Origin of the sequence: Rheinheimera soli (genome assembly GCF_021290985.1) — a bacterium.
GTDB lineage: Bacteria > Pseudomonadota > Gammaproteobacteria > Enterobacterales > Alteromonadaceae > Pararheinheimera > Pararheinheimera soli.
The window spans coordinates 1-57,671 of sequence record NZ_JAJOYU010000027.1; the positions used below are offsets into that span (position 1 = coordinate 1).

The 57,671-nt window shown below is 45.9% G+C and carries 54 protein-coding genes (1 of these 54 running past the window's edge); 21 read left to right on the top strand and 33 right to left on the bottom strand.

What is annotated here, in order from left to right; genetic code table 11:
* Together LSG37_RS16220 and LSG37_RS16225 are read right to left on the bottom strand one after the other, a co-directional pair.
* Window positions 1–520, bottom strand: a 520-nt coding sequence (locus LSG37_RS16220; RefSeq protein WP_233080853.1) for a dienelactone hydrolase family protein, incomplete at its 3' end; no start/stop codon positions are given.
* Between the two features lie 9 nt (window positions 521–529).
* Entirely contained in the window at window positions 530–1,396 is an 867-nt protein-coding gene (locus LSG37_RS16225) for an MBL fold metallo-hydrolase (RefSeq protein ID WP_233080854.1), read from the bottom strand.
* A gap of 205 nt (window positions 1,397–1,601) precedes the next feature.
* Between LSG37_RS16225 and LSG37_RS16230 the strand changes: the two genes are divergently transcribed.
* On the top strand, window positions 1,602–3,908 hold the full coding sequence (locus LSG37_RS16230) for a methyl-accepting chemotaxis protein (protein WP_233080855.1): 2,307 nt from the start codon (window positions 1,602–1,604) through the stop codon (window positions 3,906–3,908).
* 62 nt (window positions 3,909–3,970) lie between these two features.
* Here LSG37_RS16230 and htpX read toward each other — a convergent pair whose 3' ends face one another.
* Both htpX and LSG37_RS16240 read right to left on the bottom strand, forming a co-directional pair.
* Window positions 3,971–4,855 (bottom strand): protease HtpX, encoded by an 885-nt coding sequence (htpX, locus tag LSG37_RS16235; protein ID WP_233080856.1) that lies wholly within the window; start codon window positions 4,853–4,855, stop codon window positions 3,971–3,973.
* Between the two features lie 471 nt (window positions 4,856–5,326).
* Window positions 5,327–5,794: a Dps family protein gene (locus LSG37_RS16240; RefSeq protein WP_233080857.1), complete on the bottom strand. Its 468-nt coding sequence runs from the start codon at window positions 5,792–5,794 to the stop codon at window positions 5,327–5,329.
* Between the two features lie 222 nt (window positions 5,795–6,016).
* Here LSG37_RS16240 and LSG37_RS16245 point away from each other — a divergent pair, with 222 nt between their 5' ends.
* Complete coding sequence (locus tag LSG37_RS16245; RefSeq protein ID WP_233080902.1) at window positions 6,017–7,258, top strand: cation:proton antiporter; 1,242 nt, start codon at window positions 6,017–6,019, stop codon at window positions 7,256–7,258.
* 61 nt (window positions 7,259–7,319) lie between these two features.
* On the opposite strand, the gene tyrS is transcribed toward LSG37_RS16245, so the two are convergent.
* The 4 genes from tyrS to LSG37_RS16265 form a co-directional block, all read right to left on the bottom strand.
* Window positions 7,320–8,603: a tyrosine--tRNA ligase gene (gene tyrS, locus LSG37_RS16250; protein ID WP_233080858.1), complete on the bottom strand. Its 1,284-nt coding sequence runs from the start codon at window positions 8,601–8,603 to the stop codon at window positions 7,320–7,322.
* A 93-nt stretch (window positions 8,604–8,696) separates the two neighbouring features.
* The gene (locus tag LSG37_RS16255; RefSeq protein WP_233080859.1) at window positions 8,697–9,476 is read right to left on the bottom strand and encodes a response regulator transcription factor; all 780 of its coding nucleotides are present in this window, start codon (window positions 9,474–9,476) and stop codon (window positions 8,697–8,699) included.
* 77 nt (window positions 9,477–9,553) lie between these two features.
* A complete protein-coding gene (locus tag LSG37_RS16260; protein ID WP_233080860.1) occupies window positions 9,554–11,194 on the bottom strand; it encodes an ABC-F family ATPase in 1,641 nt (546 codons plus the stop codon).
* Window positions 11,195–11,325: 131 nt separating this feature from the next.
* Window positions 11,326–12,234 (bottom strand): DMT family transporter, encoded by a 909-nt coding sequence (locus LSG37_RS16265; RefSeq protein WP_233080861.1) that lies wholly within the window; start codon window positions 12,232–12,234, stop codon window positions 11,326–11,328.
* A gap of 121 nt (window positions 12,235–12,355) precedes the next feature.
* On the opposite strand from LSG37_RS16265, the gene LSG37_RS16270 reads away from it, so the two are divergent.
* From LSG37_RS16270 to LSG37_RS16300, 7 genes are all read left to right on the top strand, one after another.
* Window positions 12,356–13,834, top strand: coding sequence for an aminotransferase-like domain-containing protein (locus tag LSG37_RS16270; RefSeq protein ID WP_233080862.1), 1,479 nt, complete (start codon window positions 12,356–12,358; stop codon window positions 13,832–13,834).
* A gap of 88 nt (window positions 13,835–13,922) precedes the next feature.
* Window positions 13,923–15,788 (top strand): GNAT family N-acetyltransferase, encoded by a 1,866-nt coding sequence (locus tag LSG37_RS16275; protein WP_233080863.1) that lies wholly within the window; start codon window positions 13,923–13,925, stop codon window positions 15,786–15,788.
* Window positions 15,789–16,706 (top strand): histone deacetylase family protein, encoded by a 918-nt coding sequence (locus tag LSG37_RS16280; RefSeq protein WP_233080864.1) that lies wholly within the window; start codon window positions 15,789–15,791, stop codon window positions 16,704–16,706.
* 219 nt (window positions 16,707–16,925) lie between these two features.
* On the top strand, window positions 16,926–18,410 hold the full coding sequence (locus LSG37_RS16285; protein WP_233080865.1) for a TrkH family potassium uptake protein: 1,485 nt from the start codon (window positions 16,926–16,928) through the stop codon (window positions 18,408–18,410).
* A 1-nt stretch (window position 18,411) separates the two neighbouring features.
* Window positions 18,412–19,722, top strand: a complete 1,311-nt coding sequence (locus tag LSG37_RS16290) for a sensor histidine kinase (RefSeq protein WP_233080866.1) — start codon at window positions 18,412–18,414, stop codon at window positions 19,720–19,722.
* Entirely contained in the window at window positions 19,719–20,414 is a 696-nt protein-coding gene (locus tag LSG37_RS16295) for a response regulator (protein ID WP_233080867.1), read from the top strand. Before LSG37_RS16290 ends, LSG37_RS16295 begins: the two co-directional genes overlap by 4 nt.
* Window positions 20,415–20,520: 106 nt before the next feature.
* Window positions 20,521–20,958, top strand: coding sequence for an energy transducer TonB (locus LSG37_RS16300; RefSeq protein ID WP_233080868.1), 438 nt, complete (start codon window positions 20,521–20,523; stop codon window positions 20,956–20,958).
* A gap of 72 nt (window positions 20,959–21,030) precedes the next feature.
* Here the strand turns inward: LSG37_RS16300 and LSG37_RS16305 are convergent, their stop codons facing one another.
* Complete coding sequence (locus LSG37_RS16305) at window positions 21,031–21,420, bottom strand: hypothetical protein (protein ID WP_233080869.1); 390 nt, start codon at window positions 21,418–21,420, stop codon at window positions 21,031–21,033.
* Window positions 21,421–21,673: 253 nt separating this feature from the next.
* On the opposite strand from LSG37_RS16305, the gene LSG37_RS16310 reads away from it, so the two are divergent.
* Complete coding sequence (locus LSG37_RS16310) at window positions 21,674–22,573, top strand: TraB/GumN family protein (RefSeq protein ID WP_233080870.1); 900 nt, start codon at window positions 21,674–21,676, stop codon at window positions 22,571–22,573.
* 78 nt (window positions 22,574–22,651) lie between these two features.
* Here LSG37_RS16310 and LSG37_RS16315 read toward each other — a convergent pair whose 3' ends face one another.
* From LSG37_RS16315 to zwf, 9 genes are all read right to left on the bottom strand, one after another.
* A complete protein-coding gene (locus LSG37_RS16315) occupies window positions 22,652–23,626 on the bottom strand; it encodes an alpha/beta hydrolase (RefSeq protein WP_233080871.1) in 975 nt (324 codons plus the stop codon).
* Window positions 23,627–23,750: 124 nt separating this feature from the next.
* A complete protein-coding gene (locus LSG37_RS16320; protein ID WP_233080872.1) occupies window positions 23,751–24,209 on the bottom strand; it encodes a hypothetical protein in 459 nt (152 codons plus the stop codon).
* Between the two features lie 234 nt (window positions 24,210–24,443).
* Window positions 24,444–24,782 (bottom strand): hypothetical protein, encoded by a 339-nt coding sequence (locus LSG37_RS16325; protein WP_233080873.1) that lies wholly within the window; start codon window positions 24,780–24,782, stop codon window positions 24,444–24,446.
* 88 nt (window positions 24,783–24,870) lie between these two features.
* Window positions 24,871–25,251 (bottom strand): hypothetical protein, encoded by a 381-nt coding sequence (locus LSG37_RS16330; protein ID WP_233080874.1) that lies wholly within the window; start codon window positions 25,249–25,251, stop codon window positions 24,871–24,873.
* 309 nt (window positions 25,252–25,560) lie between these two features.
* A complete protein-coding gene (locus LSG37_RS16335) occupies window positions 25,561–26,217 on the bottom strand; it encodes a bifunctional 4-hydroxy-2-oxoglutarate aldolase/2-dehydro-3-deoxy-phosphogluconate aldolase (RefSeq protein ID WP_233080875.1) in 657 nt (218 codons plus the stop codon).
* A gap of 4 nt (window positions 26,218–26,221) precedes the next feature.
* On the bottom strand, window positions 26,222–27,190 hold the full coding sequence (gene glk / locus LSG37_RS16340) for a glucokinase (RefSeq protein ID WP_233080876.1): 969 nt from the start codon (window positions 27,188–27,190) through the stop codon (window positions 26,222–26,224).
* Entirely contained in the window at window positions 27,183–29,015 is a 1,833-nt protein-coding gene (gene edd, locus LSG37_RS16345; protein ID WP_233080877.1) for a phosphogluconate dehydratase, read from the bottom strand. Before edd ends, glk begins: the two co-directional genes overlap by 8 nt.
* A gap of 19 nt (window positions 29,016–29,034) precedes the next feature.
* Window positions 29,035–29,730 (bottom strand): 6-phosphogluconolactonase, encoded by a 696-nt coding sequence (pgl, locus tag LSG37_RS16350; protein WP_233080878.1) that lies wholly within the window; start codon window positions 29,728–29,730, stop codon window positions 29,035–29,037.
* A 2-nt stretch (window positions 29,731–29,732) separates the two neighbouring features.
* Window positions 29,733–31,205: a glucose-6-phosphate dehydrogenase gene (gene zwf, locus LSG37_RS16355; RefSeq protein WP_233080879.1), complete on the bottom strand. Its 1,473-nt coding sequence runs from the start codon at window positions 31,203–31,205 to the stop codon at window positions 29,733–29,735.
* A gap of 264 nt (window positions 31,206–31,469) precedes the next feature.
* On the opposite strand from zwf, the gene LSG37_RS16360 reads away from it, so the two are divergent.
* Both LSG37_RS16360 and pyk read left to right on the top strand, forming a co-directional pair.
* Window positions 31,470–32,327 (top strand): MurR/RpiR family transcriptional regulator, encoded by an 858-nt coding sequence (locus tag LSG37_RS16360; RefSeq protein WP_008900048.1) that lies wholly within the window; start codon window positions 31,470–31,472, stop codon window positions 32,325–32,327.
* 198 nt (window positions 32,328–32,525) lie between these two features.
* The gene (pyk, locus tag LSG37_RS16365) at window positions 32,526–33,965 is read left to right on the top strand and encodes a pyruvate kinase (protein ID WP_233080880.1); all 1,440 of its coding nucleotides are present in this window, start codon (window positions 32,526–32,528) and stop codon (window positions 33,963–33,965) included.
* Between the two features lie 69 nt (window positions 33,966–34,034).
* On the opposite strand, the gene LSG37_RS16370 is transcribed toward pyk, so the two are convergent.
* Window positions 34,035–34,964: a DMT family transporter gene (locus LSG37_RS16370; protein WP_233080881.1), complete on the bottom strand. Its 930-nt coding sequence runs from the start codon at window positions 34,962–34,964 to the stop codon at window positions 34,035–34,037.
* A gap of 180 nt (window positions 34,965–35,144) precedes the next feature.
* Between LSG37_RS16370 and LSG37_RS16375 the strand changes: the two genes are divergently transcribed.
* The gene (locus LSG37_RS16375; protein ID WP_233080882.1) at window positions 35,145–36,122 is read left to right on the top strand and encodes an ATP-dependent 6-phosphofructokinase; all 978 of its coding nucleotides are present in this window, start codon (window positions 35,145–35,147) and stop codon (window positions 36,120–36,122) included.
* 52 nt (window positions 36,123–36,174) lie between these two features.
* Here LSG37_RS16375 and LSG37_RS16380 read toward each other — a convergent pair whose 3' ends face one another.
* From LSG37_RS16380 to hinT, 5 genes are all read right to left on the bottom strand, one after another.
* Window positions 36,175–37,002 (bottom strand): LytR/AlgR family response regulator transcription factor, encoded by an 828-nt coding sequence (locus LSG37_RS16380; protein WP_233080883.1) that lies wholly within the window; start codon window positions 37,000–37,002, stop codon window positions 36,175–36,177.
* The gene (locus tag LSG37_RS16385) at window positions 36,986–38,068 is read right to left on the bottom strand and encodes a sensor histidine kinase (protein ID WP_233080884.1); all 1,083 of its coding nucleotides are present in this window, start codon (window positions 38,066–38,068) and stop codon (window positions 36,986–36,988) included. Before LSG37_RS16385 ends, LSG37_RS16380 begins: the two co-directional genes overlap by 17 nt.
* Before the next feature lie 121 nt (window positions 38,069–38,189).
* The gene (locus LSG37_RS16390) at window positions 38,190–38,657 is read right to left on the bottom strand and encodes an Mpo1 family 2-hydroxy fatty acid dioxygenase (protein ID WP_233080885.1); all 468 of its coding nucleotides are present in this window, start codon (window positions 38,655–38,657) and stop codon (window positions 38,190–38,192) included.
* 66 nt (window positions 38,658–38,723) lie between these two features.
* Entirely contained in the window at window positions 38,724–39,122 is a 399-nt protein-coding gene (locus tag LSG37_RS16395) for an acyl-CoA thioesterase (protein WP_233080886.1), read from the bottom strand.
* Between the two features lie 90 nt (window positions 39,123–39,212).
* On the bottom strand, window positions 39,213–39,563 hold the full coding sequence (gene hinT, locus LSG37_RS16400; RefSeq protein ID WP_233080887.1) for a purine nucleoside phosphoramidase: 351 nt from the start codon (window positions 39,561–39,563) through the stop codon (window positions 39,213–39,215).
* 50 nt (window positions 39,564–39,613) lie between these two features.
* On the opposite strand from hinT, the gene LSG37_RS16405 reads away from it, so the two are divergent.
* Window positions 39,614–41,395, top strand: coding sequence for a M61 family metallopeptidase (locus tag LSG37_RS16405; protein WP_233080888.1), 1,782 nt, complete (start codon window positions 39,614–39,616; stop codon window positions 41,393–41,395).
* 1 nt (window position 41,396) lies between these two features.
* The gene (locus LSG37_RS16410; protein WP_233080889.1) at window positions 41,397–42,407 is read left to right on the top strand and encodes a metal-dependent hydrolase; all 1,011 of its coding nucleotides are present in this window, start codon (window positions 41,397–41,399) and stop codon (window positions 42,405–42,407) included.
* Window positions 42,408–42,464: 57 nt separating this feature from the next.
* Here the strand turns inward: LSG37_RS16410 and LSG37_RS16415 are convergent, their stop codons facing one another.
* Window positions 42,465–43,319, bottom strand: a complete 855-nt coding sequence (locus LSG37_RS16415; RefSeq protein WP_233080890.1) for a 6-pyruvoyl trahydropterin synthase family protein — start codon at window positions 43,317–43,319, stop codon at window positions 42,465–42,467.
* 78 nt (window positions 43,320–43,397) lie between these two features.
* Window positions 43,398–43,655 (bottom strand): hypothetical protein, encoded by a 258-nt coding sequence (locus tag LSG37_RS16420; RefSeq protein WP_233080891.1) that lies wholly within the window; start codon window positions 43,653–43,655, stop codon window positions 43,398–43,400.
* A 117-nt stretch (window positions 43,656–43,772) separates the two neighbouring features.
* On the opposite strand from LSG37_RS16420, the gene fabA reads away from it, so the two are divergent.
* The gene (gene fabA, locus LSG37_RS16425) at window positions 43,773–44,285 is read left to right on the top strand and encodes a 3-hydroxyacyl-[acyl-carrier-protein] dehydratase FabA (protein WP_008897443.1); all 513 of its coding nucleotides are present in this window, start codon (window positions 43,773–43,775) and stop codon (window positions 44,283–44,285) included.
* Between the two features lie 66 nt (window positions 44,286–44,351).
* On the opposite strand, the gene LSG37_RS16430 is transcribed toward fabA, so the two are convergent.
* The 6 genes from LSG37_RS16430 to seqA form a co-directional block, all read right to left on the bottom strand.
* Complete coding sequence (locus LSG37_RS16430; protein ID WP_233080892.1) at window positions 44,352–46,145, bottom strand: AsmA family protein; 1,794 nt, start codon at window positions 46,143–46,145, stop codon at window positions 44,352–44,354.
* Window positions 46,146–46,323: 178 nt separating this feature from the next.
* Window positions 46,324–49,362, bottom strand: a complete 3,039-nt coding sequence (gene ydiJ, locus LSG37_RS16435; protein ID WP_233080893.1) for a D-2-hydroxyglutarate dehydrogenase YdiJ — start codon at window positions 49,360–49,362, stop codon at window positions 46,324–46,326.
* A gap of 139 nt (window positions 49,363–49,501) precedes the next feature.
* On the bottom strand, window positions 49,502–49,810 hold the full coding sequence (locus tag LSG37_RS16440; RefSeq protein WP_233080894.1) for a hypothetical protein: 309 nt from the start codon (window positions 49,808–49,810) through the stop codon (window positions 49,502–49,504).
* A gap of 193 nt (window positions 49,811–50,003) precedes the next feature.
* On the bottom strand, window positions 50,004–52,499 hold the full coding sequence (locus tag LSG37_RS16445) for a glycogen/starch/alpha-glucan phosphorylase (RefSeq protein ID WP_233080895.1): 2,496 nt from the start codon (window positions 52,497–52,499) through the stop codon (window positions 50,004–50,006).
* Window positions 52,500–52,654: 155 nt separating this feature from the next.
* The gene (pgm, locus tag LSG37_RS16450; RefSeq protein WP_233080896.1) at window positions 52,655–54,301 is read right to left on the bottom strand and encodes a phosphoglucomutase (alpha-D-glucose-1,6-bisphosphate-dependent); all 1,647 of its coding nucleotides are present in this window, start codon (window positions 54,299–54,301) and stop codon (window positions 52,655–52,657) included.
* 9 nt (window positions 54,302–54,310) lie between these two features.
* Window positions 54,311–54,877 carry a replication initiation negative regulator SeqA gene (gene seqA / locus LSG37_RS16455; protein ID WP_233080897.1) on the bottom strand — a complete coding sequence of 189 codons (567 nt, stop codon included), beginning with the start codon at window positions 54,875–54,877 and terminating at the stop codon, window positions 54,311–54,313.
* A gap of 122 nt (window positions 54,878–54,999) precedes the next feature.
* Here seqA and LSG37_RS16460 point away from each other — a divergent pair, with 122 nt between their 5' ends.
* The 4 genes from LSG37_RS16460 to fldA all read left to right on the top strand — a co-directional run bounded on the left by LSG37_RS16460 (window position 55,000) and on the right by fldA (window position 56,852).
* Window positions 55,000–55,761, top strand: coding sequence for an alpha/beta fold hydrolase (locus tag LSG37_RS16460; protein WP_233080898.1), 762 nt, complete (start codon window positions 55,000–55,002; stop codon window positions 55,759–55,761).
* A 63-nt stretch (window positions 55,762–55,824) separates the two neighbouring features.
* Window positions 55,825–56,022 carry a DUF2788 domain-containing protein gene (locus LSG37_RS16465; RefSeq protein WP_008897434.1) on the top strand — a complete coding sequence of 66 codons (198 nt, stop codon included), beginning with the start codon at window positions 55,825–55,827 and terminating at the stop codon, window positions 56,020–56,022.
* A 14-nt stretch (window positions 56,023–56,036) separates the two neighbouring features.
* Window positions 56,037–56,309, top strand: a complete 273-nt coding sequence (gene ybfE, locus LSG37_RS16470; protein WP_008897433.1) for a LexA regulated protein — start codon at window positions 56,037–56,039, stop codon at window positions 56,307–56,309.
* Between the two features lie 12 nt (window positions 56,310–56,321).
* Window positions 56,322–56,852, top strand: a complete 531-nt coding sequence (gene fldA, locus LSG37_RS16475) for a flavodoxin FldA (RefSeq protein ID WP_233080899.1) — start codon at window positions 56,322–56,324, stop codon at window positions 56,850–56,852.
* 36 nt (window positions 56,853–56,888) lie between these two features.
* Here the strand turns inward: fldA and LSG37_RS16480 are convergent, their stop codons facing one another.
* Window positions 56,889–57,365: a DUF4442 domain-containing protein gene (locus tag LSG37_RS16480; RefSeq protein WP_233080900.1), complete on the bottom strand. Its 477-nt coding sequence runs from the start codon at window positions 57,363–57,365 to the stop codon at window positions 56,889–56,891.
* A 152-nt stretch (window positions 57,366–57,517) separates the two neighbouring features.
* Here LSG37_RS16480 and fur point away from each other — a divergent pair, with 152 nt between their 5' ends.
* Window positions 57,518–57,671, top strand: the 5' portion of a protein-coding gene (gene fur / locus LSG37_RS16485; RefSeq protein WP_008897430.1) for a ferric iron uptake transcriptional regulator. 287 nt of this gene lie beyond the right edge of the window; 154 of the gene's 441 nt are visible here — the first part of the coding sequence; its start codon is at window positions 57,518–57,520; its stop codon lies off the right edge, out of view.

The window sequence follows — 57,671 nt, forward strand, 5'->3', positions numbered from 1 at the left end:
CCCAATAACCCCCTGCAGCTTCAGCCCGATAACCTTGAGATAAAACATTCATAAAACCATGAGGATAAGGCTCAAGGCTTTGTTTTACATTGGCTTTATCTGCTAATACACTCATCAGTTCCGACACTGAAAAATGTGATTCTTCGGCAAAAATCAACTCTGTTGGGTATAAAGGCTGAAGATGAGTCATTTGCCTTATTTGGCCGCCATAAAAACCAACACAATGCTTGATAGTTAAATGCTCAACAGCCAGATTCGCCCAGCAGGCTGCAGCACCGGCGCTAAAACCCGCTAAAAATACCGGCTCTATCTGTGCTTTAAGCACCTCGCCCACCTTATTGCAGTACGCCTCTATGCCGCCATGATCCAGAAAATACTGATAGGCCTCTTTGTCATCAGCGAACACAGGAGGCTGATGATCATAAGGCTGTACGCAAAGATAATCCGAACCTAGCTGGTCAAATTGCAAAAGCACTTCAGGCTGAGCGCCAAAAATATCAGTCACTATCACCAGTTGCATCTAGTGTCCTTAACGAAACAAATTAACCGGAAGTTTTAAATACACAGTGCCATTATCTTCTGCCGCCGGGAACTGCCCTGCCCGCACGTTTACCTGCACCGAAGGTAATATCAGTTTTGGCATGCTCAGGGTTTTGTCTCTGGTCGTACGCATAGTGACAAAGTCCTGCTGACTGGTGCCCTGTTTTAGGTGGATGTTCAGCTTCTTTTGCACTGCTATTGTGGTCTCACAGACAAACTCATCACGCCCTGGCGCTTTGTAGTCGTGGCATAAAAACATTCGGGTTTGATCCGGTAATTGATATAACTTTTGCACTGATTGAAACAAAGTGACTGCATCGCCTCCCGGAAAGTCACAACGTGCTGAACCATAATCAGGCATAAACAAGGTATCGCCGACAAAAACCGCATCTCCTATGCAGTAACTGACACAAGCTGGCGTATGACCTGGAGTATGCAATACAGAGCAGCGCAAAGTACCGAGCATAAAGTCTTCACCATCGTTAAATAGCTTGTCAAAAGCAGAACCATCGGCTTTTAAGTCTTTGATATTAAATACCAGACTAAACAGCTGCTGTACTTCAGTAATACGCGAACCTATGCCAATACAACCGCCCAATTGTTGTTTCAGAAAAGGTGCAGCGGATAAATGATCGGCATGGACATGAGTTTCCAGCAGCCATTGCACCGTCAGGTTATGTTCTTTCACCTTAGCTATGATTTGCTGTGCAAACTTAGTGCAGGTAGACCCTGAAGCTGCGTCAAAATCCAATACCGGATCGATGACGGCAGCCTCTTTGCTCACGGGATCCCAAACCAGATAACTGTAGGTAAAGCTTTGAGGTTCAAAAAAAGCATGGACAACAGGCTGTTGCATAAATCACCGCTATTCGTGGGCAGGCCAAATTCAGGCTTATAGTAGCAAAGCTTTTTCATTCCAGAAAGATATAAGCTTATTACCTAAAAATTTATACCTGCGTATTAAACAACCACTCACAGATCCAGCGCCGGATTTGTCATAATTTTGCAATCGCCCGTCTCTACTCTGCCTGTGCCTGAAACTTAGTGGAGATAGGAGTTGTATGAATATCGCCAGAAAATTAACCCTCGGAGCTGGTGTCCTGACTGTGATGGCGGTGATTTTATCTGCCAGCACCAGTGGTTTATTAGCTTTAAAAGATAGCTCAGACGCAGTACATCAAAGTGCAGAACAGCAATTTCAGGCCCTGGCAGCAAGCAGACACACCATGCTGCACACCCAACTCGACAGCCAACAGCAATTACTCAATGCACTGGCACATAATCGCCTGACACAAGAAGCTATTTACAGCTTTAAGAACCCTTTTGTGTCCTACCGTTATGAAGTTTCAGCCCCTAACCTGGATGGTCTGAAACAACAGATGGGCGACTGGTACAACACCAAGTATCAGCCTTATTTTCAGGCTCAAACTCAGGGCTTGTCAGTTAATACCAATGAGTGGCTGGAAAAATCCAAATTTGAAACCTTATTGCTGCAAAAATTCTATGTAGCTGAAAACCCACAACCTCTGGGTAAACAGCAGTTGTTGGAGGATCGCAGTGATGGTTCTGTGTATGGTCAGCAGCATAAAAAATATCACAGCAGTTTTAAAGAAATAGTCGACCGTTACGGTTTTCAGGACTTAATGCTGGTCGATGCCAACAGTATGGATGTGTTGTATAACGTCAACAAAGGTCCGGTTTTTGCCAGTAATTTACAAAGCGGCGCTTTTGCTAACACTGAACTGGCAACCTTAGCCAAGAACTTAAAACAAAAACCTAAAGCAGGTTTGCAGATCTCTGCCATCACAGCCTTTACCGGCGCTTTTTCACAACAAGTGTTGTTTTTTGGCGTACCAGTGTTTCACCCTAATAGCGCTGACACTCCAATCGGATTTTTAATAGCTCAGTATCCTGTCAGTCGTTTCACAGATTTGATGACCGGAAATCAAAAGTGGCAAGACTTGGGTTTAGGTCAAAGCGGTGATTTGTATCTGGTTGATCAGGATCACAAACTGGTGACTGAATTAAGGCCTTATCTGACGGATAAAAGCCGCTTTGTTGCAGACTATCCACAGTTCAAAACCGGACCTTATGGTTTAGGTGGTCATAGCGTATTAAAACTGCCTCAAATTGACGCCGCATTGGCTGGCAAATCCGGTGTCGCTGAAGCTGAAGATTACCGGGGTGTTGATTCGTTAATCAGTTGGCGCCCTCTGCAGATAGGTCAGCAGCAGTATGCGCTTATTGTGCAGCAGGATTTATCTGAAAGTATGGCGGCCGTCAGCACCATAAGAACCAACCTGGTTTTAAGCACCCTGCTCTCTGTACTCTTGCTTGGAATACTGGTGGTGCTGCTGGTTTATGTCTTAGCGCGACGTTTTGCCAAACCTATGCTGGCATTGCATCAACGTATCGAAGCTTCTGCCCAGTCTCATGATCTGACAGTGCGCTTTGATTTGCAGTCTAGAGATGAAGTGGCGGATATTGGCGCTGCGTTGAACACACTGTTTGGAGCTTTTAGATCGCTGGTGTCTAAACTATCAAGCACCTCTGAGCAAAGTGCCTCAGCGGCCACTCAAAATCTGCAAATTAGCCTGGAATGTCAAAACTCAGCGATGCAACAAGGTGCGGCTATCAGCCATTTGTTGCAACAATCTCAAAGTCTGGATCAGCAACTGCAACATTCAGCGGAGCAGTTACGTCGTTCAGCCAGTCAGGCGAATCATGCCAACCAACAGGCTGACTCTGGTTATCAGGCGGTGGATCTGGTCGCGAGTTCAATGCGTCATCTGGCCGAACAAGTCAGTTCATCCAGTCAGAGCATGGACCATTTACGCTCTGCCGCCACTGATATAGTGACGGTGCTGGATACCATCAAAGGCATTTCAGAACAAACGAACCTTCTGGCGCTGAATGCTGCAATCGAAGCAGCCCGAGCTGGTGAACATGGCCGTGGTTTTGCGGTCGTGGCAGATGAAGTAAGGCGTTTATCCGGTAGCACCCGCCAGGCAACTATGGAAATTCAACATATGCTGGACCGCTTGATGAGCACAGTAGATGAAACTGCGCTGGATTTAGCGAAAGAGCGGCAAAGTGCAGAGCTTTGCGTTACAGGCTCAGAGCAGGCATTACATGCTTTAAAAGAGATCAAACAACTGATTGCAGAGGTTAGCACTGATACCACAAAGATAGCCCAGGCCAGTGAGCAACAATACCAACACAATCAACAAATGCGTGATGAACTGACCGCTGTGCAAGGTTTAGCCGCTCATACCGAACAAGCTATGGCTGAATTAAACCAGACAGCAAAACAGCAGGAAAAACTGGCTGCTGAATTATTAAGTAACGCCAGAACCTTTCGGGTTTAAATCCTGACCATGAAAAAAGCCCCTGTGGACGCAGGGGCTTTCTTTTTATAACTATTTACTGATTAGCCTTCAAAGGAGCGGCTTTGCAGTGCATGAATACGTTTATCCAGTGGCGGGTGGCTCATAAAAAGCTCTGAAGCAGCTGGTTTAGTGGCCAGACCAAAAGCCGTCATTGAGCCTTGTAACTGGCTTTCATGATTACCTTTTAAACGTTGTAATGCAGCGACCATGTTTTCTGCACCGACTAAACGGGCTGCACCAGCATCGGCTTTGTATTCACGCTGACGGGAAAACCACATCACAATGATGCTGGCCAGCACACCAAAGATCATTTCCAGCACAAACACAGTGATCATATAACTGATACCGCCACCCTGACTTTCTTCTTCGTCATTGGAGCGGAAAAAGTTATCAATAATGCCGGCAACCACGCGGGCAAAGAAAATAACGAAGGTATTCACTACACCCTGGATCAGAGTCAGGGTCACCATATCGCCGTTGGCGACGTGAGAAACTTCGTGTGCTAACACAGCTTCGGCTTCCTGCTGCGTCATCGCATGCAATAAACCTGTGCTGACAGCCACCAAGGCATTATTGCGGCTCATACCAGTGGCAAAGGCGTTAATTTCCGGCGAATCGTAAATAGCGACTTCCGGCATACCAATACCAGCTTGTTTTGCCTGACGTTGCACTGTGCTCACCAGCCAGTGTTCAGTGGCATTCGATGGCTCTGTGATCACCACTGCACCTGTCGAACGTTTTGCCATCCACTTGGACATAGCTAAAGAAATAAAAGAGCCACCAAAACCAAACACAGCAGCAAATATCAACAAGCCACCCATACTTCGGTTATCTATACCAAAAACTTTAAACACAATACTCAAAACGATACTCAGCACTAACATCACAGCTAAGTTCGTGATTAAAAATAGCACTATACGTTTCATACCAACCTCTGTAATTCGGAAAACAGCTAAGTTCTATACCTAAGTAATTTGGAGTTGCAGCGAGGCGACAAGCCAGTGAGTGCCCGGGAGCATAGTTAACCTATGTGACCGGGCCGAGTGGCGTAGTCAACAAAGCTGCATCTTCAAGTACGACGGTATAAACGCTTGTTGCTAAAAAAGCCCCTGTTTCATCGCTGTAACAGAGGCAAAGGGCGGATTAATCACCACAACAAGTACGTATTGGTTCTGCCCACCCCTGCATCAGCGTTTCGGCTCTCTGCGGGGGTTATTCAGGGAACGCTGAGATAATAAGCCGGACAAGGTAGTAAGGTAAAATCGAATATAACTGCCATTATGGTAGTTTTAAACTGATAAGAATCAGGTTGCAAATTGTTTATCAGACCAAACTAAAAAGCCTGTCAGGAGCGAACCGGACAGGCTTTGTTATCATTAAAAATGATGTAGTGTGGTTTAACCTAACAGGCTTCTGAGCATCCAGGCGTTTTTCTCATGCACTTGCATACGCTGAGTTAATAAGTCCAGTGTAGGTTCGTCTGAGGCTTTATCTGCTACAGGCACTATAGAACGTGCTGTTTTGGCCAAAGCTTCCTGGCCTTTCACCAGATCTTTGATCATATCCTGCGCATTCGGAATACCATCAGCTTCTTTAATGCTGGTCAGTTTGGCAAATTCTTTATAAGAACCTGGTGCAAACTCACCTAAAGCACGAATACGTTCTGCAATTAAATCGACGGCCAAAGCCAGCTCAGTGTACTGAGTTTCAAATAAAACATGCAGAGTCTGGAACATTGGGCCTGTCACGTTCCAGTGATAATTATGCGTCTTCAGATACAGAGTGTAAGTGTCAGCCAGTAAAGTCGCTAAACCATGCACTATGGCTTTACGATCATCGTCTTCAATACCAATATTAATTTTCATAAGAAACTCCGTGTTGCGGCCAAGAATTCAAATACCCTATCACAAATCACGCAAGGCGCTCAAATATCCAGAGGGTTAAGCTGATATAGATCAATGGGATCGAAAGCAGCATAAAACAAGGGCACGAGTTCGATAGTCTTGGTTTTGTCACAATACCCCAGTTACAATGCGCGCTTTGGATCCTTCTTTGTTTCCTCGTTTGCGGAGTATCTTGTGGAAGCTATGCCAGTAGGCGTCAGTGCCTTTTTTATTCAGTTGTTGGTGATCTTGGTTGTAGCACGAATAGTGGGCTGGCTGGCGATTCAGGTAGGCCAACCCAGAGTGGTCGGCGAAATGATAGCCGGTATTTTATTAGGCCCTACCTTGTTTGGTGCTTTGGCTCCCGAACTTCAACAACAGTTATTTTCTGCAGATTACCGACCCTTCTTATCCTTAGGTGCTCAGGTGGGTATTGGTCTTTATATGTTTTTAGTGGGCCTTGAATTTGACACCAGTATGTTTAAAAGCCGGGCCCGCAGTGCCATCGCCATTTCAGCTTCAGGCATAGTGGTGCCTTTTGTTATGGCCTGTTTATTGGCCAGTTGGTTATTGAGTTACGGTGGCCTTTTTGCCGACAACCTGAGCTGGACACAAGCTGCTTTATTTCTTGGGGCTTCAATTTCAATCACCGCCTTTCCTATGCTGGCCAGGGTGATCCAGGAGCAGGGGTTGGCGAACAGTAAATTAGGTACCTTAGTGTTGGCTGCTGGGGCTATTGATGATGTCGCCGCCTGGTGTTTGATGGCCTTGTTGTTGGCAAGCTTTGGCGGTGACGGCAGTTTATTTTATAAAGCTGTGACAGGCGCGGTCATATTTGCGGCTTTAATGCTGACACTGGTGCGCAAACATGCGGCGCAGCTGGAAAGCTGGTATCAGCGCGAACAACGTATCACTCCCCGCCTCTTTCTGGTGATTTTAGTCTTATGGGTAGTCAGCGTCAGTACTACGGAGTGGATAGGCCTGCATGCGGTTTTTGGTGGTTTCTTATTAGGTGTGGCTATGCCACGTGGCCTGTTAGCTGAACATTTAATTAAACGTCTGCAGCCTTTGGTGCTGATTGGTCTGGTGCCATTGTTTTTTACCGTGTCAGGCTTAAAAACAGATCTGTCTGTTCTGGCTCAGGGGACTTTGTGGCAAATTGCGCTGGCTGTGATCGCGGCCTCAATTTTTGCTAAGGCTGTGGCTTGTTATCTGGCTGCCCGGCTTTGTGGCGAAAACCACCCTATGGCGCTTGCTGTAGGTATTCTGATGAATGCTCGGGGCATGATGGAATTGATTCTGCTGAATATTGCGCTGCAAAATGGCGTGATTAAGGAAGACTTGTTCTCTGTGTTGGTGCTGATGACCATAGTGACCACCATGATGGCCACTCCACTATTTAACGTGCTCCAGCGGCGCACTTCGTTTCGCAGTCAGTTGGATTAGGGTTCATTGTTCAAGGCATGTTTATCGTCATGCCTTGAACATATGCTCAGCGAGTAAACCGTCACAGGCTAATTTTTAACAAATAAAAATTCTTTTGGCCTCGTTGCAGTAACCAGAACTGATGATGTAATGGCTTATAGTCAGACATTTTTAAATCCTGTTGTACCACTTCACCATTCAGTCTTACGGCTTGTGCGCTTAACAGCTCTCTGGCTTTGCTTTTGGATAACGCCAATCCAGACTTTTGCATGGCCTCAGTAAGCGTCAGACTACTGCATATCTCAACACAGGGCAAAGCATCCAGTTCTAACTGCTGCAATTCGGCTAAGCTCAGTTGCTGTGGCTGTCCTGTAAACAAGGCCTTGGTAATACGTTCTGCTGAGAGCAGCCCTGCCTCGCCATGCACAAATCGGGTCACCTGCTCTGCCAGATTACGTTGGGCCTGAGGTTTGCTGCCTGAGTTGCGATCCGATTGCTCTATGGCAGCTATCTCGGCGCAACTTAAAAAACTGTAGTAGCGCAGCAGGTTATACACGTCCTTATCGTCGGTATTTAACCAGAACTGGTAAAAGCTAAAAGGCGAAGTTTTGGTTTTATCCAGCCAGATAGTGCCGGACTCCGTTTTTCCAAACTTAGTGCCATCGGCTTTAGTGATCAAAGGTAAGGTTAAACCTTCCACTTTGGTATGGTTTAATCTGCGGGTCAGGTCAATACCTGCCACTATATTGCCCCATTGATCGTTGCCCCCTATCTGCAAAGTACAGCCAAAGCGTTGGTTTAACATGGCAAAATCGTAAGACTGCAGCAAGCTGTAACTGAACTCTGTGAAAGAAATGCCCTGATCGGGCCGCTCCAGCCGCTGACGTACAGATTCTTTTCGCATCATGGCGTTGACTGAAAAATGTTTGCCTACATCCCGGAAGAAACTAATGACATCCAGCGTCGACAGCCAGTCTGCATTATTAACCAGCTGTAGCGGTTCGGACAACACAGGTTGCAACAGCGCAATGATCTGACTGCCAAGCTGCTCAGTCCAGGTTTGAATGCTTTTTGTGTCGTTTAAACTACGCTCTGTCGCTTTAAAGCTTGGATCGCCTATAAAACCTGTGGCTCCGCCTATTAACGCTATGACGTGATGGCCTGCATCCTGAAAACGTTTTAGCATCAACAAAGGCACCAGGTGCCCTATATGCAGGCTGCCGGCTGTAGGATCAAAACCACAGTACAAGCTTTGTCTGCTGCTCAAAAAGTCACGTAAGAGTTCTGGATTTGAACATTGGGCTATCAGGCCACGCTCGAGCAAGTCATCCACTAACTGGGGTTTGCTCACCGCTGCTGTTGTCATTGTCTGCTCTCTTTTTGCATATAAAGTGAAAAGCAGCAGCTTAAAGTTCAGCAGCAGAAAAAGGCATGTCCCTAAAGGGATAAGAAAGGCTTTTTAGCTGGCCAGCAGATGAGTCAGAAACAACTGGAACAACTCGCTTAATGAGCCAATTTGCAGTTTAGCGTAGATTTTTTTGCGATGATTTTTGACAGTGCCAACAGCGATATTCAACTGCTGGGCTATATCCTCTGAATCAAAACCCTGCAGTAACAAACAGGCAATTTGCTGCTCTTTGTCTGTCAGTAACTGCTGGCCAAAACAGGAAAATGCCTGGCTCAGTTGGTGCTGCAAGCCAGTCTTTTCCGAAGAAGCGCTGGATAGGACAAAGCTGTCCTGGCCCCAATGCTGGCGAATGAAAGCACTGAGCAGGCCTTGCAGTTGTACCAATTTTTTGTAGCTGGTTTGATAACGGGCTTGGTTGGGTTCGCGATAACCGATAAACAGCACAATCCAACGGTTTGATTCCAGTTTAAAACTCAGGCAGAACTCATCATGCAGACCGGTCTTTTCGGTAAAGAGCTGCTGGTAGCTTTTACGGGCTTTGGCCGAATCAAACAGATCCTGTAAACGCCATAATCCATCGTCAGTCGCTTGTTGAGCATGCAGATAAAAAGGGTCTTGCAGGTAGGAGTCCATTAAATAGTGATGAAACAAAAACTCACGTTTCGTATCTATGCAGTCGTACAAATAAATCGGATGTTTATCGGCTCTGCAGCCCAACAACAGCAGTTGGTCACAGTGCAACTCTGTTTTAAGAAAAGTCGCCAGCCGTTGACTAAAGTCTGTGGTCCGGATGCTGCTGACCAGATCAGCCACTCTCTGCCATTCAGTCATTACGAATAAGTCCTCGCCCAAAAGTAAAAAAGCCGGTGTTCAGACCGGCTTCTTAGCTTACAACATTAGTGCTGTTGTTACGAACGGGCCGCCAGTTCAGCTTGCTGTACTAAATAATCTTCGTACGTACCAGCGAAGTTACGTACGCCGCTATCTGTCATTTCAACGATACGGGTGGCCAGTGACGATACAAATTCACGGTCGTGACTGACAAAAATCAGTGTGCCTTTGTACATTTCCAGCGCCATGTTCAGGGATTCAATAGATTCCATATCCAAGTGGTTGGTAGGCTCATCCATCACCAGAATATTTGGACGCTGCAGCATCAGCTTACCGAATAACATCCGGCCTTTTTCACCACCTGATAACACCCGTGTTGGCTTGGCAATATCATCTTGTGAAAACAATAAACGGCCTAAAATACCACGAATAGCCTGTTCATCATCTGACGGTTGTTTCCACTGGCTCATCCAGCTAAACAGCGTCATATCTTTTTGAGCGCCTTCAAACTCGTATTCATGGTCCTGAGCGTAATAACCAATATTGACGTTCTCAGACCATTTCACTATGCCTTTTTCAGCGGTTAAATCGCCAACCAGACATTTTAAGAAAGTGGTTTTACCAATACCGTTGGTACCGAGGATCGCCACCTTCTCACCGACTTCAATCGTCAGATCAAGGTTTTTCAGTACGTGCAGATCATCAAAGCTCTTGTTTAACTCTGTCACTTCTAAGGCTAAACGGTACAGCTGCTTTTGCTGATCAAAACGGATAAATGGGTTTACCCGGCTGGAGGCTTTTACTTCAGACAGGGTAATTTTATCAATTTGTTTAGCACGAGACGTGGCCTGACGCGCTTTAGAGGCGTTGGCAGAAAAACGGCTGACGAAGGTTTGCAGCTCAGCAATCTGGGCTTTTTTCTTGGCGTTATCAGACAATAAACGTTCACGCGCCTGAGTCGCAGCTGTCATGTATTCATCGTAGTTACCTGGGTAAACACGCAGCTCGCCGTAGTCTAAGTCGGCCATATGAGTACAAACGCTGTTTAAGAAGTGACGGTCGTGCGAAATAATAACCATAGTGCTGTTACGTTCAGCCAATACTTCTTCTAACCAACGGATGGTGTTGATATCCAAGTTGTTGGTTGGTTCGTCAAGTAACATGATTTCAGGGTCGGCAAATAATACCTGAGCCAATAACACCCGCAGTTTCCAGCCCGGAGCTATCGATGACATTAAGCCAAAATGCTGTTCAACCGGAATACCTACACCAATTAATAACTCGCCGGCACGGGATTCAGCGCTGTAGCCGTCCATTTCACCAAAAGCGACTTCTAAATCGGCGACACGCATACCGTCTTCTTCGCTCATATTTGGATCAGCGTAAATACGGTCACGTTCTTCTTTCACTTTCCACAGTTCAGCGTGGCCCATAATCACAGTGTCGATCACAGTGTATTGCTCAAAAGCAAACTGATCCTGGTGTAACTTAGCCACACGGTGGTTAGGTTCAACAAAAATGTTACCACCACTTGGGTCTAACTCTTTGCTGAGGATCTTCATAAAGGTTGATTTACCGCAACCGTTGGCGCCAATCAAACCATAGCGGTTGCCGTCGCCGAATTTAACGGAGATATTTTCAAAAAGCGGCTTAGCGCCAAATTGCATCGTAATATTTGCGGTAGAAATCACAGTGTTTTTGATCCAACAAAGAGTCATATATAAGCTGCGCTGTCGGTGTCAAACCTTCCAGCACAGCCCCAAAAATAGCGCGCCACTATACGCTTTTTCGACGCTAAACTCAAAGTATCTCTGTGTTTTATGACAAATTTGCCAGAGCTTTCTGCGCTTTAGCTAAAACGCCGCCCTAAAGCTATGCAACCCACCACAGTCAACGCCAATATCCAGTGGATCCATTGCAAAGGTTCGCCCAGCAACAAAGCACACAAAGCCAGTCCGCTAAAAGGCGATAACAACTGTAATTGACTGACTTTGGCTATGCCTCCTATCGCCAGGCCCTTGTACCAGCAGAAAAAGCCGATAAACATGGTAAAGACCGATAAATAACCCAGCGCCAGCCAGGATTGCAGTGACACTGCTGCATAATCTGGTTGATAAGTCCAAACCCAGGGCAGTAAGACTGGGATCGACATCACCAGCGCCCAGCAGATCACCTGCCAGCTGCCGAGTTCCTTAGATAAAATAGCCCCTTTGGCATAACTAAAACCGCATAAAAAACTCGCTAACACCAGATAACCATCAGCGAGCTGAAAAGGGCCAGTGCTGTGCTGTAACGCATAAAGCGCAACACAAGCGGCCCCCAGCAGTGCAAAAAGCCAAAAGCCAAGTCGTAGCCATTGTTTAGTTAAGTATGCGCCAAAAAAGGCGGTAAAAAGTGGCATTACACTGGTCACCAGAATGCCGTGACTGGCCCCTACCTGCTGCAATGCCAAAGCAGATAACACCGGATAAGCAAATACTGAACCCAAAGCCACTAAAGCCAAGCCCTGCCACTGTTTTGCGCTAGGTAATTTTTGCCTTGTGATCAGTAGCAGTATCAAAGCCAGCATCGCCGCTATTAAAGCCCTGCCCGCACCAACAAAAACCGGCGGCATATCAAGCACCGCCATTCGGGTTGCAGGTAATCCGGCTGAGAACATCAGCATGCCTAAGCTGCCAAACCATAAGCCTTGCACCAGCGGCTTTTGCCAAAATGGCAAGCTGCTTTGATCTTGTGGTGACACAGAGACTACGGACATAACAAATACTCCCATGAGCGGCTGGACAGTCAGCCAACTTCAGTTAGTATACAAAGCTATAGACCATGACAATCAGGACAGTTATCGACAAAGACTACTGGACTGTACAGGTGAAAATTCCATGACAATTGCAGTGACTCAGTGGCAGTTGGATAAAGCCAGCAAGGAAAGTTTTAGCAGTCAGCTTTATCTGCAGGCACAGCAAGCCATACAATCTGGCCGCTGGAGCGCTGGTGCACGCCTGCCTTCTATCCGGCTATTGGCGGCACATTTAGAGATCAGTAAATTTACGGTGTCTGAGCTCTATGAAAAACTCTCTGCCGCTGGTTTTGTCCGCTCCCAGCCTGGCAGTGGGGTTTATGTCAGTCGTTTAACTGAGCAGCAACAGCAGCTGGAATCCAGCGCCAGCCAAAGCAGCAGACAGCAGGATGTCGCCCTGATGCGCCAGACTTTGCTGCGCGAACCTCATTGGATCAAAGCATCAGCGGGTTGGTTATCACCGGATTGGATGCCGGATCAGGAAATACGCCAGGCGATGCGTGATTTAGCCCGTCAGCCGCAGTCTTTAACCGACTATGGCCCAGCTCAGGGCTATTTCCCCTTGCGCCAGTATCTCACTCAGCGTTTGTCGCAGTTATCTATTGCCACAGAACCAGCCCATATTCTGCTGACCTACAGCGCCTCTCATGCGCTGGATTTAGTCTTTCGTTTGCATCTGAAACCAGGCGATTGGGTGATGGTGGACGATCCGGGCTTTTATAACTTTTTTGCTTTGTTGCGATTGCATCAGGTGCAGCTCTTGGTGGTGCCACGTACGAAAGAAGGTCCGGATTTAGCTGTGATGCAGCAACTGGTTCAGCAGTATCAGCCCAAAGCTTATTTAACCAATTCAGTGCTGTCGAACCCTGTGTCTTTGAGTATCCATCCGGCCCGTGCTTTTGCTATCTTACAGCTGCTGCAACAGCATCAGTGCTTGTTGATTGAAGATGATATCTACGCCGACTTTGAAACCCAGCCGGTATCGCGTTACGCCTCGATGGCGGGGTTCCAATCGAACAATGGCTTTGAAACCATCTATTTAGGCAGTATGTCAAAAACCTTGTCAGCTGATTTACGGGTAGGTTTTATTGCTGCCAACGCTGCCACTATTGCGGCCCTGACCGATCTAAAACTCATCAGCGGTATTTCCACCTCCAATACCATGGAGCGTCTGATCTACCTGTTATTGACTGGTGGAGGTTATCGGCGTCATCTCGAGCAATTAAAGCGTCGCTTACAGCAAGCCCGTAACCTGGTATTTTCAAAATTAAAACAGCTGGATTGTCAGTTATGGGCAGAACCTTCAGCTGGTTTTTTATGTTGGGTCAAGTTGCCTGAAGGCGTCAGCAGCAGCCTGTTGTCTGAACGTTTGCAGCAACGCCAAGTGGTATTAGCACCAGGTTCACAGTTCAGCACCCTACCCGACGCCGATCAGTACACCAGACTCAATGTGGCACAGTGTCTGGATGAAGAGTTTTGGCTAATAATGCAGGATGAGTTGCGCCAGATCAGAGACAGCATTTCTCTTTCATCAAATACTAGCCACGACGGGCGGGGATAAACCACCGCCCCTACCTTTTGTTTATATCGACTTAGGTCGCACTGACAAAACCGTTGTATTCTGACATGGTAAAGAAAAAGGATACGGTATGGCCAAAACATCAGATAAATCGCCGGCAAAATCGCTGGACTGGAGTGCATTACTGCAATCCGGTAATCGTATTTTTATTGGCTCCCACGCCGCTGCGCCTCAGGCTTTACTGGCCGATTTAATGGCGCGTAGTAAAAACCTGCATGATATAGAGCTGGTGCAACTGATGGTGCTGGCTGATAACTGCTGGGCTGAACAGCGTTACAGCGACTTATTTAAAATCAATGCCTTGTTTATTGCTGGTGACAAAGTTCGTAATGCGGTTGCGGAAGGCCGTGCCGACTATACCCCTTGTTTTTTATCTGAAGTGCCTGCACTTTTTAAAGAAGAAATTCTGCCTTTAGATGCCGCTTTGGTGATGGTGAGCCCACCTGATGCCTTTGGTTACTGCTCCTTGGGTGTCTCTGTGGATGCTGTGTCGGCCGCAGTGCGGTCAGCGAAAAAAGTTATAGCGCAAATCAACCCCAAAATGCCGCGCACCAATGGCTATACCTTTATTCATCAAAGCCAAATTCACGCTTTTATTGAGCAGGAAGAAGACTTACCCGAATTGCCAGCGCCACAACTTGATGAAGTGACCGAACGTATTGGCCAGTACGTGTCGATGCTAATTGAAGACGGTGCCACCTTGCAGCTGGGCATAGGCAAAATTCCGGAGGCGGTATTACGTTATTTGGGCAATCACAAAGATTTAGGCGTGCACTCAGAGGTGATATCAGACGGAGTGATGGAGCTGATTACCAAAGGCGTGATTAATAACAGAAAAAAAACCTTTCACCCCGGCAAAACCGTCACCAGTTTTTGTATGGGCAGCCAAGCTTTATATGACTTTGTTGATGGTAACCCTCATGTTGAGTTTTACCCCAGCGAATACGTCAATTCCCCCACTAACATTGCCCGTAACGATGCCATGATTGCGATCAATAGCGCCATCGAAGTCGATTTAACAGGCCAGGTGGTATCGGATTCCATAGGTCATAAGTTTTACAGCGGTATTGGTGGTCAGGTCGATTTCAGCCGTGGCGCGTCTATGAGTAAAGGCGGCAAACCCATTATTGCCCTGCCCTCAACTGCTAAAAACGGCACTGTATCGCGCATAGTGGCCACCATCACTGAAGGTGGTGGCGTAGTGACATCACGCGGCCATGTGCATTATGTAGTGACAGAGTTTGGTGTCGCGTCCTTGCGCGGAAAAAGTATACGAGAACGTGCGCTGGAACTGATACGGGTGGCGCATCCTAAGTTCCGTAAACAGCTGCTGGATGAAGTGCGAACCCGTTATTGGGTGCCGCATTATCAAAAAGATTACCCAAAAGATGTAGTTGAACTGGGTAAAGTGGGTGTGAAAACCTTAACCATAGCGGGTGAACAGTTTGATTTGCGGGCATTAAACCCTGCCGATGAGCGTCGCTTGCAGGAGTTTTTTTACTCTCATACCAAAGAAACTTTACTGCTGCGTTACAACCACCATCCAAAACAAATGAGCAGGGAGAAATCCTGTACTTTGGTCAGTGTCGACCAATCCCGCGATTTGGCGCTTTGTATTGTCAAACAACAAGGCTCGATACTGGAAATTCAGGCGGTAGGCCGTTATTACCTGAACGAAACCGACAACAGTGCTGAAGTGGCTTTTGTCACCCGTGAACGACAACATGGTAAAGGCATGGCGAAACGTCTGTTGGAAGAAATGATCAAAATTGCCCGTATGCGCGAACTCAACCGCATGATGGCCTATGTACGAGCCGACAATAAGCCGATGCAAAAGGTGTTTGAAAAAGCCGGATTTAAACGCATCGCCAGTGGCGATCCGGATGAAGTCTATTTAGAGTTGCTGTTAAAGGCGGCAGAACCAGAGAAGCAGTAAATGAGTTTAGTGATATTCAGTCATGGTCGCTGTTTGTCCTACGATATAGGGCATGATCATCCGGAAGCCGCATCCCGTATTCACGCGGTACAGGACCAGCTATTAAGTTCGGGGCTGGAATTTGTAGTGCAGCAACGAGATGCCAGCCCTGCCAGTCGTGAGCAGCTGTGTTTAGCGCATTGCCCGTCCTATGTCGATCATGTACTAGATGTAGTGCCAGACAGTGGTCACATCTGGCTGGATGACGATACCCAGGCCACTGCTAAATCGCTAAACGCCGCTTTGTATTCAGCTGGATCTGGCATTAATGCGGTGGATTTGGTGATGCAACACCAGGATACTCAGGCCTTTTGTTTAATACGCCCGCCTGGTCATCACGCTGAATACAAAGCCGCCAAAGGTTTTTGTATTTTTAATAACATCGCCATAGCCGCTGCTTATGCCATGCAGCAGTATGGGTTGCAGCGGGTACTGATTGTGGATTTTGATGTGCACCACGGCAATGGCACTGAAGATATTTTCCAATTGGATCCCAGAGTGAAGTTTTTATCTTCCTTTCAGCATCCGTTTTACCCTTATACCGACCCCATCAGTCATTCGCCTTCTATTGTTAAAATGCCTCTGGCGGCTGGCACCAGCGGAGCTTTATATCAACAAAGGTTTACCGACGAATGGCTACCTTTAATGCATGAATTTCAGCCGGAGCTGGTATTAGTCTCCGCAGGTTTTGATGCTCATATCGAAGATGATATGGGCCAGATGAAACTAACCGAGCTGGATTATTTATGGCTTGGCCAACAACTGAAACAGCTGGCCGATCGTTACTGTGAAGGTCGCCTGGTGTCTATGCTGGAAGGTGGTTATGAACATAGCCCACTGGCGCGCAGTGTGGTGAGTTATCTAAAGGGGCAGTTGTGACAACCCGCGGGCGGGGATGAACCTTTTCAGGTTTGGATTATATTAGACGGACGGTATGTAGGGGCCGTGGCTTGTCCCGGCCCGTCCATCTGCACAACGGTTTCATGAGACGGGCGGGTGCAAGACCCGCCCCTATAGTAAATCCTTATACAATCTTTATAACCTCTGGAGACCCAAAGCTATAAAATTTGATGGTTGTTTCACGCCGGATAAAATTTTATGGCCGCCACTTTGGTGTTGGGTTCTGCAGTAAAAAGCTCCAGTCGTTATCTGATGTACCGGGTGCTTGGGCATTTGTTATTGCTGTTGTCGGCGGTCAAGCTGGTGGCTATGACGGTGTCTATCCTTTATAACGAAAGCAGCTTTTGGGTGTTTCTTGGCTCCGCTCTGTTTACCGCTGCTGTAGGGTATACGCTGGTGTATAAAGGCCGCGAAGCAAAAGATATTAAGCATCGTCAATTATTTTTACTTACCACCTTAAGCTGGTTGTCGCTTTGTGTTTTCTCCGCTATCCCTTTATGGCTGATAGTGCCCAATTGCACTTTAACAGACGCCGTTTTTGAAACTGTCTCAGCTGTCACTACCACAGGTTCAACCGTTTTATCCGGATTAGATACCATGCCAAAAGGTATCTTGTTCTGGCGCGCCGTGCTGAACTGGATAGGCGGTATAGGTATCATCGTCATGGCCATCGCCATTTTACCTGCACTAAAAATTGGCGGTATGCGATTATTTAAAACCGAGAACTCCGATACCTCAGATAAAATTCTGCCCCGCAGTTCTACTTTGTCCGCAGCCATTGGCGTTGTGTATCTGGTATTAACTGTCTGTACTATGACAGCCTACTATCTGGCGGGCATGACAGGTTTTGACGCTGTCACTCATGCCATGACTACTGTGGCCACAGGTGGCTTTGCCAACTACGATGCGTCCTTTGGTCAATTCAAAGACATGCCGCAAATCTTCTGGTTAAGTAGTTTCTTTATGATGCTGGCTGCTATGCCTTTTGTGCTTTTTGTCAGCTTTGCCAAAGGCGATAAAAGTTCATTGTGGCGCGACCCACAAGTGCGGGCATTTTTAGCCATAGTGGCATTTTGTAGCCTGCTGCTGACTGTGTATCAGGTAGTACATAACGACAGGGCTGTATTTGATGCCCTCACCCACAGCTTGTTTAATGTAGTGTCCATTATTACCACCTGCGGTTATGCCTCAGAGGATTATACCTTGTGGGGCAATATGGCCATTATGCTGTTTTTCTACCTGACCTTTGCCGGTGCTTGCTCAGGTTCCACTTCGGGTGGTTTAAAAATATTCCGAATTCAGCTTGCTGCTATGTTATTGGTAAAACAGTTAAAATTGCTGGTGCACCCCAAAGCAGTCTGGAGCCAGAGTTATGGTGGCAAAAAAGTAGATGACCAGTTATTAGGTAACGTACTGGCCTTTTGTTTTATCTATTTTGCTACCATAGCCTTTATCGCTATGGCATTGTCTTTTTGTGAACTGGATTTAGTCACGTCAATCACTGGTGCCGCAACAGCTGTCGCGAACGTAGGTCCTGGTCTTGGCAGCATTATTGGCCCTGCTGGTAACTTTGCGACTTTACCAGATGCCGCTAAATGGTGGCTGAGTTCAGGTATGTTAATGGGACGACTGGAAATTCTTACCTTGCTGATTTTATTTACCCCCTCTTACTGGCGCTATTGATATGGTAAAACCACTGCGTTTTTCATTTTCTTATCTGCCGGAACTGGCCGGTACTTTACTGGTACCGCTGCTGATAGTGCTGCTGTGTTTACCGCTACGCGACTGGATAAGCCCGACTGACGTTGCCATGTTGCAATTGTTATGGGTGGCATGGCAGGCGCAGCATTATGGCTGGCGCTGGGCAAGTTTAACCACTTTGGTTTCAGTGCTTATCCTGAACTGGTGTTTTGTACCGCCCTATTACACTTTTGATGTGCACGATGCCAGTTTCTTTATCAGCTTTGTGGTGATGGTGGTACTGGGGTTATTAATCAGTTTGTTGTCTGATCAGTCAAAACAGCAGTTAAAACGTTTGCGTTATGCCATGTCACAAACCCGTGGCATGTATATGCTGGCCAAAGGTTTGGGCCAACGCCAAAACTGGTCACAACAATGTGCCTACGCAGCTAAATTATTAAGTCGCCGCTTAGGCGCTACTGTTCAGGTTGTTCAAGGACAGGAACCTACAGCAGTTGCGGAGCAAGCGGTTTTGGCTGTTGGATCTCCTGCATCCGCCTGGATCCTGGTGCCTCCCTGCTTTTTATCCAGCCACGCTACTTTATTGCATACAGCTCAGTCTTTATTGGCGCAAAGTTATGCCCAGCTGGAATTGCGTGAAAAAGCACAACAAGACAGGGTTACTGCTCAACTGGAGCAACAAAAAGCTATGCTGTTACGCTCGTTATCCCATGATTTACGTACGCCTTTAGCCACTATTATGGGCGCATCCAGTATGTTGGCAGACCCAGAGCTGCAACTCAGCACAGCGCAGCGTCAACAACAGGCGCAGAATATTTACCAGCAAAGCCAGATTTTAAATCAGCATTTTGAAAAAGTGCTGGAGCTGAGCAAAGCCCAACTGACAGGGCATCAAATTCAACTAACGGATTTCAGTTCAGACGATTTAGTGGCTGGTGCTTTGGCCAGACGAGGTGAAAAAGCCACAGAGTTAACAGCATCTTTGCACTGTAGCGCGGCGGAGTCTTTGTCAGGTGATTTAGAATTACTGGAAATTGCGCTGGCGAATATGCTGGAAAATGCCTTGTATCATGGGGCAGCCCCTTTCGAGTTGCAGATGGGACACAAAGGATCTGCTTTTTACATCCGGCTGACAAATGCTGTGAATGATCAAGCACCGTCAAACCGGGATAAAGGCCATGGTCTGGGTATCAATATTTGTCGGGCTGTGGCTGGTTTGCATCAGGGTAGTTTTGAATTACAGAGCAGCCCAAAGCTACAGCAAATCACAGCTGTATTGGAGTGGCCACGATGAACAAAGGCACAGCAAAAGATCTCTCTGTCAGCCTGCTGGTGCTTGAAGACGACACCGGGCTACAAAGTTTTTTACAAACCCTGCTGGATAGTCAGGGCTATCAGAGCTTGATCACTGCTCAGGGTAAACAAGGCTTTGCTTTACTCAAGGAGCATAGTTTTGATTTGATTTTACTGGATTTAGGTTTAGCCGATATGGATGGCATTCAGTGGCTGCAGCAGCTGCGATCCTGGTCTGAAGTGCCAGTCATTGTGATATCAGCCCGGGGCAAAGAGTTAGATAAAGTTCAGGCGCTGGATAGCGGCGCCAATGACTATGTGACTAAACCTTTTAGCTCAGCTGAGCTGTTAGCCCGCGTTCGAGCCACATTGCGACAACAACAAAAAACCGCCAGGCCATTGGCTTTTGCCGATATCAAGCTGGATCCGGTGCAGCGCCTTGTGACCAAAGCCGGTGAAGCTGTGCATTTAACCAAAACCGAATACGACATTTTATTGCTGCTGGTGCGCCATTTAGGTTCTGCTTTGACCCATAACCAAATTTTACAGCAGGTCTGGGGCGAACATTACCAGGACAGACCTGAGTATATTCGCGTGCATATGGCACAGCTACGGCAAAAACTGGAAGATAACCCTTCCGCGCCACGACATCTGAAAACAGAGGCTGGAGTTGGGTACAGGCTTTGTGAGTAGCGGCTCGTTAAAGTTCCTTATCCAGAAAAAATGGTTGCAACAACGTTAGTTTCTGGCTAGTTTAAATGACCCATAGGGTCATGACAGCAAAAGCTAAGGATAGTGAATGAAACAAAAGTCTTTGATAGTTTTCGTGTTTTCCATGCTTACAAGCATTCCGGTCAGTGCTATGAACTACGGTTATGTCCATTTAACTGAACTGCAACCTACGCCACAGGACGCTCTGTGGTCACGCATTAAACAAGTGCCTCCGGCCTACCCTGTTGAAATGGCGATGAAAGGCGTAGTAGGTTGTGGCGTTTTTAAAATCAGCTTAGATAAAGACGGCAAAGCTGAAAGTATTGATTTACTCACTTCGGTACCGGCGGCTGTCGAGTTTAAATCAGCAAAAAAAGAGCTGAAAAAATGGAAATGGCACAATACGACAGGTAAACCTGATGCACCTGAGCAAAAAACTCTGCGACTGGATTATTGCATGGGTGGCAGTACCGAAGCCGAAGCTATTCAACGTTGTGAATTACAAGCCAAGGCTGAATGTAACTGAGTAAGTTGGTGTAAATTTTGAGTAGTCAGCGCAGCATGCTGACTACTTTTAACATCCGCCCCTATGCCCTTATTACAAAGTGCCTTTTGTGTACTTCCCTTGCATCAGCCCACAGCTGGATTCAATGCCTGCAGCTTCATCAGCAGATCTTTTATAGTAAAAAAATACAGTTTTTGCTGTGTTTGAATTATCACATTTCGCCTGAAAAGGCACAGGACAGCTGGATAAATAGGTAATCTTGGCCGCTGGCCCGCCCATTGAGACCACAGCTTGCGACAAGCCCTCACACTGAGCTTTAAAGTCACTTGTCGCCATTCCTGCATTTTGTATACAGTCTTTAATATCTAGTTTTACCCCCATAAAATCCGCATTAGTTTCAAGCAAACAAGCTTCATTGGCTAAGGCGTGATTACCCGATAGCAAGAGCGCAAACATCGAGCTTATCAATAAACTTTTTGGCATAGTAAACCTCATCAATAGACGTTTCGTTACACAAAGCCCAGGGTAAACTAACAAACTACCTTTAGGGGGCAATCATTGGCATGTGCCTAAAATGATGTACTGATTTAGCTTCTCCGAATTTGAGGAAAAAGACCAGAAAATTTAACAAAAAACAGTTCAAACAACGGGGCAAGACTTGCCCCTGAGGAATCCCCTTTTTGGGTATAGTTGTGTACACTCGATATTTCTCGCTCTATTACTACTGGATTAATTCATGTATATAGCTCACGTATGCAAACTAATTTGTCTGAGCCTCGCGCTGTTCTGTTCTGAGCTATCGGCTAAAAGTTTCGTCTGGCATGTCAGCGATGGAAAACATGAACTTTATATTGGAGGCACCTCACATTCGTTGCCTGCTAGTGAATTTCCTCTGCCTGCTGAATTTGATCAAGCCTATAGGCAAGCAGAAAAACTAGTGTTTGAAGTTGATATCAGCAGAATGCGTGATCCCAGTATTAATTCTCTATTATTGAGCTTTATCAAGTACCAAGATGGTCGAACTTTAAACTCAGTTCTAAATTCCGAAAGTTATCTGCGATTGCGAAATATCGCTGCTGAGCTTGAAGTTGATATAAATAGTTTGGCACCATTTAGGCCTGACTTTGTCGTTATGCAATTGATGAATGCCAAACTAATGCAACTCGGAATGGCAGGTGAAGGCGTTGATGACTACTTTTTCAACAAAGGAATTAAAGATCGCAAGAGCATGGGCTATCTCGCAACGCTCGAGCAACATTTGGCTATATTGTTTTCCACCTCGGATGGTTTTGAAGACGAATGGGTAGCGCGGAATCTCGACCTACTTGAAAGTCTCGAGGAAGTTATGCAGCAAGCACTGGCAGCTTGGCGCAGCGGTAATCGTGAGATATTTACCGAGATGGCAAATGATATGTTCGATACTAAAATAGGCCAAATTGAGTATCAACTATTGTTGGCCGAGCGCAATAAAAGCTGGGTGGAACAAATTGACTCAATGGTGAAATCGCCAGAAATAGAATTCATATTGGTTGGGGCCATGCACTTGGCTGGACCAAGCAATGTTTTGGACTTGCTTGTCGAGAGAGGGTATAAAGTAAAACAGCTAAACGCCATCAATCAACCATTGTCCAGATAGACTAGAGGCATTGATCCTCGCTTCAATTTCGTTTAGTGACAACAAATGGGGTCAAGTCTAGCCCCCTTTTTTCAACACTTATAACGCTGTTAGCCAAAGTTCAACTTCGCCGACATCCGCACCGTCAAACACCATTAAACTTGAATGCGAACGGGTTTTAAATGTCACTTTTTCAACGAATTCATTTTGAATAGACGAAAAATAAGCCGGAGGCGAGAGAGAATCAACATCTGAGTTAATTAACAATACTGGCTTTTCAGCATAAGCCAATTTACCCAGCAGATTCGTTTCTTGAATAGTTACTTTTGCATCAGCCATTGTTTGATTAACGATGCCATCAATCCGACTATAAAAAAATCTGCTTAGCAGAGGAGATTTGTAAGGTAAATACTCCTTAGCAGCAAGCTCAAAGCTCATCATGGGTGCGAGTAAAATAGCTGCGTTAACATTTTCAGATGATAATAAGTTGCTTGCAGTGAGTGCCCCCATAGAGTGTCCGACAACTACGGTTCGTTTAACTGTTTGATTTTGAGCCAATTTAGTAAGCAGTTCGTCTAAAATGTCATGTTCTTTTGCAGCAAAGGCAAATGCCTCTTTTGATTCACCATGTCCAAACAAATCCGGAATAACAACGTTCATGCCAAGGGCTCTGAAATAGATCGCCATAGCCATCATTGCTTCTTTGCTGCCACCATACCCATGCAGTAATAATGCTGTGCCTTTAAAGCGATTAAATGTATCAGGTGTCATTCTGTGCGAAATGGTATTTTCTACGCTATTGCCCGTTGCATGAAGATTGTAATAAACAGAACTACCTGGCGAAAAATAGGCTGCTTGATAAGGTTCAGCAGCCAGGTATGTAATGCACTTTGTGGTACTAACGGAACAGAACTCATGTTTTTCAAAGCCAATGTCGCTGGGCTTTGCTTTTATGAATTCAGCTTCAGATAGATAGACATCAGGATTGGACATAACGTAGCTTCCAATTGAAGTACAGCCTGATAAAGAGAACATACAAAGCGTAAGTATTAATAATTTAGTTAAATTTTCCATTTTCTTTTCATCAGTTAGATTTGAACACCAATACTTCAATTAGGCAGATAACACCCGGCGCAACGGGCCATGTGCTGTCACGCAGGAGCAAAAAAGCTCCAACTGCCACCGCTGGTTAGCCACTTTACACTGCCACAGTTAACGGGCCGCACCACATAACTGTGTTACAAACTACTAGCTGGTTGATAATAAATCCCAACAGGGTGCCGACAATCCCCAAGAGTAAAGCTGCCCATATAGTTGTCCCAAACCCCCTCCTCATCAAAAACGCGCAGATAATTAAACCCAAAGCAGCACCTGGTAACGAGAATAAGTGCCCCAACCCCAACAATCCTTCAGGTTGATTGGAAAAGTAATTTATACAAAGATAGACAGCAAATGTAATATCTAAACCTATAGATACCCCGAATAGGAAAAGCGGGCGGGGTTTGAAAGGCCAAACGAGCAGTGCTGCTGCTACTGGAACAGCAACGTAATACCAGAGCCCCACAAACATTGCATCACCAAATAGCAAAACGACGCATAACATCAAAACGATGCTTGCCATGAATAGCTTTAAATCAAGAGATAATGTCATTTTCATAAAGTGGCTATCGTCCTCCTAAACGGCGAGCAACTTGTTCCGAGTCTGGCGCCCAACGGGCTCGTCTGCGCTTGTTATAAGTATGATGTAAAACAACACTAGACTCGCTTTAAAAAACCATGCTCAGAAACCTAGAGGGGCAAGACTTGACCCCGAGCTTGGTGGGGGCAAAACATGGGGCGCGGCGCCGTGCTTTTGTCCCGAGGCGCGCTAGCGACCGACTATAGCGGTTTGTTAGCTACCGAATGTAAAGCGAACATACCAAACCGCAAGGAGAAAGGCTGTCACCGAGTAAATTGATGAAAGCGTTAAATTAAAATACCAAACAGCTTTCCAGACTTTACCTGATATGTCGCTTGCCTCTCTAACTTTCCTTTTTAATAAGTACAGGCTTGAAGGAACAAGAAGTATTGCAGACAAACCAAGCAGTGGAAGCACGGTAGTTAAAAATAAGAAGCCTATCCCTCCAGCCGCAGACGCTGAAATGCCAGGATAAGTTAACGATACAAAGCCAAATCCAAGCAATAATGCTAGGAGGGCGGTGAGAAAACCTGTCATTTGAATTGTTCGCATAATTTTCCTCGTTAGCTAACTATACGCGCATGCGCGCGAACCTTAGTGAGCGTCGCTGCGGCCGTAGGCCGCAAAATGCCGTGCCTTGTTAGTCATTGACACGGCCCCAGATGATTTCAGAATTTGGAGCTACGCCTAAGACTCTATTAGTGACATTTAATACTGTTTCATGATGAAGCTCTGAGTTAGCAAGTACATGAACGCCCCCAATTTTACATTCTTTATGAGCCTGTAGCAGGTGACTGCCGAACTCTTCAGGAGAGAACAGTCCACCGCTAAAACGTATGTTTTGATCATCTAGCACTTCAACTTGGTGCGTTTCACAACGAGTTAGACAGCAAGTGCCCGGGCATTTTGAATTGATATCAACTTCTAATCCAACATCATCTTTATGGAAACTGAGAAATGCAAAGTACATGACTAGCGAAAGAAGAATTGACACAAAACCTAAATGCACTGAGTTGCTCATTGGATTTCGCCTTTATGACTAACAATCCGTTTTCAACGGCAGTCTGCCCGCAAGTCGAACATTTTTTCGCCTTCTTTCATGATTTTTACTCATACCAAATTAACGCTGATGTACCTCTATTTCAACAAGTTTTTCTGAAATCACTAAATTTATCGCCGACAAAATCTATACAGCCTATACGCTAGTTGTTCATATTTTTACTCAAGACACACTGCTGTGTTTTTTAACAGTAGTACGACTGTAATCTCAAACCATAAAAAAACCCGACCAAAGCCGGGTTCTTCCTATCACGTTAAACACACAAAAGCATTACTTCTGCACAGTCTTCGCTTCTTCCACTGCTGCTAAACACAGCTCGGTGATTTTATGCCATTCTTTGTTTTTAATGGCATCGTCCGGCACTATCCAGCTGCCGCCTACGCAACGTACGTTGGGTAAGGCTAAGTATTCTTTGAAGTTTTTCTCGTTAATGCCGCCTGTTGGGCAAAAACGTATATCAGAGAATGGGCCGTGAATCGACTTTAAGGTTTTTACGCCACCCGCTGCTTCTGCCGGGAAAAACTTAAAGTGGGTGTAGCCTACTGCTGTGCCTTCCATCAGTTCGGAAATACTGGCGATACCTGGGATCAGCGGAATAGCGCTGTCTTTGCCTGCTTGCAGCAGTTCTCGGGTAGAGCCTGGGCTAATCGCAAAACGTGCGCCTGCTGCTATCACTTCTTCCAGCTGTTTGGCTGTAGTGACAGTACCAGCACCTACTATGGCGTCAGGCACTTCAGTGGCCAATAAACGTATTGCATCTAAAGCCACAGGAGTACGTAAGGTCACTTCCAGTACTTTAATGCCACCTGCCACTAAGGCTTTTGCCATAGGAACAGCGTCAGCTAAATCTTTGATCACAATGACGGGCACCACAGGGCCTTGTGCGAACAAAACGTCAGGTTGTAGTTGCCAATTTTCAAATGCCATAGTGTTAACTCGCCATATGTTGTTTTAAGTAGACTGCACAGCCGGTTAAACCTGGTTGCTCTGCAGTGACGACAAAAGTTGCAATACGGCGGTTGAAGTCTTGAAACCGGCCTTTTGCTTCAAATCGGGTTCTGAATTCGCTTTGATTGATCAGCGACAGTAATTTTGGCGTAATACCACCAGCGACAAAAACGCCGCCAAAAGTGCTTAACGTCAGGGCTAAATCGCCAGCTAAACCGCCTAAACTGGCAAAAAACTGCTCGATAACGGCTTTGCACAAAGCACAGCTGCCATCTAAAGCTTTGCCGGCGATCTGGGCTGCATTGATTGGCTCAACCACTTTGTTGTTAAACGCAGCAATGGCCAGATACAAATCTTCTAAGCCTGGGCCTGATAACAATCGCTCAGGGCTGACATGGCCGTATTTATTCGCCAGAAAACGTTGAATAAACCATTCCTGTTCGGTTTGAGCGGTAAAGTCGACATGACCGCCCTCGCCCGGTAATGGCAGATAACCTAAAGCGGTCGGAATTAAATGCGCTACGCCTAAACCAGTACCAGCGCCTAACACCGCCATAGGTTTAAATTGATCGGCATGGCCTTCACCAATTTGTACCAGCTCGGTTTGTTTTAGCGCAGGTAAGCTCATGGCTACTGCGGTAAAGTCGTTCAGCACGATAAACTCGGCTAAATCTAAATCGGCTTTCATCTGGCTTACAGAAAACTGCCAACGGAAGTTGGTCATTTTTACAAAATCACCCGTTACAGGACAGGCAATGGCTAAAGCCACATGACGGATTTCTGTTAAACCTTGCTCGGTGCGGTAAAACTGCAAAGCATCAGATAAAGTATCAAAATCAGCGCATGGGTATACAGCCACTTTATCTAAATGCAGGCTGTCTAAATCAACGCGGCTAAAACGCGCATTGGTGCCACCGATATCGGCAACAATAGCGAACTGGATATCAGCCATGGTATTGATCCTCTGTGTTAAACAGACTGCAGGCACCTTGTTCTGCACCAGTGATCACCATACGCATACCGCCAAACATCTCGCGGCCCATACCCCAGTGACTGTCGGTCATATCACGGGTTGCAGCTTCACGTTTTGCCAGCTCTTCATCCGAAACCAGTACTTTTAATACACCGTTGATACCATCCACCAGCATCATATCGCCGGTCTGGATTTTAGCGATCACACCACCGTCAACCGCTTCTGGGGTGACGTGGATAGCTGCAGGCACCTTACCTGAAGCACCAGACATACGACCATCTGTGACTAAAGCCACATGGAAACCACGGTCTTGTAATACACCCAGTGGCGGAGTTAATTTATGCAGCTCAGGCATACCACAGGCACGTGGCCCCTGGAAACGCACGACCACCACACAATCTTTGTTTAAATCACCGGCTTTAAAAGCCGCATCTAATTCGTGCTGGCTTGAGAACACCACAGCTGGCGCCTGCACTATTTCTGTGCCTTCACGAAGTGCTGAGGTTTTAATCACACCACGGCCAACGTTGCCGGATAACACTTGCAAACCACCATGGTCTTTAAATGGTTTAGCGGCATCTGCCAGTACTGTTAAATCAGAGGATTCTGTCGGGCCATCAACCCACAGCAGCTTGCCATCCTGAATAACAGGAGTTTGGGTGTAACGACGTAAACCAGGACCTGCCACAGTATTTACATCTTCATGCAGCAAGCCGTTGTCTAATAAAGTACGGATTAAATACGCCATACCACCAGCGTGCTGGAAGTGGTTGATATCGGCCTGGCCGTTCGGGTAAATTCGGGTAATAAGTGGCGTTGCATGCGACAGCTCTGCAAAGTCATCCCAGTTCACAATAAAACCGGCAGAACGTGCTACAGCTATTAAATGCATGGTGTGGTTAGTAGAACCACCAGTCGCTAATAAGCCAACAATACCGTTCACTACAGCTTTTACATCAACAATGTGAGCAATTGGTAAGTAATCAGTGCCTAAGTCAGTTAAACGAGTGACCTGACGAGCAGCAGCTTTGGTTAATTCATCACGTAATGGCGTGCCTGGATTGACAAAAGAAGAACCAGGTAAATGCAGGCCCATTACTTCAACCACGAGCTGGTTCGAGTTGGCAGTACCGTAAAAAGTACAAGTACCAGCGCTGTGGTAAGACGCAGATTCTGAATCTAATAACTCTTCATTACCTACTTTGCCTTCAGCATACAACTGGCGTACACGGGCTTTTTCTTTGTTTGGAATACCAGATGGCATTGGACCTGCTGGCACAAACACAAAAGGCAGGTGACCAAAACTTAAAGCGGCCATTAATAAACCCGGTACTATCTTGTCACAGATACCCAGCATCATGCCGCCGTCAAACATATTGTGCGACAAACCAACAGCGGCTGACATGGCAATAATGTCACGGCTTAGTAAACTCAGTTCCATGCCTGGCTGGCCTTGAGTCACACCATCACACATGGCAGGTACACCACCAGCAAACTGAGCCACACTACCCACTTCAGCTACAGCAGCTTTGATAATGGCCGGATAAGCTTCATAAGGCTGATGCGCAGAAAGCATATCGTTGTATGAGGAAATAATGCCGATGTTCGCTTTAGTTAAGCTGCGTAAATCAGTTTTTTCCTGAGTGGAGCAAGCTGCAAAACCATGAGCCAGATTGCCACAGGCCAAAGCTCCGCGGTGCGGCCCCTTGGCACGGGCCTGTTCCATCCGCTGCAGATAAAGCGCACGGCTTTTTTCACTGCGTGCCGCTATTCTGTCTGTGACCTGTTGTATAACCGGATTCATGTTAACCTCGTCTTGTCGATTAGTTAGCTGTGAACATTACATGCACAGGGACCTGCTGCTGTTGCAAAAAGGCCCGTACAGGCATTTGCAAAGGGTCCTGACCTGCCATGGCCTGTTCCAGAACGGTTAGCTTCTTCGGGCCAACCAAATGTAAATAAATTACAGCGCTATTGAGTAAGCGTGTTTTGCTTAAACTCAAACGCTGATAAGGCGCAGTAGCTGGCGTCACTGCCAAAGCAACTGGTGCATCAGTGGCTAAACCCGCCTGAATTTCTTTGCTGCATGGGAATAAAGAGGCTGTGTGACCGTCTTCCCCCATACCCAGAATCAATACATCAAATTGAGGTAAAGCTTCTATGCGCTGTGCCACTGTAGCAGCACCTTTATAGGCGTCGTCCGGTGAAGCGCTGTCAAATAAGCTGATAAAACGTGCTTTAGACGCTTTGCCTTGCAACAAGTTGGCTTTCACTAAGCCTTCGTTGCTATCGGCATGAGTATCTGGCAACCAGCGGTCGTCCGCCAGAGTGATAGTCACGCGTGACCAATCTAAGTCAGTTTCCGACAGCGTCTTAAACAATGGCAAAGGTGTTTTACCACCAGACACCACTAAAGTAGCTGCGCCCTTTTCTGCAATAGCAGCGGCTAAACGGCTGCTGATCTCACTGGCAAATTGCTGGTTTAATTCAGCAGTTGAATGAAAGGTATGAAGCTGCATTGTTATTCGTCCCAGTTTCTGTCTTCACGCGCCAATAAGGAAATAGCGGATACAGGGCCCCAGGTACCAGCCTGATAAGGTTTTGGTGGCTCGTTCGTGACTTTCCAGGCATCCAGAATACCGTCAACCCATTTCCAGGCTTGTTCCACTTCATCACGGCGCACAAACAGATACTGATTGCCTAACATGGCTTCCAGTAATAAACGCTCATAGGCATCAGCAATGCGCTGCGATTTGAAGGTTTCGTCGAAACTTAAATCCAGTTTGGTTTGTTGCAGTTGCATGCTTTCGCCCAGACCAGGAATTTTGTTCATGATCTGAATTTCTACGCCTTCGTCTGGCTGCAACCGGATGATCAGCTTATTGGCTGGTAACTGTTTATAGGTTTCGAAGAAAATATTGTGTGGCTGCGGCTTAAAGCAAATGACTAATTCGCTCATTTTTTTCGGCATACGTTTGCCTGTTCTTAAATAGAACGGCACGCCAGCCCAGCGCCAGTTGTCGATATCGACTTTAATAGCCACAAAAGTTTCGGTTTTGCTGTTTGGACGCGCATCTTCTTCATCCAAATAACCAGGCACCGGAGTACCTGCGACATAACCGCCCGCGTATTGACCACGCACAGTTTTTTCCTGCACGTTCGATATATTAATAGGACGCAGCGCTTTTAATACTTTTAACTTTTCATCCCGAATGCTGTCAGCATCCAGACGAGCTGGTGGCTCCATCGCAATCAGCGACAAGACTTGTAATAAGTGGTTTTGCACCATGTCACGCATTTGGCCTGCGTCGTCGTAATAACCCCAACGCCCTTCTACCCCAACTTCCTCGGCCACAGTAATTTGCACATGGTCAATGGCATTGTGGTCCCAATTGGCTGCAAAAATGGAGTTAGCAAAACGCAACGCCAACAGGTTCAATACTGTTTCTTTACCTAAGTAATGGTCGATACGGTAAATTTGGCATTCGCCAAAATATTTGGCCACTTCATCGTTGATCACTTTAGACGATGCTAAATCGTGACCAATAGGCTTTTCCAGCACCACTCGGGCTGGATCTGCTGACAAACCCGCTATAGACAAGCCTTTACAGATATTGCCAAACAAAGAAGGAGCAGTAGCGAAGTAGCTGACCGGAATACGTTTTTTCGGATCAGTGACGTGTTTTAAAGCTTTGTAATCGTCTTCTTTGGTTAAATCCACCTGCACATACTGCAGTTTGGATTTTAAGCGCGCTAATACTTCAGCATCCAGCGGCTCTTTAATGAATTTTTGTAAGTTGGTTTCAACCAGCTCTTTATAGCCATCCTGACTCAGTTCGTCACGGGCAACGCCTATGACTTTGCTGTCGGCATGCAACAGACCGGATTTTTCCAATTGATATAAGGCTGGCAATAGTTTGCGGCGAGCAAGGTCGCCCTTGGTACCAAAGAGAATCAGATCACAGGCTTTGTTTAGTGGTGCTGTTGTTGTCATGAATGACCCTTGATTAGATGTAATTTTACAACACTTAGCCGCATACTAGCCGAGCAAAAGCCAGATGTAAACCAGATAAGTTGTAATTAAATTACAGAGACGCTAAAGTTTTGACTATTCTCATATAATAAGGCAGCCTAAGCAATGAATCAGCTGCTTTGTCGTAACTTTATCACTATTTTGCAGTGGCAACAGGTTGTATAACAAAGCGAGTTACAACATTTTGCACTGTGTTGTTCAGTGTTTTTCAGTCAGGAAAATCCGATGAATGTGTTGGAAAAAATAATTAATAGCGTCAACAGCTTCAGTAAATCAGAGCGCAAAGTCGCCGACGTGATCCTGGCCAATCCGCAAACCACTATTCACAGTAGTATAGCGGCTCTCGCCAAAATGGCAGATGTCAGTGAACCTACAGTTAACAGGTTTTGTCGTCGTCTGGACACCAAAGGTTTCCCGGATTTCAAACTGCATTTGGCGCAGAGTCTGGCCAACGGTACACCTTATGTAAACCGCCATGTGGAAGAAGATGACGGCCCAGAGGCTTATACAGCGAAAATTTTCGAATCTACTATGGCCGCTTTAGATGCTGCACGGCAAAACGTTGATATTCTTACTATTAATCGCGCTGTGGATGTATTAACTCAGGCGAAAAAGATCTCCTTTTTTGGCTTAGGCGCTTCTGCTTCAGTGGCACACGATGCACAAAACAAGTTCTTCCGTTTTAACGTTCCTGTGGTTTGTTTTGACGATATTGTTATGCAGCGTATGAGTGCTATTAATAGTGCAGAAGGCGATGTAGTGGTTTGTATAAGCCACACTGGCCGCACAAAAAACTTATGTGATATCGCCGCTATTGCCCGTGAAAACGATGCAACTGTCATTGGTATTACCGCCTACGATAGTCCTTTAGCCAAAGAATGTACCTTGGTGTTATCACTGGATGTGCCAGAAGATACAGATATGTATATGCCGATGGCGTCCCGTGTGGCGCAGCTGGTACTGATTGATATTCTGGCAACAGGCTTTACCTTGCGTCGCGGCACCAAATTCCGTGAGAACTTGAAAAAGGTCAAAGACAGCCTGCGTGGTTCACGTTTTGATAAGAAAGACTTTCAAAACTAATGGCTGTATATCTAACAACATCTGTAATAAAGAGGGGATTCCTGTAAGGAACCCCTCTTTTTTTAGTTATTTTTCGGCCGAACAGGTCGGACAACAAGCAAAAGCTGTAAGTTTTATTCAAACTGCGGCTATATTCTGTAATAAAATTACATTACACTTAGATTGACCCATCCATAGATAAGCTTTCAGGAGCTCTTGATGCCCAGAAGAACTAAAATAGTCGCCACCCTTGGACCAGCAACGAATTCGCAAGCCGCTATTGAAAAACTGATCCTGGCCGGTGCCACAGTGTTTCGGTTTAACTTTTCCCACGGCAATGCCGAAGATCATAAACAACGTGCTGAAATGGTGCGTGCTGCAGCAGCCAAAACCGGCGTTCATGTAGCTATTCTGGGTGACTTACAAGGCCCTAAAATCCGCGTATCTACTTTTAAAAATGGCTCTGTTATTTTAGAAGAAGACCAACACTTTGTATTAGACGCTGATTTGCCAAAAGGCGAAGGCGACGAAACTCAGGTGGGTATCGACTATAAAGAATTACCATCTGACGTTCAGCCAGGTGACGTGTTGTTATTAGATGACGGCCGCATCCAGATGATTGTTGAGCATGTGGTAGGTCAACGTATTCATACCAAAGTCTCTGTGGCTGGTAAACTCAGCAACAACAAAGGTATTAACCGTTTAGGTGGAGGCTTATCAGCCCCTGCCCTGACTGAAAAAGACAAAACTGATATCTCCTTAGCTGCTTATATAGATGTAGATTATCTGGCCGTGTCTTTCCCACGTTGTGGTGATGATTTACGTGTTGCCCGTGAACTGGCACGTATTGCAGGTTCTGAAGCTTTAATCGTCTCTAAAGTAGAGCGTGCTGAAGCTGTGGCTGATGACGAAACTCTGGATGATATTATCCGCGCTTCTGACGCTGTGATGGTGGCCCGTGGTGATTTAGGTGTAGAAATTGGTGATGCTGAGTTAGTAGGTCAGCAAAAACGTATTATCGCCCGCTCACGTCAATTAAACCGTGTGGTGATCACTGCGACTCAGATGATGGAGTCGATGATTGAAAGCCCAATGCCAACCCGTGCTGAAGTGATGGACGTTGCCAACGCAGTGCTGGATGGTACGGATGCGGTGATGTTATCAGGTGAAACTGCCGCTGGTAAATATCCAACTGAAACTGTCAAAGCTATGGCTCGTGTTTGTGATGGCGCCGAGAAACACCCACGAGTGCAAATCTCCAAGCACCGTATGGATGTAGCTTTTACAGAAATCAGTGAAACTATAGCTTTATCCGCTATGTATGCTGCGAACCACTTAACAGGTATTAAAGCCATTATCTCGTTAACTGAATCGGGCTACACTGCCAAACTGATGTCACGTATTACCTCGTCTCAGCCAATTTATGCGTTGTCACGTCACCAGAAGACATTAAATAAAATGGCGCTGTACCGTGGTGTGTATCCGGTATTTTTTGACAGTACTCAAAACCTGGGTCAACAAAAAGTATCAGCAGCTGCTATTGAAGCAGTGCAAGAAATTGCTCATTTAAAAAGTGGCGATTTAGTGATTTTGACCTACGGCGACATGATGGAAACTGTAGGCGCATCGAACACCTGTAAGATAGTGCAAATTAGTTAAGTGATTGCTTAAAATGTAAAAGGCGCCTACTTATTAAGTGAGTGGCGCCTTTTTTGTTTGTGGCTATTTTTAATTTATCCTTTGCCTCAACATCGGTGCTAAAGCCGTCAGCATTGAACCGACCACCACTAATAAAGCGCCAACCCAAGCCCAGCCATTCAGTGACTCACTTGGAAACTGCGGATAAAAATAAGCCAGTAACTGGGCAAAACCTATGGTCAATAAAGGTGTAATAGCCAATACCGCACTGACGTTAGCCGCTTGCCAATGCTGCAAAGCTTCTGCAAAAGCGCCATAAGCCACAATAGTATTCAGACAACAAAACACCACTATGGCCCACTGCCAGGCGGATAACTCAACTACAGGCGCGAGATCAGCCGCAGGCATAAAACACAAAGCACCGGCCATATAAATCAGCCACATAATTTGCTGGGAGTTAAAACTCATCAACAATTGCTTTTGTGCCAAGGCATAACAAGCCCAGGCTATAGCTGCCACTATCACTAACAGCACACCAAAACCTTCTGAACCAAACTGGGTGAGCAATAAAGCCAGCCTGTCGTTAAAAAACAGCAACAAGCCAAAGACTAATAACCAGGCACCGATTTTTTGCCAGAGCAATAAACGCTCTTTAAACAAATAGACAGCGCCTAACATCATCAAAAATGGCGCTAACTGGATCACCACCTGAGCCGTTTCTGCTGTCAGCAAAAACAAACCATTCAAATACAAAATGTAATTCAGTAACAAACCAGCAATCGCAATCAGGATCAGCAGTTTCTTTCTTTTCGTTAAACCACGCAGCGAAGGAATTTGTTTGCGCGCAAGCAACACAAGCCCAACAAGCACAGCGGCCACCACAAAACGTATCCAGGTGATGGTAGCTGCCGACATTGAATTTAATAACCATTTCAGCGCTATAGGCAACAATCCCCATAACACTGCTGTTAATAACGCCAGACCAAAACCCAGACCAACACGGCCAGACGACTGATGCATACCCTCTCCTTTTGTTATGCCCTATTATCCTTCAGAAGCTTGAACCTTGTCTCAGCACTTCGACCTGCACCGGAGAAAATACGTCAGAATGTACTGACCTTGAAGCAGATCAATACGTGGCACTGTTTCTGAGTTAGGATGAACCTACATAGTCAAGGTGCAAGCGACAAGGATAACAAGATGAAACGCATTGGGGTCTTAACTTCCGGTGGTGATGCGCCGGGTATGAATGCCTGTTTACGCGCTGTGGTGCTGACCGCTCATGCCAATGAACTGGAGGTCATTGGCTTTCAGCGCGGTTTTAACGGTGTAATAGACCAACAGTATCAGACGCTGTCGCCTTACCATGTCAGCGGCATTATTCAGGATGGAGGCACCCTCTTAAAAAGTGCGCGCTGCCCTGCGATGCTTACTGAAGATGGCCTGAAACAGGCAGCCTCTAACCTGCATGATCTCGAACTGGATGCCTTGTTGGTGATAGGCGGCGATGGCAGCTTTCGTGGCACGCTGGAACTTGCCCCCTATTACCAGGGCAAACTGTTAGGCATACCTGGCACCATAGACAATGATGTGGACGGTTCGGATTTCAGCATAGGTTTTGCCACAGCTTTGGATACAGCTTTGGATGCGATAGATAAAATCCGTGATACAGCAGATGCCTTTGAACGGATTTTTTTAGTCGAAGTCATGGGTCGTCATACCGGCTATTTAGCAGTAGCTGCTGGTATAGCCGCAGGTGCTGAACAAATTATCTGCCCTGAACTGGCCGCTGAACTGGATCTGGACAAAATCGCTGAACATGTGGAACAAGCCCGCAAACACAGAGGTAATTGCAGCTATATCATTGTGATTGCCGAAACTATGTATCCGGGTGGAGCTGGCACTTTAGCTGTCGATCTTGAAAGTCGCGGTATTGAATGCAGGGCTTCTATTCTGGGGCATATTCAGCGAGGCGGCCGTCCTGTAGGGGCCGATCGCATTTTGGCGACTAAATTAGGTGCTTATGCTGTGGAACAGTTAGTCCAAGGTGCGCATTTAATGATGGCGGGAGAAATCAACGGTAAGGCGGGTTTATATCCTTTGGCGCTCACTGGAGATAAGAAAAAACAAGTCGACAGTTATTTATTACGTTGGCAACAACAGGTTGCGCAGTACTGATTGAATGCCCGAAAAAAAACCTCCGGAAGGAGGTTTTCTTATGAAAAACAACTTAAGAATTAAACACCATTTTGACGCGATCTTTATAGCTGCGGCTGACTTTCACGGCCTGGCCGTTGGTCAGCATCAGTTGATGCTCGCCATTCGCCAGCATTTGCAGCTTGGCTATGGTATTTACATTGACTATGGCGCTACGGTGTACCCGGACGAATAGCTTCGGATCCAGCTCTTGCTCCAGCTCTTTCATAGTGCGGCGCAAAATATGGGTTTGACCGTCTCTGGTATGAATACACATATAATCACCAGCTGCATCCACCCAATCGATGGCGCTGACCGGCACACGAGTAATTTCGCCACTGTCTTTGATACTAATAGCTTCAGGGAAACGTTCGTTCATCACAGGCTGAGACTGATCCAGCCGCTGTAAAATCTGATCGGTTTTTTCGCCCGTTAACTGAGCCACCACAGCGGCCAGTTGGCCTTTATGGCGCTGGTTATCTTTGGCTTCAAAGTTTTTGGTTAGTTTACTGACAGCTGCAGCTAAACGCTCTTTTTCCACAGGTTTGAGTACATAATCCAGCGCCTGCACTTCAAAAGCATTTAATGCATAGTGATCGTAGGCCGTGACAAAGACCACATATGGCAACTCGATCTGCAGTTGCTGCAATTGCTTTAACACGCCAAAACCATCCAGGCCCGGCATTTCTACGTCTAAAAATACCGCATCTGGCTGATGTTCACAGATAGCGGCCACAGCTTCTTCACCGTTGCTGCATTCAGCCACAATATCCAGTTCGGGAAAGTCAGCTAAACGCACCAACATACCACGGCGGGCTAACGGTTCATCGTCGACCACTATGACCTTAAGCATTTGTTTCATCTGTACTCTCTGTTTCAAATGGTATTCTGATATTTACTTTCAAACCCCGTGGGTGGTTGTGTGTTAAGACCAAAGAAAAATTACGATCGTACAAAGCCGCTAATCGCTCTTTGGTATTAACTAAACCCACTCCGCCGGATTCCCCTTTTGGCAGACCATCGGAAATCACCATTCCAGGCCCGTCGTCTGCCACTTCCATCAGTAAATCATGGCCAAATTTCTGTGCTGTAATCATAATTTTGCCGCCACTGGTTTGGCTTGCTACCGCGTATTTAATAGCGTTTTCAACCAGGGGCTGCAAAATCAAACTGGGGACTAAAGCCTGATCAGCCGCTTCATCAATGTCATAAATAATAGTCAGACGTTCTGAAAACCTAACTTTTTCTATTTCCAGATACAGATTGGCTGCATACAACTCCTGTTGCAGCGGCACTTTTTTAATTGGATCTTTATAGAGTGAATAGCGCAAGAAATCGCTGAGTCGAACCAACATCTTATTCGCTGTATCAGATTCTTTTAATAAGACCAAAGTCGATATTGCATTTAAGGTATTAAACAAAAAGTGCGGATTGAGCTGATAACGCAGCATTTTCAGCTGAGCTTCGTGCGCTTTATTGCTGGCGGTTAACGACTTTTGCTTTTCCTGTTGTAGTGTCTGGTAGTATTTAATACCAAAATACAAACCACTCCAGCTCAACAACACATAAAAACCTACTGTGGTTTGGCGGAAATACTGTGTCCAGCTGTCTGGTCTAAAGCCGTGGCGGTAAATTTCCCAGTAATTAAAGTTACGAAACACAGTCCATACTGCGGCAATAAGAATAGCCACTGCCAGCACGCTGAGCAGCATTTTCCAAGGTTCCCAGTGCCATACCCGCTGAAAGGCGTAGCGCAGCGGAATAGTCAGCAACCAGCCAGCATAAGCATCCAGCGTCACTACTATCCAGTAGGCACTGCGCATTTCCTGAAACAAGGACCCTAAATAGCTGATTAAGGCAAAGCCCACCCAACCCAGAGTGTGCAACAACCAAAACAAACGATGACGGTCTTCAAAAATTTTTTGCAAAATAGATACAACTAAATAAAAGCTTAGCTCTATTGTATCTCAGCAACAGGAGCTTGGAGAGCTTTGGTTTGGGGATTAGACTTGGTTAGCTCTCCATTAGTCGCAAGACAGGTAGGATCAGTTAGTAATGGATCTTCAATTTTTGCAGGATAAAACCCATCAACCAGGCCGGTCCAATTAATAAAAATTGCAGATCCTGAAAAAACGACGGCTTTTTACCTTCAATTTTATGACCAATAAACTGAAACACCCACATCACACTAAATAACAGCAACGAGACCAACCAGATATCCATACTGAAGTGCTGCTCATAAGCACGAATAAGCATCACCACCAAAGCGGTAAACAAAGTCATTGCCAGACCTATGGCAAAAGACAAACTGAAATAAAAACCAAGCACTGGCATAGCGAGTAATAAGGGCCAGGTAATTTGCTGTTCAGCAAACAAAGTAAAAGGCATAGGAATTTGCCACAGCAGACCAAACACTGTGAAATAAATAGTGGGGACTGCAAACCAATGGATCAGTTTGTTGGTTGGATTCTGATGGCTGACGCCGTATTCAGCAAACCATTGGTGGATAGTTTTCATGTTTTATCTGGCTCAGAGTCAGTACAGGATAACCCTACTCTACTGCTGAGCCAGCACCTTGGCAAATTAACCTAATACAGGGACTGGCTTGCGGTCCGGGCCTAAAGCCACAAAAGTAAAGTTACCTGAAATGGCTTTATGCTGATCGTCGTCAAACATAGTTTCAACAAAAATATCGACATTCACTTTAATACTGGTGCGGCCTACATGCTCAATACGTGCAACCAGCTCAATAATAGAACCCGCAGGAATAGACTCTTTAAAATCTACTCTGTCCGAACACACAGTTACCAAAGGTTTACGGCAAAAACGGGTTGCAGCGATAAATGCAGCTTCATCCATCCAGGCTAAAGCTTCACCACCAAACAAAGTATTGTGATGGTTAGTACGGCCAGGAAATACCGTTTTTGTGACCCGGGTCACAGCGTATTCAATACGTTTGGCAAGTATAGCTTCGTCAGTCATAAGGTTCTCCGGCAGAAATAAGGCGCGAATTTTAGAAGTTTCCCCGGCAATTGCAAGGCAATCACCGGTTTTTTAGCCGACAAAAATAACTTAACGCGCCACCATAGCCCCTAAAGCCTTGCCACCGACCAGATGCATATGAATATGATAGACTTCCTGACCACCATGCTGATTGCAGTTCATAATCAAACGGTAACCGTCTTCGGCAATGCCTGCTTCAGCGGCCAACTTACGAGCCACAGTAAATAAACGGCCTAACGCCAGCTCGTGTTGTGGTTCCACATCGTTTACTGTAGGTATTAATACGTTAGGTACAATCAGGATATGGGTCGGTGCCCGTGGATTAATATCACGAAAGGCGGTGACTAATTCGTCCTGGTATAAAATGTCGGCCGGAATTTCGCGGCGAATGATTTTGCTGAAAATAGTTTCTTGAGCCATCAGAAGATCCTTATAAAATAATGCGCAGATAACTTTCGGGAGTATAGGGTATGACGCCATTGGCTTACCAGCTTAGCATTGCTGACATTACCGCACATCTGGTTGCAGTTGAACTGCATTTTACACCACAAAGCAAAGAGGCCATTACCTTAAGTTTGCCGAGCTGGATCCCTGGCAGTTATATGGTGCGGGATTTTGCCAAACATCTGCACTCTGTTGAAGCTTTTGATGACACGGGTGATTTGTCCCTGCTCCAGTTGGATAAGCAAAGCTGGCAGTTGAGTCATCATCAGCAACAGCTGACCGTACGTTATAAAGTCTATGCCTTCGATCTGTCGGTGCGGGGTTGTTATCTGGACGATCAACTGGCTATTTTAAATCCGGCCGCCCTCTGCCTTGAAGTCAAAGGTATGGAAGCAGTCCCTGTCACTGTAAATGTAGTGGCACCGGAATTTTTAGACTGGCAGGTTGCGACAGGTTTAACCAGGTCAAGTACCACCCCGCCACTGCAGTGTGGGTTGTACCAGGCAGATAACTATCAGCAACTGATCGACAGCCCTTTGATGCTGGGTAAACTGGATATTGCCGAATTTAATGTCTGTGGTGTGCCACATTATCTGGTGCTGGCAGGTCATGAGCAGGTGGACCTTGAGCGGTTTAAAACAGAGCTGCAACGCATATGCCTGCAACAGCAACAGGTGTTTGGTAGCTTGCCGACCGATTTAAAGCAGTATTGGTTTTTATGTTGGGTGACAGATTCAGGTTATGGCGGCCTGGAGCACCATAATTCCACATTATTGTTGCTGACTCATCAGGATCTTCCGAATGCAGAACGTCCTGAAGAAAGCACAGCCGATTACCAGAACTTGCTTGGCCTTTGCAGCCACGAGTATTTCCATACCTGGTGGGTAAAACGCGCTAAACCAGCCCAGTTTTTACCTTATCGATTAAACACAGAGCAATACACCAGCCAGCTTTGGTTATACGAGGGTTTTACCTCTTATTACGATGATTTGGCTTTGGTACGTTGTGGTTTGTTGACGCAGGAACAGTATTTTGCGGCACTGGAAAAAACCATCAACAGAGTACAACTTAGCCCTTCAGAGCAAGTTCAATCTGTGGCCGACAGCAGCTTTAATGCCTGGACTAAGTACTACAAGCAAGACGAAAATGCAGTGAATGCCGTGGTCAGCTATTACACCAAAGGCAGTCTGATTGCGTTGTGTCTGGATGCGTTGTTACGCAGTAAAGGCCTGACGCTGGATACCTTAATGCAGTTGGCGTGGAGAACCTATGGCGAACCGGCTTCAGGTAGCTCTGAACAACAATTTATCCAGCTCTGCTCAGACTATGCAGGTAAAGACATAGCGCTTGAATTATACAGCTGGGTGAACGGCAAATCTGCTTTGCCTTTGGCCGAACTTTTGCCCCAGCTTGGTTTACATACAGCCTTTCGCCAACAGGAACACAGTAAAGACTTATCCGGCAGCAAAGCGCCGGCTTATCCAGTGCGCTCTTTTGGCGCTGCTTTTAGCGCTTCAACCGATGGTTTAAAGATCACTAATGTGCCTTTGGCTTCTGTCGCTTACAAAGCAGGCTTGATGGCGCAGGATCAGTTAATAGCAATTAATGCGGTAAAAGCCACAGAACAAAACTTCTGGCGCCAGCTCAACCAAAGCCAGATTGGCAGCGTACTTACCTTGCATGTATTTCGTAAACAACGCTTGGTGCAATTGTCGATGCCCGTCGAACTGGCGGCTGAAACTTTGACTTATTTGCAGCTTGTTGATCAGGATAAAGCCACAGCATGGCTTGGAACAACACAGGAATAATATGGACTCTTTGTCACAAATAGCGCTGGGTGCAGCCGTCAGTGTGGCGGTTTTTAATAAACCAATACGCAACAAACAAATAAAACTCTGGCATACAGCTGCAGCAGGCGCTGTGTTTGGCACCCTGCCCGATTTGGATGTATTGATATCGCATGGCGATCCGATCAGCGACATGACCATGCACCGCACTGAAAGCCATTCTTTGTTTTACTTAAGTTTGGTTTCACCACTTTTTGCCTGGCTGCTAGTCAAGTTATTAGGTCGCCCCCAACTTTTCAAACAGACTGTGCTGGCGGTGTTACTGGTGCTACTGACCCATGCGTTGTTGGATACTATGACTATTTATGGTACCCAGCTTGCGCTGCCTTTTAGCGACTATCCTTTTGGAGTGGGCAGCATTTTTATCATAGACCCGCTTTACACTCTGCCCTTGCTGCTGGGGCTTTTGCTGGCGTTTTGGTCCAAAACCTACTGGAATACTGTCGGTCTGGCTGTGAGCAGCGCTTATTTGTTGTTTGGTGTAGTAGCGCAGCAACTGGCTTATGCAGAAGTGAAACAACAACTTGCCGATTCAGGCCAACAAGTAGATCAACTGCTGGTGACTGCAACTCCCTTTAACACCTTATTGTGGCGCGCTGTGGTGGTGAATGAGGATCAATACCTTGAGGGGTATTACTCTTTACTTGATGGCTCAACACAGATGCAATGGCGGAGTTTTCCAAGAGACGCAGCCCTGATAGCCCAATGGAAAGATAACCCAACTGTGGCAAGGTTAGCCTGGTTTAGTCATGGTTTTTATCAACTGGAAAAAAAGGAAGAGCAACTGCTGCTGACGGATCTGCGAATGGGCATGGCCCCTTTCTACAGCTTTAGTTTTGTGGTGGCAACAAATGAGCAACCTCAAGTTCCGGTGCAGCTGGAGTTTCCACGTGACAACGCGGCAAGTTTTGCCTGGTTGTATCAACGAGTTCTGTCTAAAACTCAATTACCGCTGTCAGACTTAGTAGAATAAAAATGGAGCCAGATCACATTGTTAACCGTTAACAATGTGATCTGGCCCCAATTTCAGTTATGCGAATGCGATGGCGCCTTTACCAACGCCTTCAAAAGCAACAACTTTTACTGCAGTAAGTTGATGTAATTCTTTCACTGTAGTGGCTATATACTCAGCCAAACATTCTACTGTGGTATCGCAAGGCACCACTTCGCAGGTGTTTTCTGGCAAGGAAATTTCAAAATAGCCCTGAGCAGAACTGTAAGCAAAATTCAGCGCACCGGCTTCGGCTTTTAAGTAACGCAAGGCTGATGCCGCAATCTGATCTTCAGCGGTCGCCAGATAAATATCTTCCCAGCGCTCACTCCAGTATTTGCCTAACTTAGGCGACAACATGCCGTTGTCAAAAATCTGAATAGTAGAACGATGGCCATGAGCAATACGTTGGCAGTTGCCGTCGTGTTTTTTCAGGCCATGGGTGTAATGGTAAGAGAAGCCACTGACCTGTTCAGTGCGCAGCTGTAACACCAGTTTGGCGACGTTATCTGGAAGTAAAGGTTTAATCTGTTCAGTTAAAAATTCGGTGACTGAAGCCATATCAATTTTTTCAGCCTGAATAACCGCAAAAGCTTCAGCAGGTGATGCTACTTGCAGCAGGCCTTTTTCTGAACTGAATAATACCTGCTCCACTTCGCCTTTAATCAGCTGTGTAGCGGGACTTAAGGCGGGAATAGCAAGTTTATGGTCCACTAATTGATCGATGGCTTTTTTAATGACTTTTTTAACCAGACCAAAATCAAATACCATTGAGGTTTGATCCAAGTCCCCATGCAACTCCACATCAACAATATAACTTTCGCCGAGCAAACCACGTTGCTGACAAAGGTACGAAAAATCGATGACGGTTAAGTCGCGGACAAATAAAATCATAAAATACTTCCGGATGGCGCTGTAACAGCAAAAAGTGACGATATTATAAAGCAATACGTAGCGCCCGTTAAGCTGGCCTTATTTTTTATGTTCAGTCAGCCAGCCATTCAGTAAACCTATTTGTCCAAGTTTATGGGCTGCATACATTAAACGAATGGCATTACTCAGCATTACACTGTCACTCCATTCAGTTTTTTGCTGAATTTCCTGATAACAGGCTAAGGCTTCGGGTGTTAAATAACCTCGCAACTCTTTTTTACCAGAGCCTTTTTGCCGCTCTCTGTAACGTTGCTGTTTTTCAGCATTCGAAATTCGTTTTTTTTCCTGTTCCGTCATAATGCTTCTATCTTATGCTGTTAGTTTGATTTAAGAAGGTCAGCTTGACTAATCGGACTTGTTTAGCTTACAAGTGTTCGCTAAAGTGGCCCAGCCTTGATGATGGATCTAACATACATGACTAAGAATAGCTTTACAAAACAAGATTTAGTGGCCTGTGGCCGTGGGGAATTATTTGGCGAAGGCAACAGCCAGTTGCCTGTAGACAATATGCTGATGATTGACCGTGTCGTACACATTTCGGAAGAAGGTGGCAAATACGGCAAAGGAGAAATTATCGCTGAATTCGATATCAATCCAGAACTGTGGTTTTTTGATTGCCACTTTAAAGGGGACCCGGTGATGCCAGGTTGCTTAGGCTTAGACGCCATGTGGCAGTTGGTCGGTTTCTTCCTGGGTTGGGCTGGTGGTCCGGGTAAAGGTCGTGCTTTAGGTGTGGGTGAAGTGAAATTTACTGGTCAAATTCTGCCTACTGCGAAAAAAGTGACCTACCGCATCGATATGACCCGCGTGATCAAACGCAAATTATTTATGGGCATAGCCGAAGGTTCAGTCAGTGTCGATGGTCGCGAGATCTATACGGCTAAAGAACTGAAAGTAGGTTTGTTCCAGGATACTTCTGCGTTCTAAGCTGAATCTTTAGATAAAAAACGGAGCTAACTGCTCCGTTTTTTATTATTCACATTGAGCAGCTAACTAAAGCCCACCAAGTTTTTCCAGCAGCTTGTTTTTAAGTTTCTCTTTTTGTGTTTCGACTTTGTCTTTCAATTGAGTTTCAAACAAGGCTTTGGTATCCAGTGAATACTTCGGCTCTTGCATAGTACCGCTGATTTTCAGAGGTATTTCCACACCAGCCAGATCGTCTTTTTCTTTACCGCCCTGACCTTTAGAGGTATTCACCAGCGCCGTACTTAATTGATAATCCAAAGCTTCTGTCAGCAAATTAGCAGAGCCTTTACCAGCAAGACGTAATAGTGGTGCCGCCATTTTTAAATCCGGATTGGTCAGCAGCCCGTCCGTTAGGTTAAAACTGCCTGTTAAGCTCGAAAAGTCAGTCTTTTGTTCCGTATTGTCTGTGCTTTGCGCTTCATTTTTTAAAGTGGCTTTGGCATTACGGATCATTTGCGCAATATTGACGCCATACAAAGAACCATCTGTGATTTCAAAGCTGCCATTGGCCAGCAGGTTTTTCTTGAGCTGCTCTGGTAATAAACTCTGGCCTTTGCCCTCAATACTAAGTTTTGCTGTGCCACTTAATAAATCAATATCAGCGCCATCTATCAGCATAGGACGCAGCGCCAAGCCGGACAGCTGTTTATTGAAGCTATAGCTGACAGGCGTTTTGCGAGCATCCAATGTGGCTTTGCCCACCACTTTGCCATCGTATAAATCTGCGCTGACTTTTTGAATTTGAACCAATCCTGCTTTATTGGTTAACGAAAGTTGCAGATTTTCCGTATGCAGGCCGCTCACTTTCAGAGTTTTCACTGCCAGTTTTAAATCCAGATCAAACTGGCGCAACGCTGTTAAATCAGGTTCAGTGCTCACCGCTACTTCGGCTTCTGTTGTCGAGGTATCCTCCGCCATATAAGCAGCTGTATCCACCTCATCCAACTTCAAATCTAATTTAATCACGGCTTGTTTGGCATAATTCACTGCCAGTTGGCCTGAACCTTTGATGTCATCCAACTCAAGTTTCTGCCATTGCCAGTCCAGTTGTTTTGTATCCAATGCTAATTTTAAATCAGTGTCCAATACCAACTGCTTCAGTGGCAAGCCCTGAAACTCAGTATCCAGTACAAAGTCTTTCAGTTGCACTAACTGATTGTTGTTACTCAGTTGCAACTGCGCTGAACCTTTCACATTCAACTGGGTTGGATCGGATTTAACCAGCAGTTCAAAATCCAGTGGTGCCCATTCATTAGCTTTAAAATCAGTTAAATTTAATGATTTCAGCGTTAAGCTTTGAGTCGGGCTGCCTTCGGTGATCATATTTAATTGCAGATTGCGAATAGACACATCTTCCAGTTGCAGTTGCTGCGAACCTGGAGCAGTTACAGGTGCTGTAGTTTCAGATGGAGCAGAAGCAACTGCTTTGTCTGAAGTCAGGCCATCCATACTGGTTCTGCCATTTTTAGCAGTGACTAGATTGGCTGTCACGCCGTCTAAATGCAGTTGCTGAATTTGCAGATCTTTATTCAGCAGTGGCATCAACGCCACTGCTGCCACCAGTTTTGACACTTCCAGCATTTGCTCCGGCACAAAACCTTCAGGATTGGATAAGGTGACATCAGAGAGCGACACACCCAGACTTGGGTAGACAGTCCAGCCTATATCCCCTGCGATGTGCAGTTGTCGTCCGGTTTGTTGTCCAACCTTTTGGGTAATTTCTGCTTTAAAGTCATTTAAATCAAAAATAACCAACAGATAAAATACCGTTACTGCAATAAGACCAACAACGGCAGCCAGCAGCCATTTAAACCAATTCATATCCATTTTCCTTTGGGTCATTTGTACTTTGGGTCAATCATAATTGAGCGACCTGATAAAAAAGCTAATGCATAGCATAGCCCAGTGGCATAAACCTTAGCTGAACTTGATGACTTTTAGTGGAAGAGCAAATCAGCAGGAGCAGGCTTTGGGCCTGCCCCACAAGCAACAGAATGAACTAGAGTAACAACAAGAGTTGTTGCAGCGGATGTTTAGGTTTAACGCCTTCTAAACGTTTCACCTGGCTGCGACAAGAAAACCCTGTGACCAGCACCTGATCAGCGCCGGTGCTTTGTACATTCTGCTGCCAGCTCATCTCGTATAAGGTTTTGCTGTTGTCAAAATTCTGCGCTTCGTGACCATAAGTACCAGCCATACCACAGCAGCCCACAGACAAAGCTTTGAGTTCTAATCCGGCTTTGGCATAGATCTGTTTCCATTGATTTTCTGTCGAAGGCAAAGCCGTTTTTTCAGTGCAATGAGCTAATAAGCTAAAACTTTGCTGACTCGCCACTGCTGGCAGCTGTTGTTTTACCAGCCATTCATGGAATAAGTCCACATGGAAGTTTCCACGCTGTGAGCCTAAAGCTTTGACGTATTCATCGCGATACACCAGCACTAAAGAGGCATCTAAACCTATCAATGGCGCTCCTAAAGCGGCCACCTGATTTAAAAAGTCCGAGGCTGTTTTCGCAGTTTTGGCGAAGTCACGCAAGAAGCCTTTGACATGCTGGGGTTTACCATTGGGTAAAAATGGCAACAACACAGGCCTGAACCCCAGTTTTTCAATCAGCTTCAGCGCGTCAGCCACTAAATCAGCTTCGTAGAAGCTGGTAAAAGGATCCTGCACCAACAGCACCAACTTTTGCTTTTCTGTCTCTGGTAAGGCTTGCAGAGCGGTTAAATCAAAGTGGTAGTTGCCCTCAACCCTTTGTTTTAAGGTCGGTACTGATAATTGTGGTGTATCGACATAACCCACTGTCTTTTTCAGCAGTGTGGCCATCCAGCTTTGCTGCAGGAAAAAATTAACCACCTTCGGCATACTGGCAAGCAAAGGCGCTGAACGTTCGATGTTACCGACCAGATAATCTTTGGCCGGCCGTAAATAACGACTGTGATACAACTGAATAAAACGAGCACGGAAGGATGGCACATCCACTTTGATAGGACACTGACCTGCACAGGCTTTGCAAGCCAAACAGCCTTCCATTGCTTCCATCACTTCATGAGAGAAATCATACTGGCCTTGCTTTTTCTGCCAGCTGTTTTTAATTTTGGCCACTACACCCGACAGCGTCTGAGATTTATTTAGCAGCTCTTGTTCTTGTGTTAATACATCCACGCCCTGATTACTCATCAAGCGCAGCCATTCGCGCATTAAACCAGCCCGGCCTTTTGGACTATGGCGTCTGTCTTTGGTGACTTTGCTGGACGGACACATGGGGGAATTTTCTTCGTAGTTAAAACAGAGGCCGTTGCCGTTGCAGTTTAAACTACTGTCAAAACTGTCTTTTACGACAACAGGAATTTGCCGGTCATAAAAACCACGTTTGACACCATCCACGCTGACTAACTGTTCAGTGCTGTCGATGGGAGTACAAATTTTGCCCGGGTTAACCCTATTAAATGGGTCAAAAGCCGTTTTGATTTTACGCAGTTCGGTAAATAAAGCCTCACCAAAAAACTCCGGGCCATATTCACTGCGATAACCTTTGCCATGTTCACCCCACATCAGGCCACCGTATTTAGCCGTCAGTTTGACCACCTGATCGGAGATAACGCGTAACTGTTTCTCTTGCTCCGGGTCACACATATCCAAGGCCGGACGCACATGCAGTACCCCGGCATCGACATGACCAAACATGCCATAGGCCAGACCGTGACTATCGAGTAAGGCACGGAATTCCATAATAAAATCAGCAAGATTTTCAGGAGGAACCGCAGTGTCTTCAGTAAAAGGAATAGGCTTTTTGCTGCCTTTGGCGTTGCCCAAAAGACCCACTGCCTTTTTACGCATCGCATAAATCTGGGTAATAGCATTGTTATCATAGGTCAGCTGATAACCAATAATGCCAGACTCGCCGTTTGCGACAGAGTGCTGCAAGCGAGCTTCTAACTGCTGAACTTTTTGCGCCATATCCGCTTCGTCTTCAGCATTGTATTCGACCATATTCAGGCCAAGCATAGTTTTACCTGGCACGTCTTCAATAAAGTCTTTTACCTGATGCCAGATAATATCGTTGCGGGCTAAATCCAGAACTTTGCTGTCCACTGTTTCAACAGAAGTCGCCTGTGCCGCCACTAAAAATGGTGCATTACGCAGCGCACTTTCAAAGCTGTCGTACTTCACATTCACCAGACATTTGTAAGGGGCTATAGGCGTAATATTGAGTTTAGCTTCAGTCACAAAACCTAAAGAGCCTTCAGAACCGGTAATAACACGGGACAAATCAAACTGAGTTAAATCCTCGTTAAACACATGCTCTAAGTCATAGCCTGTTAAAAAGCGGTTTAAACGCGGAAAAGTTTTTAGAATATCAGCGCGAAAATCACGGCAGCTGGATAACACCTGGCGATAGATACGGCCAATGCTGTCCTGACGTTGTGCCAGTTGCTCTGCTTGCGCAATAGGTATGACATGAGTGTGCAGCGCTGTGCCATCAATCAGCACTGTATCAAGGGATAACACATGATCACTGGTTTTGCCGTACACCAAAGAGCCCTGACCTGAAGCATCCGTGTTGATCATACCGCCTATAGTGGCGCGGTTTGAGGTGGATAAATCCGGTGAAAAGAAAAAGCCGTAAGGTTTTAAAAAAGCGTTCAGTTGATCTTTGATCACACCAGCCTGTACCCGCACCCAACGCTCTTCGACATTAATCTCAATGATGTCACGCATATGGCGGGACAAATCCACGACCACAGCTGAAGTCAGGGCTTGGCCATTAGTGCCGGTACCACCGCCGCGAGGGGTAAATTTGATGCCGCTAAAGCTCACTGTCTGAGACAAAGAACAGATCAGCTGCACATCAGCAGCGGATTTAGGCAATAACACAGCAGCAGGCAGTTGCTGATAGACGCTGTTGTCTGTGGCTACCGCTAAGCGGCTGGCATAACTCACTTCAATATCGCCGGAAAAACCAGCAGCAGTTAAAGCAGTGACGTAAGCCTGTACCTGGGGATTAAGTGTTTCTGTCGCAGTTAACTTCGGGATCATAGGACGCACCAGATTTAGAACTGGGCCGAGTATACCAAAGCGCAGGATAGATGGTCAGGGAGTCGGAAAAAAATTACAGACTTTCCAATGCCCTGCTTTGCTTACATCACTTACATCAATAGATGAAAAGATGAGGAGCTTAGTTGTCGCTTTTACGTTCCAGCACTTCACCTTCAATCACCCGGCCAGAGCTTTCTGACGAACGCTGCTGCTGTTGCTGTTGCGCCTGCTCGAAAAACGATTTGCCTTGTTTACGCAGTTGATGCCTTTTGTATAAAAACACTGGAATAAGTAACCAGCTCAGCATCAGCACGAAAAGTAATACACCCATGGCAAACACCAGCATAATGCCGGCCACCAGCCAAAGCAGAACACGGCTGAGGAAACTGCCCTGCTGTTTCTGACGGAATAAGGCCTGCCATTGTTGGGCTTGCTGTTGATAATTCATTGATTGCTCTCTTTAAAACGCCTGTTTATTGGCTCTCTACAACTTAATGGGGATGATAAAACGAAATCCCAATGCCGGGTAAGACTGCAAAGTGTAACAAATAGTTCAGAGGTTTCTTTAAACCACGCCAGGTCCGATAAAATACAAAGCCCACCGAAGTGGGCTTTGTTGTTAAGGTCGTAGCTCAGTGAGCTTACTGCTGGCTGATTTTACAGGCATCCAGTTTCCAAACTTTTTCTACGTAGTCTTCAATAGAACGGTCTGACGTAAATTTACCCATCAGTGCAGTGTTCAGAATGGCTTTTTTCGCCCAGCCTGCCTGATCACGATACCAGCCTTCCACTTTCTCTTGTGCTTTAACGTACGACTGGAAATCGGCCAGTACTAAGTACGGGTCGCCACCTTCCAGTAAGCTGCGTTTGATAGCCGACAGCTCGCCTGGTTTACCAGGCGTGAAATAGTCGGTTTCCAGCCAATCCAGAATGGCTTTGATTTCGGTATCCTGATAATAATAATCCCAGCTGTGATAGCCTTTGGCTTGCAGCGCTTTTACTTCATCTACGGTTAAACCGAAGATAGAAATATTATCCGGCCCTACTTCCTCAGCAATCTCAATATTAGCGCCATCCAGCGTACCTACAGTGATAGCGCCGTTTAACGCCAGCTTCATATTACCTGTACCAGAAGCTTCTTTACCTGCGGTAGAGATTTGTTCTGACACATCAGCTGCCGGGATCATTTTTTCCGCCAGAGTCACGCGGTAGTTTGGCATAAAGACCACTTTCAGACGGTTTTTCACCCGTTTGTCGTTGTTGATCTTCTCAGCCACTTTGTTGATGGCGTAAATAATTTCTTTGGCCAGCTTGTAGCCAGGAGCTGCTTTAGCGCCAAACAGGAATACACGTGGCACCATATCGTAATCCGGGTTTTGCAGAATACGACGGTACAATGCCAGAATATGCAGCAAGTTCAGGTGCTGACGTTTGTATTCATGCAACCGTTTGATTTGAATATCAAAAATTGCATGAGGGTCGATGCTGATATTGGTCAGTTTTTTCACAACAGTGGCTAAATCAGCTTTGTTTTGCTGCTTGATGGCCATAAAGGCGTCCTGAATGGCAGGATCATCAGCAAAAGCTGCAAATTTTTTCAGTTGTGTTAAATCACGCGGCCATTCATCACCAATGGTTTCATCGAGCAACTTGGCTAAACGTGGATTACAGGCTTTTAACCAGCGACGAGGCGTTACACCGTTGGTGACGTTGGTAAATTTATCAGGCCACAAGGCCACCATTTCCGGGAATAAGTCAGATTTCACTAAATCCGAGTGGATTTGCGCTACGCCGTTGACACGGAATGAACCGACGACAGACAAGTGGCCCATACGCACCATAGGATCATGGCCGTCTTCGATAATAGATAACTTGTGTTTTTTGTCGTTATCACCTGGCCATAACACATCTACCTGCTCTACCAGGAAACGACGGTTGATTTCATAAATAATTTCTAAATGGCGTGGCAATACTTTTTCAAATAAACGCACAGACCATTTTTCCAGAGCTTCTGGTAACAAGGTATGGTTGGTATAGGCAAATACATGCTGACAAATATTCCAGGCATCATCCCAGCTCATTTCTGCACGGTCGACCAGAATACGCATCAGTTCAGGAATAGCCACTGCAGGGTGAGTGTCGTTCAGCTGAATAGCCACTTGCTCCGGGAATTTGCTCCAGTCGTCGCCATTGGCGCGCTTGTAACGGCGGATAATGTCTTTTAGCGAACATGAGCAGAAGAAGTACTGCTGAATTAAGCGTAATTCTTTACCTGCATCAGTTTCATCGTTTGGATACAAAACCTTAGAAATGGTTTCAGCTTCGATGTTCTGACGTGCAGCATCAATGTAGCCGCCTGAGTTAAATACGTCCCAGTTGAAGAAATCACTGGCGCGACTTTCCCACAAACGTAACACGTTGACTGAACTACCCTGATAACCCACCACTGGAATGTCCCAAGGCACACCTTTGATAATACGACCCGGGTGCCAGACTTTTTTCATTTTGCCTTGCAGGTCATAAGTGGTTTCTACATAACCGTACACCGAGATTTCCTGCACAGACTCAGGACGGCAGATTTCCCATGGATTGCCGTATTCACGCCAGCTGTCCGGACGCTCAATCTGACGACCGTCAGAGAACTCCTGTTTAAATAAACCGTGCTCGTAATGAATACCGTAACCAATGGCTGGGTAGTTTAAGGTGGCCATAGAATCAATAAAGCAAGCAGCTAAACGGCCTAAACCGCCGTTGCCTAATGCCATATCTTCTTCCTGATCTTCCAGATCAGCAATATTTAAGCCTAGCTCTGCCAGCGCAACTTTAGCCGCATCATAAACACCAATATTGTGCAGGTTGTTACTGAATAACCGGCCCATTAAATATTCAAGGCTGAAATAATGAATAGCGCGGGTATTTTGTTGGTAGTGAGTACGCTGGGTATTACGCAAACCATCGTACACATATTCGTTGACGGCAGCGCAGGTTGCACGCCACCAGGCTTGTGGGCTGGCTTTGTTGACATCAGTGCCAAGGCTGCCGTGTAAATGTTTAATAATGCTGTTTTTTAATTCTTCCGTGCTCGGAAGAGCTGCAATAGCCACTGAGGCTTTTGCCTTTGAAGTCGTTTTTTTCATTGCCAAATCCCGGTTTGATGAGCGGTGAGCCGCTTTTTTTTATAACTGTAGTTGTAGAAAAATTACAAAAATGGCGGGCAATAGTCAAGAATTTGCGGAAATAAAGCCTGTTATCGTAATTTTATTACAACACGATAACAGGCTGTTTCCGATACTTAAATTGTCGCGAACACCGCGTCTACAAAGGCTTTGGCGTCAGATTCAAGCTGCATTAAATGCTTTTGATCAACAAAACTCTCTAAGTAAATTTTGTAACTATTTTCTGTACCGGAAGGACGCGCAGCGAACCAGCCATTTTTCGTAACGACCTTCACCCCGCCAATACTGGCGTTATTTCCTGGTGCTTTTGTCAGCACAGCAAGTATAGGATCACCTGCCAACGCTGTCTGTTGGACACTGCTGATATCCAGATTTTTCAGCGCTGTTTTTTGCTCTGCTGAAGCAACCGCATCCAGACGACGATACAAAGGCGAACCGAATTCTTTGGTTAATGCCTGATACTGCTGATAAGGATCCACTCCGGTTTTCGCCAGCATTTCCGCTGCGAGTAAACCTAAAATAAAACCATCTTTATCGGTTGACCAAACAGTGCCATCAAACCGCAGGAAACTGGCCCCTGCACTTTCTTCACCACCAAAAGCCACTGTGCCTTGGTGCAGCCCATCGACAAACCATTTAAAACCAACAGGAACTTCGTAGACTTTACGGCCACGGCCTTCTGTTACTCTGTCAATTAAGGCCGAAGACACCAGAGTTTTGCCTATAGCTAAGTCGGTAGACCATAAAGGTCTGTTGCTCAGCAAATAGTTAATAGCGACAGCCAGATAATGATTCGGATTCATCAGGCCACCACTTCGGGTCACTATGCCGTGACGGTCGAAATCGGGGTCGTTGCCTATAGCCACATCAAACTGATCTTTGAGCTGAATCAAGTTCGCCATTGCATACGCAGAAGAGCAGTCCATGCGGATTTTGCCGTCTTTATCCAAAGGCATGAAGCTAAAAGCAGGGTCAACGCGTTCATTCACTACTGTGATATTCAGACCATAAGTTTTGGCAATCACAGGCCAAAACGCTATGCCTGAACCACCTAAAGGGTCGACACCAATTTTTACACCAGCTTTGGCAATAGCTGCCATATCAATCACATTGGCCAAGTCATCGACATAAGGCTGAACATAGTCAATGCTGACACACAAAGACGACGCCAGCGCCTCTTCATAACTCAGTTTTTGGACTCCAGCTAAGGCATTGGCTAACAAGGTGTTAGCACGTTTTTGGATCCAATCAGTTGCGTCGGTATCGGCTGGTCCACCATGAGGCGGATTGTATTTAATGCCACCATCTTCTGGCGGATTATGGGATGGCGTAATAATCAGACCGTCAGCTAAGTCCGACGTACGGCCTTTGTTGTACCCTAAAATAGCGTGCGAAATCACAGGGGTTGGCGTAAAACCGCCGTCCTGCTGAATGCGGGTTTCAACACCATTAGCAATCAAGACTTGCAAGGCAGTCACAAAAGCAGCTTCAGACAAAGCGTGAGTGTCTTTACCCAAAAACAAAGGGCCGCTAAAACCTTGCTGCTTACGATACTCAGCAACAGCCTGCACTATCGCCAGAATATGAGCTTCATTAAAGGACTTTAATAAAGCGCCTCCTCTATGGCCTGAAGTGCCAAAACTAACCTGCTGACTGACAACAGCCACATCAGGGCTCAGGCTGTAATAAGCAGCCATCAGCTGAGCTATATTAGGTAACATGGCGGCCGGAGCTGTTTGCCCAGCCAGCGGATGTAACGACATAAAAACTCCTTATAACAAATCGCGGATCCGTTCAACCTCAACAGAGCTATAACCTAATTTGCTGGCAACTTCAGTCAGCATCATTTTTTTACGGGTCGTGTTGGAATTGGTGATCACCCAAAAGTCTGTATTTGGGATAGGTTTAGGGTTAGTACTGCTACCTGCTTCCAATAAGGAGGCCTCAGACTGACCAAAATACAGTCTGTTACGGCCTTTAATTTCAAGCACCTGAGCAAAATCACCACGGTGAGCGCGGGACAAAGCCGATAAAATAAACAAAAACCGGCCTACTACACTTTGCTCAGCTGACAAATCCTGTGGACTGATAAAATCAAAGACTGAACCTGACTTTTCCGCTGGCGCCGCTGCTACCTCAATCTTGTCCACTACAACTTCTGGTGCAACTTCAACTGCTGTTTTGGTCACACTTTTTGCGAGAGGTACAGCAGGAGCCTGTGCTTCTGTCAGGCTGGCAATCAGTAAACGGCGCAGAATATCGGAGGCGCTTTCACCAATCTGTTGAGTCTGACTGGCGATAAATTGATAAAGATCGTCATCTATTTCGATGGTTTTCATGAAGTTAGTCCGCGTTTTTTTTAAATGAAGCCATTATATAAAGGCATAGTCGCTGACGCCAGCCAGCTGTTTTGATACCATGCTCTATGTCGTTAATTCGGGTCGTTAAATCGGAAACAATAATGATATTAAATACCGAGATCACAGGCCAGGGTCAAGCAATTGTATTGATCCACGGCCTTTTTGGCAGTTATGAAAACCTGGGTGTTATTGCCCGCGCTCTGGCCGGACAATGGCAAGTGGTCAATCTCGACATGCGTAATCATGGTCGATCTGACTGGCACGATAGCATGTCCTATGCACTGATGGCAGAGGATATCAAAGATACTCTTGATCATTTGGCTTTGGATCAGGTGGTGTTATTAGGCCATTCCATGGGTGGCAAGGTCTCGATGGAATTTGCACTGCGCTATCCGGATAGAGTCAGTAAACTCATTCTGGCCGATATATCGCCAGTACAAAACAGACCACGTCACCTGGAGATTTTATCGGCGCTGGATGCTATTGATTTAAATAGCCTGCAAAGCAGGCAAGAAGCAGATCAGCAACTGGCTTTGGCTATTTCGGAAACTGGTGTGCGGCAGTTTCTGCTAAAAAGTTTATATAAAGAGGAAAATCAGTTTTACTGGCGCTTTAACGTCAAGGCCCTGATTGCCAATTATCAGCAGTTACTGGACGCTCCACCAAGCAAGGGCCCTTACCCTGGACCGACGCTCTTTATTAAAGGCTCAGAGTCAGACTACTTGCTGCCAGAGCATCAGAGCCTGATCACAACGCTGTTTCCTCAAAGCAGAGCAAAAGTCATTATGGGCACAGGACACTGGCTACACGCAGAAAAACCTGTGGCTTTCGCGAAAATAGTCACCGACTTTTTATTGAGTTAACGCAACTAATTCCCAATAAAATTGTGCTATAGTGCGCGCAATTTTTTGGGGCTAAGAGTCATTATGAATATTGAACAGTTTGAGACCTTAGGTCTGTTTCTGGGTGTAGGTGCCCTCTATCTGTTTATTGTGATGGCCATCTGGGATGTACTTAAAAAAAGTAACGCTCCTCGTTTTGGCAAAATTTTTGTGTGGTTAGTGCTGTTTTTATCACCAGCAGCTTTTTTAGCTAAAGTGATTTTTGAGTATTTTGTCGAATAAATGAGGTGCGCGACATGGCTAAGATAGCCACAGATCGCACGACAATAGATTTGTTTGCGCATGAAAAGCGCCCTGGCCGGCCAAGGACTAATCCTTTGCCGCGGGAAGAACAGTTAAAGCTGAACAAGCGCAATCAAATCAAACGCGATCGAAGTAAAGGTTTAAAGCGTATAGAGTGCAAAGTGTCAGAACAGTTGTATCAACAGCTGAGTTTGTCTGCAGAGCAGCAAAATATGACACGTAGCGCCTATATTGAATGGGTTTTAGAACAAGCGTTGACCAGGTAGAAGGCGAAAGTTATGGCAACTGTAGGTATATTTTTTGGTAGCGATACAGGTAACACTGAACATATCGCAAAAATGATTCAAAAAGAGCTGGGCAAACATTTGTTTGATGTGATGGATATTGCCAAAAGCACAAAAGAACAAATTGCCGGTTATGATTTGTTGCTGTTAGGTATCCCGACCTGGTATTACGGTGAAGCCCAGTGTGATTGGGACGACTTTTTCCCTGAGCTGGAGAATATCGACTTTACCAATAAGTTAGTGGCTATTTTTGGCTGTGGTGACCAGGAAGATTACGCCGAGTATTTCCTGGACGCTATGGGTACTCTGCGTGACATTATTGAGCCTAAAGGCGCTATTCTGGTCGGTCAGTGGCCAACCAAAGGCTACAACTTTGTGGCTTCTAAAGCACTGGCAGACAATGACCACTTTGTTGGTTTGGGCATAGACGAAGACCGTCAGCCAGAATTAACAGAGCAACGGGTCAAACAATGGTGTAAACAGATTTATGATGAACTGAGCTTAAAAGAGCTGGAGAATCTGTAATCTTCAGGGTCAGAGCTTCAGCTCTGACCCATTTTTCTACTGAGATACTTCACGGTACTTAGGTTTTTTACGAATATAGACCTTACGTTTTACCTCGCATACCAACTCGCCTTTGCTGTCTTTCACATGCACCACAAAGTCAGGAAAATATTTCTCCCCTGCTTCGGTTTGTTGTTTGATATGTTCAAGCTCAGTATCTGTCAGTAAAAACTCAGCTGTTAATTTGCCACGCCCCGGCGTGATGTAATTAATATCCGCTTGTTTATCCCACACCATATACTCTTTGCCCAGCGTACCCATCAGCATCAATGGATAAATAGGATCGGTCATCGCAAACATAGAGCCACCAAACTGGCTGCTGTTGATATTACGAGTCCAGAGCCTGTTCTTCAGCTCAACCTTGCAGTATCTGTAATCCTCTGCTAATTCCACCACTTTAATGCCGGTGAAAAAAAATGGCGGCCACAAATTCAATAAATGCCGCATCACGGCCGGATTAAATGCCCAACGCATAATTACCTCTGGTAAGACCTGTTTGGCAGAATTCTAACTCCTTGTTTGCGCTTTGTCTGCGCTTTGCTGATATAAAGGCACAGATTTATAGGTTGCTTCTGTTGGTAATGGCCTTATAATCATTTGAAATTCAAGAAAGAGTAGAAAATTCCATGTCAGATCATAATACCGAATTACGTAAAGCAGGCCTTAAGGTCACACTGCCACGAGTGAAGATCCTCGATATTTTGCAGGACCCCAATCATCAGCATATCAGTGCCGAAGATGTGTATAAGATTTTGCTGGAATTAGGTGAAGATATTGGCT

Excerpts from the sequence above, each read along its gene's own strand:
- LSG37_RS16225 (WP_233080854.1), bottom strand. The coding sequence starts at position 1,396 with ATGCAACAGCCTGTTGTCCATGCTTTTTTTGAACCTCAAAGCTTTACC.
- LSG37_RS16230 (WP_233080855.1), top strand. The coding sequence starts at position 1,602 with ATGAATATCGCCAGAAAATTAACCCTCGGAGCTGGTGTCCTGACTGTG.
- htpX (WP_233080856.1), bottom strand. The coding sequence starts at position 4,855 with ATGAAACGTATAGTGCTATTTTTAATCACGAACTTAGCTGTGATGTTA.
- LSG37_RS16240 (WP_233080857.1), bottom strand. The coding sequence starts at position 5,794 with ATGAAAATTAATATTGGTATTGAAGACGATGATCGTAAAGCCATAGTG.
- LSG37_RS16245 (WP_233080902.1), top strand. The coding sequence starts at position 6,017 with ATGCCAGTAGGCGTCAGTGCCTTTTTTATTCAGTTGTTGGTGATCTTG.
- tyrS (WP_233080858.1), bottom strand. The coding sequence starts at position 8,603 with ATGACAACAGCAGCGGTGAGCAAACCCCAGTTAGTGGATGACTTGCTC.
- LSG37_RS16255 (WP_233080859.1), bottom strand. The coding sequence starts at position 9,476 with ATGACTGAATGGCAGAGAGTGGCTGATCTGGTCAGCAGCATCCGGACC.
- LSG37_RS16260 (WP_233080860.1), bottom strand. The coding sequence starts at position 11,194 with ATGACTCTTTGTTGGATCAAAAACACTGTGATTTCTACCGCAAATATT.
- LSG37_RS16265 (WP_233080861.1), bottom strand. The coding sequence starts at position 12,234 with ATGTCCGTAGTCTCTGTGTCACCACAAGATCAAAGCAGCTTGCCATTT.
- LSG37_RS16270 (WP_233080862.1), top strand. The coding sequence starts at position 12,356 with ATGACAATTGCAGTGACTCAGTGGCAGTTGGATAAAGCCAGCAAGGAA.
- LSG37_RS16275 (WP_233080863.1), top strand. The coding sequence starts at position 13,923 with ATGGCCAAAACATCAGATAAATCGCCGGCAAAATCGCTGGACTGGAGT.
- LSG37_RS16280 (WP_233080864.1), top strand. The coding sequence starts at position 15,789 with ATGAGTTTAGTGATATTCAGTCATGGTCGCTGTTTGTCCTACGATATA.
- LSG37_RS16285 (WP_233080865.1), top strand. The coding sequence starts at position 16,926 with ATGGCCGCCACTTTGGTGTTGGGTTCTGCAGTAAAAAGCTCCAGTCGT.
- LSG37_RS16290 (WP_233080866.1), top strand. The coding sequence starts at position 18,412 with ATGGTAAAACCACTGCGTTTTTCATTTTCTTATCTGCCGGAACTGGCC.
- LSG37_RS16295 (WP_233080867.1), top strand. The coding sequence starts at position 19,719 with ATGAACAAAGGCACAGCAAAAGATCTCTCTGTCAGCCTGCTGGTGCTT.
- LSG37_RS16300 (WP_233080868.1), top strand. The coding sequence starts at position 20,521 with ATGAAACAAAAGTCTTTGATAGTTTTCGTGTTTTCCATGCTTACAAGC.
- LSG37_RS16305 (WP_233080869.1), bottom strand. The coding sequence starts at position 21,420 with ATGCCAAAAAGTTTATTGATAAGCTCGATGTTTGCGCTCTTGCTATCG.
- LSG37_RS16310 (WP_233080870.1), top strand. The coding sequence starts at position 21,674 with ATGTATATAGCTCACGTATGCAAACTAATTTGTCTGAGCCTCGCGCTG.
- LSG37_RS16315 (WP_233080871.1), bottom strand. The coding sequence starts at position 23,626 with ATGGAAAATTTAACTAAATTATTAATACTTACGCTTTGTATGTTCTCT.
- LSG37_RS16320 (WP_233080872.1), bottom strand. The coding sequence starts at position 24,209 with ATGAAAATGACATTATCTCTTGATTTAAAGCTATTCATGGCAAGCATC.
- LSG37_RS16325 (WP_233080873.1), bottom strand. The coding sequence starts at position 24,782 with ATGCGAACAATTCAAATGACAGGTTTTCTCACCGCCCTCCTAGCATTA.
- LSG37_RS16330 (WP_233080874.1), bottom strand. The coding sequence starts at position 25,251 with ATGAGCAACTCAGTGCATTTAGGTTTTGTGTCAATTCTTCTTTCGCTA.
- LSG37_RS16335 (WP_233080875.1), bottom strand. The coding sequence starts at position 26,217 with ATGGCATTTGAAAATTGGCAACTACAACCTGACGTTTTGTTCGCACAA.
- glk (WP_233080876.1), bottom strand. The coding sequence starts at position 27,190 with ATGGCTGATATCCAGTTCGCTATTGTTGCCGATATCGGTGGCACCAAT.
- edd (WP_233080877.1), bottom strand. The coding sequence starts at position 29,015 with ATGAATCCGGTTATACAACAGGTCACAGACAGAATAGCGGCACGCAGT.
- pgl (WP_233080878.1), bottom strand. The coding sequence starts at position 29,730 with ATGCAGCTTCATACCTTTCATTCAACTGCTGAATTAAACCAGCAATTT.
- zwf (WP_233080879.1), bottom strand. The coding sequence starts at position 31,205 with ATGACAACAACAGCACCACTAAACAAAGCCTGTGATCTGATTCTCTTT.
- LSG37_RS16360 (WP_008900048.1), top strand. The coding sequence starts at position 31,470 with ATGAATGTGTTGGAAAAAATAATTAATAGCGTCAACAGCTTCAGTAAA.
- pyk (WP_233080880.1), top strand. The coding sequence starts at position 32,526 with ATGCCCAGAAGAACTAAAATAGTCGCCACCCTTGGACCAGCAACGAAT.
- LSG37_RS16370 (WP_233080881.1), bottom strand. The coding sequence starts at position 34,964 with ATGCATCAGTCGTCTGGCCGTGTTGGTCTGGGTTTTGGTCTGGCGTTA.
- LSG37_RS16375 (WP_233080882.1), top strand. The coding sequence starts at position 35,145 with ATGAAACGCATTGGGGTCTTAACTTCCGGTGGTGATGCGCCGGGTATG.
- LSG37_RS16380 (WP_233080883.1), bottom strand. The coding sequence starts at position 37,002 with ATGAAACAAATGCTTAAGGTCATAGTGGTCGACGATGAACCGTTAGCC.
- LSG37_RS16390 (WP_233080885.1), bottom strand. The coding sequence starts at position 38,657 with ATGAAAACTATCCACCAATGGTTTGCTGAATACGGCGTCAGCCATCAG.
- LSG37_RS16395 (WP_233080886.1), bottom strand. The coding sequence starts at position 39,122 with ATGACTGACGAAGCTATACTTGCCAAACGTATTGAATACGCTGTGACC.
- hinT (WP_233080887.1), bottom strand. The coding sequence starts at position 39,563 with ATGGCTCAAGAAACTATTTTCAGCAAAATCATTCGCCGCGAAATTCCG.
- LSG37_RS16405 (WP_233080888.1), top strand. The coding sequence starts at position 39,614 with ATGACGCCATTGGCTTACCAGCTTAGCATTGCTGACATTACCGCACAT.
- LSG37_RS16410 (WP_233080889.1), top strand. The coding sequence starts at position 41,397 with ATGGACTCTTTGTCACAAATAGCGCTGGGTGCAGCCGTCAGTGTGGCG.
- LSG37_RS16415 (WP_233080890.1), bottom strand. The coding sequence starts at position 43,319 with ATGATTTTATTTGTCCGCGACTTAACCGTCATCGATTTTTCGTACCTT.
- LSG37_RS16420 (WP_233080891.1), bottom strand. The coding sequence starts at position 43,655 with ATGACGGAACAGGAAAAAAAACGAATTTCGAATGCTGAAAAACAGCAA.
- fabA (WP_008897443.1), top strand. The coding sequence starts at position 43,773 with ATGACTAAGAATAGCTTTACAAAACAAGATTTAGTGGCCTGTGGCCGT.
- LSG37_RS16430 (WP_233080892.1), bottom strand. The coding sequence starts at position 46,145 with ATGAATTGGTTTAAATGGCTGCTGGCTGCCGTTGTTGGTCTTATTGCA.
- ydiJ (WP_233080893.1), bottom strand. The coding sequence starts at position 49,362 with ATGATCCCGAAGTTAACTGCGACAGAAACACTTAATCCCCAGGTACAG.
- LSG37_RS16440 (WP_233080894.1), bottom strand. The coding sequence starts at position 49,810 with ATGAATTATCAACAGCAAGCCCAACAATGGCAGGCCTTATTCCGTCAG.
- LSG37_RS16445 (WP_233080895.1), bottom strand. The coding sequence starts at position 52,499 with ATGAAAAAAACGACTTCAAAGGCAAAAGCCTCAGTGGCTATTGCAGCT.
- pgm (WP_233080896.1), bottom strand. The coding sequence starts at position 54,301 with ATGTCGTTACATCCGCTGGCTGGGCAAACAGCTCCGGCCGCCATGTTA.
- seqA (WP_233080897.1), bottom strand. The coding sequence starts at position 54,877 with ATGAAAACCATCGAAATAGATGACGATCTTTATCAATTTATCGCCAGT.
- LSG37_RS16460 (WP_233080898.1), top strand. The coding sequence starts at position 55,000 with ATGATATTAAATACCGAGATCACAGGCCAGGGTCAAGCAATTGTATTG.
- LSG37_RS16465 (WP_008897434.1), top strand. The coding sequence starts at position 55,825 with ATGAATATTGAACAGTTTGAGACCTTAGGTCTGTTTCTGGGTGTAGGT.
- ybfE (WP_008897433.1), top strand. The coding sequence starts at position 56,037 with ATGGCTAAGATAGCCACAGATCGCACGACAATAGATTTGTTTGCGCAT.
- fldA (WP_233080899.1), top strand. The coding sequence starts at position 56,322 with ATGGCAACTGTAGGTATATTTTTTGGTAGCGATACAGGTAACACTGAA.
- LSG37_RS16480 (WP_233080900.1), bottom strand. The coding sequence starts at position 57,365 with ATGCGTTGGGCATTTAATCCGGCCGTGATGCGGCATTTATTGAATTTG.